Raw genomic sequence first — 56,918 nt, 5'->3', positions numbered from 1 at the left:
TGCTGCGGTTATTGCGAAAATGATGAAGCGGATGGTGGTGACCAAAACAAATGAGCTCTATATTTGATTGTTCCTGAAATAACAGCTCCAAGTTTTCCAAAGTGGGCTTAACAATGCGAGAGAAGGGATCCTCACTTATGTGGGCATCCGCTTTATCAGGGTGAATATGGTAATGGGTGAACAGAACTGTACGCCCTTCGATGTGCTTCGTGATTTGGCGAGGGAGATTGCGTATTCTGTCTAGATAATCTGGGTCAGTTCGGTCAGCAATCCACTGATGGTGTGCTCTTTCGTTTTGATGGCTTTTAGGGTAAGTCTCCTGTCTGCTTAATGCGAGTACAGCCTCATCATGGTTTCCGGTAATCATCGATATGTCGTCTCTTCCAAATAAAAGCTCCAGTACTCGATCAGTTTCATAACCAATTGCGAGCATATCTCCAAGACAATAAATATGTTCAATATCTCCACGCTTGTCTATATCCTCCAACACAGCCTTTAGAGCAGGGAGATTTCCGTGAATATCAGTTAAGACAGCAATGCGCATACAATCAGCCCCTATTCATACATTTTATATCCTGCATATATTTCCAATTATGGTAACATGGTTTGTGAGTGGGGAATAGGGGCTGGTTGCATGAGTGTGAGAGGAATGATTATCGGAGCTGCATTCAGTATCATGGCTGCAGTAATTTGTACCTTTGCATTTGGAATTGTTGTCAGTTTCTCTTTTTTAATGGCTGCGTCCTCCATCATGTACATTGGTGTTTTTCTTCAGGTCGTTTTACCATTTCTAGTGGTTTTAAGTATTGCGGGAGCACAATTTAAAAGGATTGACCAAGTCAGGGAAGTGACTAAATGGGTCATCAGCATCATCATGGCTTTTGTTGTGGTCACTTATGCAGGGACAATCGGTTCCCTGACGACTCATGTGATTGTATGGGGAGATAAAATGGAGAATTTAGCAGTCGCAGATATTATTGCGTGGGGTCTCATCTATGGGTTTCTGCTGCTGCCGTTGGCTGCACCAATTGGCCGGTGGCTGATTTTTTTGCTAGTAGACTGCTGCAAGTATTTTGAAGATTCGAAAGAGAGGGATGATTAAGTATGAGCAAATTAAAGAATAAGCTGGAAAAGGTAGCCAAAGAAATAGATTTCTCTGGTGTGGTGTATGTAGAAGAAAATCAGGAGAGCTTTTTTTACCAAAATGGCTATGCCAATAAGCAAGACAAGCTAGCATTTGATAAACACACAAGGTTTGGGATAGCTTCTGGAGCAAAGATCTTCACAGCTGTGGCGATTGCGAAGCTAGTCGAGCAAGGAAGACTGGAATTCCAGACAAAGTTAACAGACTGCCTCTCAATAGCATTTCCGCAATTCCATCAAGGCGTTACAATTCACCACCTGCTGACGCACACATCCGGTATACCCGACTATTTTGATGAAGAAGAAATGGAAGACTTTGAGGAGCTATGGCAAACGCTTCCGATGTACCGGGTAAGGTCGGGTAAAGATTTTTTGCCATTATTCCAAGACAAGAAAATGATGTTCCCGCCTGGTGAACGATTCCATTATAACAACGCTGCTTTTATCGTTTTAGGACTGGTGGTAGAGGAACTGGCTGGAGAACCTTTTACAATCTTTGTCCAGAAACATATTTTTGATCCTGCTGGAATGACAGATGCAGGCTATTTTACATTCGATAAACTACCGGGTAATACAGCAATCGGCTATATAAAAGAGGGTGATGAATATCGTTCCAATATTTATGCGTTGCCGGTAAAAGGCGGTGCGGATGGTGGGGTGTATGTTAGCGCAACTGATATGGCGCGTTTCTGGGATGCACTGACTCAGCATAAGCTGCTGCATGCAGAACTTACTGAGGAACTTATGAAGCAGCATGTTCAAGTGGATGAGGAATCTTCTTACGGATACGGAGTCTGGATCAAAAAGAACGGGGAAAGAATCAAGAAGTATTACGTTGTCGGGTTTGATCCGGGTGTAAGCTTCCATGCAGCCTATTATCCAGTGAATGGTCGAAAGCTAGTAGTACCGTCAAATCACGGCGCTGGTCCATATTATATGGTTCAGGCAATGGAAGAAGAGGAGGCGGAAAGCAAATGAAGCATGATTTAACTATTGATTTAGGAGAACAAATGCTGAATTGCCGGACAGCCGGGGTTATTGTAAAAGATAATCATGTGCTGCTGCATAAAAACAAGAAAGATCCGTTTTGGACCCTGATTGGCGGGCGAATCCAGCTGGGTGAAGATTCGGCGCATGCTGTAGAACGGGAATTCGCGGAGGAGCTTGGCATTCCTGCCAAGGCGGAACGGCTGCTATGGACGGTGGAGAATTTCTTTACCTATAAAAGTCGGCCTTATCATGAATACAGCTTTATTTATCTAATGCAGGATATGGATAATAGACTTGGCAGAACGGAAGAATTCCTATCTTCTGAAGGCGGGGAATTCCATTATGAATGGATTCCTTTGGAAGTAATCGGTGAACTGCCTATAAGACCAGAATTCTTACGAGAGAAGCTGCAGCAGATACCTTCCGTACCAGAGCATATCATTCATAAAGAATTATAAAAAAACGCACCAAATCGGTGCGTTTTGAATTAGGCTTTTAACCAAGCATTGGCCAATAGCATAGCGCCTTTGGCGGCTTCTGTATGTGCAAGCTCATTCAGCATGACAAAATCATGGATAATACCTTGGAAACGAACAGACGTCACATCGACACCAGCTTCCTGGAGCTTACGAGCGTACGCCTCTCCTTCGTCGCGAAGAACGTCTGCTTCTCCTGTAATGACAAGTGCCTTTGGCAGGTCTTTTAGATCTTCTATTGTTGCTCGAAGCGGGGAGGCTGTAATCTCATTACGCTGCTGTTCATCGGTTGTATATTGATCCCAGAACCATTGCATACCATCGCGGCGGAGGAAATAACCTTCAGCAAACTGATGGTACGATTCCGTATCGAAATTGGCATCTGTAACAGGGTAGAAGAGTAGCTGTTTGCTGATCTTTGGCCCTTTTCTTTCTTTGGCCATAAGTGTGATGGCAGCTGTCATATTCCCGCCGACACTGTCTCCTGCTGCTGTGATTTTATCTGTATCAATGCCGTATTCTTCGCCATTTTCGGCAATCCATTCTAAAGTAGCGTAAATTTCTTCAATCGCTACAGGATATCTGACTTCTGGTGATAGACTGTAATTTGGGAAGACGACAACAGATTCAGAATCGACTGCGAGAGAGCGGATTAGATGGTCATGTGTATGTGCATTCCCGAAAACCCAGCCAGCTCCGTGGGAGTATAAAATGACGGGCAGATTTCGGTCGATTTGCTTTGGTTTAATGATACGAATAGAAACTTCTCCAGTTGGACCGCCAGGAATTGTGATATCCTCTATGTCCACTTCTGGTTTGTCAATCTCACCAGACTGAACGTCGTCAACTGTTTTTCGGCCTTCGTTTGGTCCAAGATCGAACAAGTACGGTGGATTTGCGGTAGCTTCGATAAATTGTTGAGCTTCTGTTTCTAATACAGGTTTGAATTTTGTCATAGTAAATTCTCCGTTCTTATATTTTGTAAAATAATATTTCGCAAAACCTTTTTAAGGGAAAGAAAGTTGGATAATAGCATATCCAACATAACCTATCTTTGCTGCAAATTTGTAGTTAGTTTTTTTACTAATCTATTCAACTGATCAATCTCTTCAGATGACATACCACTAGAAGAAACGAGTGCAAGTGGTATACATGCTGCTTCTTGTTTCAATGCCTCACCTTGATCTGTCAGCGTTACATGGACAACTCGTTCGTCCTCTTTGGAGCGCTGCCGCGAAATAAGTTGCTTCGCTTCCATTCGTTTTAATAGGGGAGTCAACGTGCCGGTATCCAGATCAAGTGTCTCTCCAAGCTGTTTGATTGTCTGTTTCTCTGCTTCCCACAATGCCTGTAAGACAAGATACTGCGGATATGTAATATCTAGTTTTTTAAGCAGAGGCTGGTACATCCTGAGAATGGCTCGTGAGCTAGCATATAAGGAAAAGCAAAGATGATCCTCTAAGGTGAAATCCTTTTCCAAGATTAATTGTCACCTCCATTTATTGTTCCAAATTATATTTTGCACAATCTAAATATATAGAAGCAGAATAAAATTGTCAAATTAAAATGTGAAAAAATAGAAGACTTATTTCTTGCGATTTCGATTTTAGAGGTGTAAGCTCTTACATATAGAGTAGGTAAATTAACCTATTTATACATATTAAAGGGGGGGCTTTGCTTATGAGTGGGCAGAAAGTAGCAGTCATCACAGGTGGCGGCAGCGGACTTGGTCAAGCTGCGGCATTACGATTGGCAGAAAAAGGCATCGCAATCAGCGTCGTTGACGTATCTGAGGCGGCTGGTCTGGAGACCGTCCGCTTAATAGAGGAAAAAGGATCAAGAGCTATCTTTGTCAAAGCTGATGTAAGCAAGGCAGAAGAAGTGAAGCACTATGTGGATAAAACGGTCGAGGCATTTGGTACTATCGACTTGTTCTACAATAATGCGGGTATTTCCGGCCCTGGGGTAAAATTTGTGGATAATACCATCGAGCAGATCGATATGGTATTAGGAATTAATTTGAATGGGGCCCTTTACGGTTTGAAATATGTATTGGAAGTAATGCTTGCTAATGGCGGCGGACGAATTGTCAACACATCATCTACAGCAGGTGTTGTTGGCCAGGCGACAGTTGGTACATATTCCGCTACAAAGCATGCGATGGTCGGTATTACGAAGACATTGGCTGCTGAGTATGCTGAGCAAGGCATTATCGTAAATGCAATTGCTCCGGGCACAACAGAAACGCCGATGGTCCGGGAATACAAGGAGAAGAATCCAGATGCATTCAAGAATGCGACAGAACCGATTCCTCAGAAGCGTCTTGGTCAGCCGGAGGAAGTGGCAGAGCTTGTCACGTTCCTATTGACTGGTAAAGCACTTTATATAAATGGTGTAGTAGTGCCGATTGATGGCGGTTTTACTGCGATTTAACAGAATTAGAAAAGGAGAGATTCCGATGAAACGTTTTGACGATAAAGTAGTATTGATTACAGGTGGCGGTTCCGGTTTAGGCCGTGCAGCGGCATTGCAAGTAGCAAAAGAAGGTGCAAAACTATCCCTGGTTGACTTGAGTGAAAAAGGACTGGAAGAGACAAAGCAGGAAGTTCTTGCTGCAGCACCTGAAGCAGAGGTACTTACAATTGTGGCAAACTGTGCAAATGAACCGGAAGTAGAAGCGTATGTGAAACAAACTATCGACCAGTTCGGCAAGATTGATAGTTTCTTCAATAACGCTGGAATAGAAGGAACTCAAAATCTAACGGAAGAGTATCCGGTAGAAGAATTCGACCGTGTTGTGAACATCAACTTGAATGGTGTTTTCTACGGCATGCGCCACGTATTGAAAGTAATGAAGGAGCAAGGCTACGGCTCCGTAGTAAATACAGCTAGCGTAGGCGGTATCCGCGGAATCGGCAACCAGTCCGGCTATGCAGCAAGTAAGCATGGTGTAGTTGGTTTGACGAAGAACTCGGGCATTGAATACGGACAATTCGGCGTCAGCATCAAAGCCATTGCACCAGGTGCCATAATGACACCTATGGTCGAAGGTTCCCTTCGCCAAATCGGCGGAGATAACTGGGAAGAGACAGGCAAGGAATTCGTCAGCGTTAACCCGATGAAACGTTTCGGCAAGCCGGAAGAAGTCGGTTATCTTGTTGCTTTCCTCCTTTCTGACCAAGCTAACTTCATCAATGCGACTGTCGTGCCGATCGATGGCGGACAGTCTTATAAATACTGAGTCCATGAGCTTCGAAGACCATCTGGTAAAACCAGATGGTTTTTTTGTCATTATAAGTTCTTGCATATAATGCTAATTATGTTACGATGTGGGTAAGTTCATAATTTTCACACTAGGGGATCCCTTCAAAAGGGCTGAGATTAAGAGTAGTGACTCTTTAAACCCTCATAACCTGAACAGGTTCGGACCTGCGTAGGAAAGTGTAGACACTCGAGTTTACATGCTCTTTTGTATGTATTTATTCGCAGATACCACACCACTTTCCTTTGGGGAGTGGTGTTTTTTGTATGTCCGGCCTGTTTGTATACGAGAGGTGATGGCAATCAAGTTGATGGCAGTGACAGATGATGTACATGAAACGGAGGATTTACTGCGTATTTTGTTGGAGATCCATCCTTATGTCGATTATGTGCAGGTAAGAGAAAAACGAAAGTCTGCTGATGCAGTGTATCAGATGTGCAGGGAGCTTTTGGCGGAGGGGCTGCCGGCACATAAGCTCTGGATCAATGATCGTTTGGATATTGCATTGCTGCTTGGCTTAAAGCAAGTGCATATACCGGGTCATGGTCTCCCGCTCGAAGAACTGAAAGAGCTGTATCCTGATGTACGGATTGGTGCTCCTATCCATTCGCTTGAAGAAGCAGTAAAAGCAGAAGCTGCCGGAGTGACATATGCACTCTACGGTCATTGCTTTTCAACAGCCAGTAAAAAAGGAAAACAACCGCAGCCGCTAGCCAATCTAAGGTCTATTCGACAGAACATCCGAGTTCCATTGTATGGGATAGGCGGAATTGATGTAGGAAGACTAGTTTCTTTGAAAGCGCTTGAAATAGATGGTGCTGCGGTCATGAGTGCTATCTTTTCAGCAAAAGACCCGCTTGATGCTGTGAAAAAATTAAGGGAGGAGTGTCTGCGTCTTGAAGAATTCCAGTGAAGTAGCAGTGGTCGGAGGAGGCATCATAGGCAGTGCCATCGCTTATTATTTAGCGAAGGCAGGTCATCAGGTGGATGTGCTCGAAGCAGGACAAGTCGGATCAGGCTCAACGCAGGCAGCAGCAGGTATGCTTGGAGCACATTCGGAGTTTAAGGAGTTCGGTGCATCCTTATATCCCTTTGCTCGTACTAGTCAAAAGCTGTATGAAGAAGCGGAATCAGATATTCGTTCTTTGACAGGGATTGATATGGAACGTCGTTCGGGTGGGTTGATACAGCTTATTTTTACAGAAGAAGAAAAAAAGAGCATGCGGTCATTGTTTTCGTCCTTGAAAGAAGTCGCATGGTTCGATAATCCCACTGTGACGAAGAAAGTGCCGGGACTGTCAAAGGCTGTTTCAGGTGCATTTCATATGGTTGAGGATGTGCATGTCAAACCTGAAATTGCTTGCAGGGGATTCCATACTGCCGCACGAATGCTTGGCGCCGGAATTAATGCTTTTACTCGTGTCGATGAGATTGTAAAAGAATCCGGTCATTATTTATTACGTACTTCCAAGGGAGAATGGCGTGCTGATCGTGTCGTGATTGCCAGCGGTGTTTGGAGTAATTCCCTGCTCAGTCGTACAGGGTTGGGAACGCCGATCTTTCCAGTAAAGGGGGAGTGCATTGCTGTTACTAATACACAAGCACCACTTACATGCAGTTTGTTCCATGACCAGTATTATATTGTTCCGCGGAATAACAATGAACTGATCATAGGGGCGACAAGAGTCAAGCATGATTGGAGCACCCAGCCTACGCTTGGCGGGCTGCAAACTGTCATGGAAAAAGCCAAAAAGATGCTGCCGGAGGTGGATAAGATGCCGTTTGTTAGAAGCTGGGCAGGTCTCAGACCTCAGACAACCGACGGCAAGCCGCTGATTGGCGAGCATCCGGAAATGGAAGGCTTGTATATTGCTGCTGGTCATCAGCGCAATGGCATCCTGCTCGCTCCAGCTACAGGTAAGATGATTTGTGATTTGATAAGCAAGAATACTGTTCCGGAAGAATGGAAGGAAGCGTTTCGCGTCGATAGATTGCAAACTTGCGAGGAGATATGGATATGACTATTCAACTGAATGGCAGGCAGCAGGAATTATCCGCTGATATAAAGACTGTGGCGCAGCTTTTAGCATCACTTTCCTTGGAAAAAAGAGTAGTGATTGTCGAACTGAACAAAGAAATCATCAACAAATCTGCGTATACAGAACAGCCGATTAGAAGTGGCGATAAAGTCGAACTGATTCATTTTGTAGGAGGAGGATGAAGGATGTTACAAATTGCAGATAAAACATTTGCTTCCCGCTTATTATTAGGAACAGGCAAATACCCGTCACTTAAGGTTCAGCAGGAGGCTGTAGATATTTCGAAGGCAGAGATACTGACATTTGCTGTGCGGCGGATGGATATTTTTGAGCCATCCCAACCTAATTTTCTTGAACAGCTTGATTTGGAGAAATACTCCTTATTGCCGAATACCGCTGGAGCAAAGACGGCAGAGGAAGCTGTGCGTATTGCCAGGCTAGCCAAAGCTTCCGGATTATGCGATATGGTGAAGGTAGAAGTCATCGGCTGTGATAAGACGTTGCTCCCGGACCCAGTCGAGACGCTGCGGGCTTCTGAAATGCTGCTGGATGAGGGCTTTATTGTTCTCCCTTACACATCGGATGATGTTGTATTAGCCAAGCGGCTCTTGAATCTTGGCGTGCATGCTATCATGCCGGGAGCATCGCCAATTGGTTCAGGGAAAGGAATCATAAATCCTTTCAACCTGCGCATGATCATTGAACAGAGCAGCGTCCCCGTCATTGTCGATGCAGGTATTGGTTCACCGAAAGATGCTGCGTATGCGATGGAGCTTGGGGCTGATGGTGTTTTGCTGAATACTGCTGTGTCCGGTGCAGCTGACCCTGTTCGGATGGCTTATGCGATGAAACTTGCCATTGAAGCAGGACGTTTAGGGTTTGAAGCAGGAAGGATCCCCGAAAAAGATTATGCAGTAGCAAGCAGCCCGAACGAAGGGATGTTTACTTGATGAAGGATCGTTATCGTAAGCAGGAGCTCTTCATTGGCAAGGATGGGCAGGCCAAGGTCGAAAACAGTAGAATTGTCTTGATAGGAATGGGTGCATTAGGCTCCGCTTCTGCAGAGATGCTTGTACGAGCAGGTATCGGGGAACTGGTGCTTATCGATCGGGATTATGTTGAATATCATAATCTTCAGCGACAGCAGCTGTATACGGAGCAAGATGCTGCAGCCTATTTGCCGAAAGCTTCTGCAGCGAAGGAACGATTACAGGCGATTAATCACCAAGTGACGCTGCATACAGTAATTGAAAATGTGGATCACCATAATATTGAGCATCTGATTGAGGATGCTGATGTTATTGTGGATGCTACAGATAATTTTGAGACGCGATTGATTGTCAATGATGCAGCAGTGAAGCATGGTATTCCGTATCTATATGGAGCTTGTGTCGGCAGCTACGGGATTAATTATCCAGTGCTTGCAAATAAAGCGGCTCCTTGTCTGCACTGTCTCCTGGAACAGCTTCCGCAGCAAAGCGAAACATGTGATACGGCGGGAATTATCAGTCCGATTGTCCAATGGGTAGCAGCGATGCAAGTCACAGAAGCGTTGAAAATCATTTGCGGTCAGGAAGTAAAGGCAGAACTATGTGCGTTTGATATTTGGACAGGGGAGCATACAAGAATGGATGTGAAATGCCTTCAAAATTCAGACTGTCCCAGCTGCGGGACAAATGCAGTACTGCCTTTTCTGAATGGTTTTTCCCGAACGAGACTGGATGCCCTTTGCGGAAGGGAGGCTGTCCATATAAGGCCAGCAGCGAAGAAATCACTGGAACTTCCGGCTTTAGCAGAGGAATGGGCATCTATAGTCGATGAGATTACTGCCAATGAATTCTTACTGGTCTTTCAATACATGGGGCATCGAATTGTGTTATTTACTGATGGACGGGCGATTATTCATGGTGTAAATGATATTAGCCGAGCGCGGACCGTGTACGACAGTCTGGTTGGATAATATTGTTGGAATTTTCTGTTGACGCGTTTTCTTATTCATGCTAAACTCCTTCATAACAAACGAATACAAAACTCTTATCAAGAGCGGCGGAGGGACTGGCCCGATGATGCCCGGCAACCTGCAAGTTTATTTAGACTTGTATAGGTGCTAATTCCTGTAGATGAGAGAAGACACAGTACGGTACATTCGTCTCCCTGTCCTCTCAGGGGGACTTTTTTTATGCGGAAAATTACTCAAGGAGGCAAAACAGATGACAGTGAAGATTGGATTGATTGGATATGGCACAGTAGGAAGTGCTGTGGGGAGGACGATCCGCTCCCATCAAGCAAACCTGCAGACGATTTTTGGTAAAGAAGTCCAGGTAGCAGGGGTCTTGGTACGGGAGAAGCAGAAGTATGAGCAGCAAGTAACGGACGCATTGCTGACTGACGATGCAGCGGAGCTTTTCTCCATATCCGACCTTGATGTCATCATCGAAGCGAGTGTCGGCATTGAGCCTGCCTTTAGCTATTTATCTGAGGCAATCCATCATGGCTGTCATATTATCACGGCAAATAAAGAACTGATTGCTTCCCGAGGTGCAGAGCTGAAACGCTTGGCGAAGGAAAATGGCGTGCGATTGGAATATGAAGCAGCAGTCGCGGGCGGTGTGCCGGTAATTGGAACGCTGAAGCAGCTTCTGCATATCAACCACGTTGTTAAGGTGGAAGCAATTTTGAATGGCACATCCAATTTTATTCTGACGGAAATGTCCGAAAAGAGCCTGCCATTCGAAGAAGCACTTCGGCTCGCGCAGGAAGCGGGGTTTGCAGAGGCTGATCCTGCCAATGATGTGGATGGCTGGGATGCATTTTATAAGCTGATGGTACTCAGTGATTTGTTATTTGAGGCTCAGCCGGATTGGGAAAAGGTTACGCGGAAGGGAATCCGTGGCGTTTCCTCACAGGATATCCAAGACGCAGCAAATCAAGGGTGGAAAATCAAGCATGTTGCTACGCTCGAAAATGCTGGCGGAGAAGTGACGGCATCTGTCGAACCGGTCATTTTATCTGCTGCCCATCCGCTGTATAGTGTGGATGGAGTAGACAACGCTGTATGTGTGGAAGGTGATCTTGTTGGCAAGCTGAAGCTGCAAGGTCCGGGCGCTGGGGCACTGCCGACGGCAAGCGCCATCGTAGAGGATTTGGCAAATCTCGTTAACCAGCGGAAGGATATCGAAGTAAGACCGCAAATCCAGTTCAAAGAGAAACGGGAGGCGGCCCCTTTCGTTCATCTGCCGTCGGGTGAAACTGTTTTTCTATATGGAGAAAATGTGGCGCCTGATGGACACTATTACCGTGTTGCAGCTGGAGCAACGGCTAAAGCAGAAGCTTAAGATAGTCAATCATGTGCCTGGAGCTGGAATCTCGTCATTCCCCTAATGAAGGAGTCGCTGCTAATTTTAATCATGTTCAGCGCTCTGCCGTTCATGCGGACAGAGTTTAAAGAAGTTTTTTGATTGGGTCGACCAGGATGCTGCTGTTGGTTTCCTATTAGGTGCCTAGATCTTAATGCTTCTGCTCGAAGAACTTGTAACAAACTTTCTTGCCCATACTGGAAGTGTATGAGTCATACATTGCGAGATAATTTAGGTTTAATAGAGCGCACTGCCATGTGAGATAAAAAGGCATGCACAATAGAGTGCATGCCTTTTTGTCTAATTACTCTAATTAGCACTGCCTCTTTTGACCTATATTTTGTATAATGAGGAAGTACATAGAGAAATGTGCAATTTTTTAGGTGAGGGAGTAGATTTTATGGTAGCTTGTCCGTCATGTGGACACAACAATACGGAAGGGAGTAAGTTTTGCGAGAATTGCGGTGCGGCTTTGCAAGAGCAAACGGCAGCGGGTAACACACAGCAAGCGGCAGCTTCATCGGGTGAAAATACCAAGGCCAATGAGTATCTTGAGGTCACAAAACAGGCATCATTATCATTTTTCCATTATTTTGCTGATGTGATTAAACACCCATTTAGCTCAGGTAAGCGCTATGGTGTCAGCAATCTGACGAATAGCATCATTACGATGGTCCTTTTTGCTGTATTCTTAGGTTTGACAGTTTACTTCGGAATGAAGAATTTATTAAAGGAAATAAGCTCTGTACCTCTTTTTGGGGACATGCTAAGTACGGATGAACTGGACATTGAGATATCTTTTGTCGAGTTTGCCATCAAGCCGTTCATTTTCTTTGCATTGTTTGTTTTCATAGTTGCAGTGTTAGTATTTGCTGCAAGTAAACTGTCGAAAATAGAAACAAACTTTAAATCTATATTGGTTAGATACGGTAGTTATCTGATTCCTTTCCTGGGATTAGTGGCATTAGGTTTTCTTTTTGCACTATTAAATATTAATCTTTTTACATGGTTCACTACAATTGGTTTCGTTGGCACGTTTTTCATAGTTCCAGTACTAGTGCTGGTAAGCTTGTATCGTGATAGCCGAAGTGGATTGGATATTGTATACAGCTCTTTATTCGTGACTATCTGTACAATGATCGTACTGTACATTGCACAGAGAATGTACTTGGCTGAACTCATAGAACAAATGGAAGAGCTTATGAATCAATTTTCGATCTTTTAAAAACAAAAAGAGACAGGTAAACCTGTCTCTTTTTGTTTTACTCAATATTCGTCAGCTTCCAATCGTCCCCGGATTTCTCTGCTGTATATGTCCAGTTATAATCTTGTTGTTCGGAGGTACCATCGCTGTAAGAGATTGTAATTGTCTCTTTCGTTGTGATAGTCGCTGAATCTCCATCTTCTTCATAGCTGGTAATCTCATAATCGTCCAGAGATTCAGTGATACTTTTAGATGTCAGATTGTCTACAAGCGTCTGTTGGGAATCGTATAGCGCTGATCCTTCTGCCATGTAAGGAGAAACGCTGCTAAAACTGTCATAATTTATCGCGTCGATCAAACCATTAAGGTAGTTGTCCATCAGTGTAACTGCTGAGTCGGGAATATCTCCTTCAGCACTGCTGTCATCCGTTTTTGTTTCATCGGATTTGGCAGACCCGTCAGCTTTATATACTGTTGGCTTCTTGTTCTCCACCACTTCTGTATTATCACCGATAGAACTGAAATAACTATAGTCTGCATCATATGCTTGCCATTTCTTTGCTTTTTCGTCATAAACCATGACGTAACTCAGTTCGTGGGACTGCTTCTCTAAATCAGCTGTCGATTCATCATAAATTTCTGCTTCATTGAATGTTTGGCTGACGTCCACTGATACCGCCCAGCTTGTGTCCAATTTGGTTACATTAAATGTATCCAAGTCAAATTCTGATGATAGATAAGAACCCTCGTAGGAATAATCCCAAGAATCCAGATTGTCGATATCATCCTGGACCATTTGCTTGAACGGTTTTCCGGCATCCTTAAGGAGACTAGTGTCTTTCGCCGCTTTAGCATGTGCCAGTTGATCTCCCACTGTATTAATTTGATCCATGATTTGTTTTTTTGTATCTTCTGTTATGGATCCTTCCACTTGGAGGTCACTGTATGGATTCGTATCTTCGCTGTAGAGTTCCATACTTTCTGTTGCAGCCATCTCTATTTTATTCTGTGTCAATGTAGCAGACAGTTCATGCGTACCTGGTACAAATGGTCCGTACGTCTTTTCAAAATCATCTGTGTCTGCAGTTCCAACTTCTTCACCATCTACTTTCAGTACCGTATCTTTATATGCGGTGGCTAAGGTTATGTAATATGGCTGAACGTTAATCTCATAATTGTCATACAGAAGCAGTTTTTTTCCATCCTTGGAAAGATAGATGGGGCCGGTAGCATAAGCAACAGATTCATCAGTTTGGCTGCTCATATCCGCTACTAAAATATCCAATTCTTCTGGATTTTCATTGTAGTAAGCAATCAGTCCTTTTACTGAATCCTCATCGATTTTAAGCTCTTTATCATCTGTAGTGATGATTTTAGCTAGTTTCTTAGCATCCTTCTCTGCTAAAGCTGTTTCGAATTTGTCAATCACCTTATCTTTGCTGGTCATTGCTTCTCCGGTCTTGTAGCCGGCGAACAGGATAATCAGAACTGCGATGACACTTGCCAGGATGATTTTGTTCTTCTTGCTCATTTTTTTCTTTGGTGCGGTTTGCTGCTGGCGCTGAGGAGTGGTTGTGCCACTTGCGCTTGTGCCGCAGTTATTACAGAACTGGGCGCCGGGCTTCAGTTCATTCCCGCATTCTTTACAAAATTTCATGATTTCTCCTTCCCCTGTCTTATCGGAATAATAGTATAAGGACAAATAAAGACAGCATTCTTATTATAATGCTATCCTACTAAATATCTAGATAAATAAGAGAATTAAATTGAAAAAATGGAATTATATTATAAAATATTCCAATAAAAAAAACGACCTCGCTTAGCAGGTCGCAATTTTTATGGCATTTATAGATTGTAACGGAAACGAACCATATCTCTGCACTGTATACCATTTTCAAAAATAGGTTCTTCATAGTGGCGGAGAAAGAAATCATGATCAATTGCTGTCATCCGGAAGCCGCACTTTTGATAGAAGGCGATTTGATTGATGCTGGAATTGGCTGTTCCTACTTCCAGATAAGCGTATCCTTGTAACCGGGCTTGCTCAATGGCATGATGGATGAGCTTTTTGCCAATACCTTTTCCTTGATCAGCTTCTTTTACGGAGATGTTCATTACCTCCGCGGTATCAGGGCTGGTCGGAATCATTACGTAAATGCCGGAGATATGATTGTTTGTTTCTGCAATAAAGCAGCTTCCATGACGAAGGTAAGATTCTATTTTTGTTTTAGATGGATCAGCTTCAAGTAAGAGATCTATGGGCGGAGTTTCAGTTGGATTAAGCTTGCGTATATTCACCAATTCACACCTCCAATGCAGGTTAGGAAAAAGGCTGCCGAAATCTTTCGACAGCCTTTTGTTACGGCAAGTATTTTACAATCATGACAGAACACTTCGCCCGTTTCGCAACACGGCTGCTGACACTTCCAAGGACGATTTCCTGCAGAGGATTCAGACCGCGGCTGCCGATGATGATGAGATCAGCTCGGGTATCACGTGCATGCTCCAGGATCATGGGTGCAGGCTCACCGTGCTTCATGATCAGTTTGTAATTAATGGATGCTGCTTCAAATGCATCGCGGAAACGCTGGAGTTTCTCATCGCGCTTGCTTTGCAATTGGATTGGATCGGTACTGTGCAGGACATCTGCTTTTGTTTTTTCGTAATCAAGAACTTGGATTCCTTCCACCAGAGTCCCAGGCTGCAGCTTTGCCAGCTGGATAGCGTGCTCTGCTGCCAGGAAGGAGTGGTCGGATCCGTCAATTGCCACTACGATTTTCTTATACATGGATGCACCGCCTTTTAATGGTTTGATACGTTCACATGTGCGGAATCGCTAGTTGTCAATCTGTGCATTAGTGCTTGGCTATCCTTATTCAACCCTTCCAAAGTAACAGAAGAGCCCTTCTCCCTGAATTTTAGCACGATTTTGTCAATCGCTGCCACTGCGGAGTCATCCCAAACGTGCGTGTTGGTGAAATCAAGTGTTATGTGTTTGGCTGTATTCTCATAGGAAAAGCTATCCGTGAAATCGGTCACGGAAGCAAAGAACAGCTGCCCGCTAATAGTATATCGAATATGGTCTGCTGATGCGTCAGTTCTTTTTTCGACTTTCACTTTCGATATTTTTGCGACAAAGAAAATAGCACTTAGTAGGATACCAATGAATACACCGATGGATAAGTTATGCGTTGCCACTACAGCGATAACAGTCACGACCATGACAACTGAATCTGATATTGGAACACGTGTAAGGCTGCGGATGGAAGACCAATCAAATGTACCAATGGAGACCATAATCATGACTCCAACAAGCGCGGGCATTGGAATTCTTACTACCCAGTCTCCTAATACGAGAATGAGGAACATCAGGAATATACCTGCAACAAGCGTAGAAAGGCGACCGCGACCGCCGGATTTGACATTGATGACGGACTGTCCGATCATTGCGCAGCCTGCCATCCCACCGAAAAAGCCAGTTACAATATTGGCAATACCTTGTCCGCGGGCTTCTTTGTTCTTATTACTGCCAGTATCCGTCATGTCATCAACAATGGACGCCGTCAGCAAAGACTCCAGCAAACCGACAATCGACAAAGCAAGTGCAGTCGGAAAGATAATTTGCAAGGTCTCCAAGTTGAGCGGAATGTCTGGAATCAGGAAAGAAGGCAGTGCTTGTTTAATTTCCCCCAAGTCCCCGACAGTCCGAACTTCAATATGCAGGAACAACGACAATATCGTCACTGCCAAAATGGCTACAAGCGGAGCAGGAACGGCTTTGGTGATGAGCGGGAACAAATAGATGATGGCGAGCGTGATCCCCACTACAACATAGGTAGTTGTATTGATTCCTATAAAATGCGGTACCTGTGCCATGAAAATCAGGATAGCGAGTGCGTTCACGAATCCGATCATGACAGAACGCGGGATGAATTTCATAAAACGGGCAATACCTAATACGCCGAATAAAAGCTGTAATACCCCAGTCAGGATCGTAGTGGCGAATAAGTATTGCAACCCGTGATCCTTCACTAATGTCACCATCAATAACGCCATTGCTCCTGTTGCTGCAGAAATCATTGCCGGTCTGCCGCCGACAATAGCAATGACAACTGCCATAGAGAAGGATGCATATAATCCGACCATCGGATCCACACCAGCGATGATGGAGAATGCGATTGCCTCAGGAATCAAGGCCAAAGCAACAACGATACCGGAGAGGATGTCCCCGCGGATGTTGCCAAACCATTGCTTATTTAATTGTACTGCTGCCAATTTACAAACACCTCATTTTATATAATTTTTGTTGACTTCTAAGTCTCATAGAAGTCGTGTCCGAATTTTGATAAGCTTACTGTAACACGAATCAGTTAGTTTTGGAACCAAAACTACCGTTTTTGGTACTTTATTTGGAGTGAGATAACATGATGATTGGATATATACGGGAATTTGTCCGGGAAAAATGGGACCATCAGCCAGCAGAAATAATAAACTGCGAGAAAGTGATAGAGGAAAAGGAGGACGTGCAGGGGCAGCCTTTATTAGAGGAGCTCTTGGAGAACCTGCAGCCGGGTGATGTACTTGTTGTACGTAAGCTTTACAGCCTGGCAAATTCGACAAAGCATCTAATCGAAATTTGCCGTAATCTGCAGGAGAAGCAGACATCCCTCGTATCGATTGAAGATAATATTGATACAAGAGAGGATTCGTTCTTTCAGCATTTGGAGCAGATCGCTGTATTCCGGAAAGAAGTAGTAGGAGAAAGAACCAAAGCAGGACTTTCTGAAGCAAAAGCAAAGAACCGAGCAGGCGGGAGACCGCGCAAGCCAGATAGAAATGTTCAAAAAGCTATTGATATGTATCGCAGCAAGAAGTACTCGATAGCGGATATAACAATTGAAACAGGTATCAGTAAGACAACGTTGTATCGGTATCTTCAAGAATAGAAATTTGTTGGTATTTGTTTTATGATCAATCGTTTGTTTAGCTAATAAAGCACCTTTCATCGCATTTCGATGAAGGTGCTTATTTTAGTATCCATTACTCTTGTTAATCTACATCCGCACAGACCGCATCCATACACCAAGACTTAAAAATATAACCCCCGTCAAAAGAAGAATACCGATTATGACGGGAAATTGAGCAGCAGCATCAAATAAGGTGATCTGCAGACCGAATGTTTCTTTAAACTCATCTAAAATGAAGACGGGAGCATCGGCGAAAGTAGTTTCCATTGCAGGCTGCATCAGAACGTCACGCAGTGCTGCGACACCATAGGCTGGGGGAAAGAACTTGGTTATTTCCTGTACAAATGATGGGAGCTGCCCGATAGGGATGTATATCCCTAGCAGAAATCCGGATAAAGTACCGACAAGCGTACCCATGGACGAAAAAGATTTACGGGATCGGATTAAAACAGTAATAGCAAAAAGGAAGGCGGCAGAAGAGAAAGTAATCAGCATGATTAACCCGATTGCCGATAGTAAGCCATTCCAAGTAACGGTAGGTTTATCATTCAACCAGAAGTATCCTTCGGCAATGAGCAAAGCGCCGACAGAAAATAATACAGCAATCAGCCAAGCGGATAACAAGTATCCAATGACCAATTGGGTTCTGGTCATAGGTGTGATCAATAAAGCGTGCAGCTGGTTGCTGGCAGCATCTTCAATCATTGTACCCAAAACAGACAATGTGACTGTGAGAGAAATAACCACAATGATCCCAGCGAGCAGCCAGCTTTGCATCAGTTCTTTCATGCCGGCTGCTCCCTGTGCTGCTTCCTGTGCGGAATTGGTTGTCACATCAGCTAAGAAAAGCAAGTAGAGAACAATAATGATACCGGTTGTGAGCAAGGACATGAAGACCGCAGTCTTGTCCCGAAAATACAATCGATTAGAGCGCTTTGTCAGCTGCCAGATTGTGTGCATGTGTATTCTCCTTTACTAAGTTGATGAACACATCGTCCAGGCTCCCTTTGATTAATTCAAAATCTGTGACATGCTCCTCTAAATGCCGGAGGATATGGTAAGCTTCCAAACTATTTGGGACCGAAATTTGGAATATTCCGCTCTTAAGGCGATAGCTGAAGCGATGGTCAACTAAATACGTTGCTGCAAATTCGTTATCGTTTACTTGCAAGCGCAATGTATCTGAAGCGTATAGCCGTTTTAACTCAGCAGGTGTGCCTTGTGCCTTGATTTTACCTTTATCGATGACAACAATTTGATTCGCATCAGCTGCTTCCTCCATGTAATGCGTCGTCAAAAACACAGTCATGTGGAGCTGCTGCTGCAGACTTGCAATAGTTTTCCACACATCGACTCTTGTTTGAGGATCCAAACCAGTCGTTGGTTCATCCAAAAACAAAATGGCTGGCCGGTGCAGCAGTGCCCGCGCTATCTCTGCTCGGCGTTTCTGTCCGCCTGACAGATGCCTGAATTGTTTTTTCAGGATTGGTTCCAGCAGCAGGGTATCGGTTATCCAGGACATGCTCTTCTGCGTTTCGATTTTTGACATACCATAGAACCTCCCCCACATATCGAGGTTCTCCTTTACAGTCAGCACATCATCGAGTACATTATCTTGAAAAACCAACCCGATCCGCTGGCGAATTTCTGCATCGTCCTTGCCGGCTTGAAATCCATCGACGAAGATAGATCCATGTGACTGCTGCAAGCGGGTGGCAATCATATGGATGGTCGTCGATTTGCCTGCGCCATTTACACCTAAGAATGCGAATAGATGTCCTTTCTCCACATCGAAGGATATACCATCCACTGCAACGGACTTGCCATAGCTTTTCGTTAGATTTTTGATTTCAATGATTTTCATTCGCTCCAGCCTTCTTCCTTTTATAATTAGCCAGTTCTTCATTCAATTGCTTCGCTTCAACACTATGAATAAGGCGGTAGATGACCCACAGGACAATATAAATGAAGATAACAAGAGCTAATAATAGCGCAAGCAGCTTCCAGTTACCTGTGTCAAACCAGCCAAAGAGGGCAGCAGAGCCTGTGAAAGTGCCCAAGACAATAAGGAGAAACAGAAGTGAGCGGGTAAAGATGTTCGATTCATTTGCTCGACCCAGAATCAAAATCTGTATCCATGTAAGCACAAAGGTAATAAGCAGATTTTGAGGTACAAGGGCAATATCCATTGTGCTATTTCCTATAAAGAGATAAATGTATATGCTTGTTGCCAAAATAGAGAACATAAACATGATGCCCCATGATTGGATGAAACTTACGAAAGTCTTCATCATTCATTCCTCCCTGCCGATTCCGAGTTTATGTTTGAGCTGGGGTACGTATTGTCTGGAAATCATTACTTTTTCTCCGTTGGTGAGGGTGGCTGTAAGTTTTCGGCCTAGTGCGGGCTTTAGTTTTTCCACCTTGGAGAGATTGACGATAACAGATTTAGATATACGTATAAGATCGGGACTGAAATGGGACTCCTCAATTTGATACAGCTTTAATGAGGATTGGTATACAGCATTCTTATCATAAAGAAATACCGTATTATCCACTGACTCGATATAGTAGATAGATTCTGGATGCAGAAGATGCACTTCTCCATTCCTCTCACCAGACAATCTTTCCTTGCTGGAGGAAGATAGGATTTTGACGAGCTCCAAAATGCTGGAGTCTGTTTGACGGCAAGTGATTTGCACTTCGGTTTCCAGGCAAGTATCGTCTTCCTGAATTGTGATCTTCATAGAGCGCCTCCTGTCTTTTACTTGTTGGTATTTCCAGTGTAACGGTCAGCAGAGGAAAAACAATACCAGATGGTGTATCCTGCCAATAAGAGCAGCTAAGCTGCCACTTATGTATTGATCAAACGTTTGATAAAGATCACTGACCGGGAAAAAGTAAGTAATGAGGAGGAGATACAATGAAAACTATCACCTTGCCGGATGGAACGGAACTAGCGGCAATCGGACAAGGAACGTGGAATATGGGGGATGACGATTCAAGGCGCCATGATGAAATCCAAGCCTTGCGCACAGGACTTGATCAGGAACTGCAGGTAATAGATACAGCAGAAATGTATGGAGACGGCCGATCAGAACGCTTGGTACGTGAAGCGATAGTTAATAGAAGGGAAAAAGTATTTCTCATTTCGAAGGTGCTGCCGTCCAATGCAGCGTTCGATGATGTGCTGGCAGCCTGCGACCGTTCCTTGGAACGGCTGGGAACTGACTATCTGGATTTGTATCTGCTTCATTGGCGGGGAAGAGTGCCACTGGCAGAAACAGTGGCGGCTTTTGAACAGCTGAATGAAGAAGGAAAGATTCGTCGCTGGGGTGTCTCGAATTTCGATACGGATGATATGGAAGAGTTATGGAATGTAGAAAACGGACAGAATTGTGCCGTTAATCAAGTGCTCTATAATCTTACTGCGCGAGGAATTGAATATGATCTCATTCCATGGCAGAAGGAGAAGGACATTCCGATTATGGCGTATTGCCCATTAGCACAAGGTGACCGGAAGGAGATTCTGCACAATGCAGTCGTCTGTGAACTGGCAAAAGCATACGAAGTGTCTGTTTCCCAGATTGCATTGGCTTGGACGATCCAATCAGGACATGTGCTTAGTATTCCAAAAGCGGGACAGGCTCCTCATGCGGTGGAAAATGCCGAGGCTGGCAACCTTGTACTAAATAAAGAGGATCTTGCAAAACTAGACAAGGAATTCCCGCCTCCGACGTCGAAAGTACCGTTGGAGGTCGTATGAATGCATAGGCATTTTACATGACAGTCTTTGCAGGCAACGCTATACTAAACGAGAAAAAACCGCTAAAGGAGTGCTTTAAATGAACTATGTAACACTGAACAATGGCGTAAAAATGCCACAGCTTGGCTTTGGAGTCTGGCAGGTTGGAGATGAAGAAGCAACTGCAGCAGTAGCGAAAGCACTTGAAGTTGGTTATACAAGCATCGACACAGCAATGATCTACAAAAATGAAGCAGGCGTCGGCAAAGCGATCAAGGAAGCCAACGTGAACAGAGAAGATCTGTTTATCACAACAAAAGTTTGGAATTCTGATCAAGGGTTCGACAATACAATTGCAGCTTTTGAAGCAAGCCTTGAGCGTCTTGGTCTTGAGTATGTGGACCTTTATCTTATCCACTGGCCAACTCCGCAGTATGACGAGTACGTGGACACTTTCAAAGCATTAGAGAAGCTTTACAAAGACGGCCGTGTGAAAGCGATCGGCGTATGTAACTTCGAAATCGAGCATTTGGAACGCCTATTGAAAGAAACGGAAATCGTTCCAGTCTTGAACCAAGTGGAGTGCCACCCGTACTTGGCGCAAAACGAACTAAAAGACTTCTGCAAAAAGCATGATATCTTTGTAGAAGCATGGAGCCCGCTTGATCAGGGCGGCGATGTTCTAAAGGATGAAGTCGTGACAGCAATTGCTGAAAAACTTGGTAAAACAGCTGCACAAGTTGTGCTTCGCTGGCATCTTCAGAATGACACAATCGTCATTCCGAAATCTGTGACACCATCCCGTATCGAAGAGAACTTCCAAGTATTCGACTTCGAACTATCTGCAGAAGATATGGATGCGATCAATAAATTGGATTCAGGCCGCCGTAAAGGTGCACATCCAAACGATATGAACAAACGATAAGTGAGAAAGAGCGCCAATATGGTGCTCTTTTTTGCGTTGACAGTTATAGGGGGAAGTGATTGTATATATGTAGAAAATGTGAGTGCAGGAAGGGCTGAATTCTGTGTTGTCAGACATCATTGGTTTTATCGTAATCATGTTGATTTTCGCGGTGCTGGTTAAATTCAGGGTGATTAGGATAGTCAGTAAGAATGGATATAAGTATAAGCAATCGAAGCATGAGCTAAATCTCACTTATAAGAAATTCAACGGTTTCGATTACTATTATTTTAAATTCAATCAGGGCAAGATGATAACACTCACTTATGACGTGGAAGTCCAAGAAGGAGAACTGATATTAGAGTGGCGTGACCGGAAACAGTTGATTTGGCAAGGAGTATTTACTGGGAATAAGCAAGGATCTATTTCTGCTCAGACACATTACCGTAGATACTCAGTTAAGGTTGAAGGTAAGCATACAAAAGGCAGTTGTCGTATACAGTTTATGGAAAAGGACGAGGAGATTTAAAGATATGCACTTGGATGCCTCGATTTCATACGTTGGATAAAATAACACTCATCGCTAGTTGTTTCTGAACATTTACAGGCATTGTATGGAATATAAAGGAGATGTATATGGAGAAAAAAGGACATATTTATAACCTTATTTCTATCCTCATGATGGCTATTGGCCCTCTGCTGGCTAAGTTCGGTGTGCTGGAGATAAGTCCTGTACAAGCTGCAATCATCAATGTGCTCGTTATTTTACTAGCAAGCTATCTATTCGGGTACTTCCAAGGTAAAAAAGTAACCTTCTATGCAGACAAAGAGATGATTTTGCTAGGGGTGCTGAATTCATTCGGTGTCATTCTCCTCTACATAAGCACCAGTTTGTTATCTCCCGTTGAGATAGGTTTTATTGGCCGCTTCTACACGGTATTCGCCATCTTATTGTCTCTTCTCATTTTGAAAGAGAGACTGAACAAAAAAGAGACATTCTTTATCCTGGCGGCCCTTTTAGGGATTTTTCTATTCATTGATACAACGAACATATATGGTGCAAGTTTGATAGGCAGCTTATGTGCGCTCTTTCAGACATTCTTCTTTGCTCTCTCCAATATTTATATTAAAAGAACGATGGCCGTGAATAAGGATTCCAATTCGATCTTATTTACAAATAACTGCATTGCGCTCATTTTTGTAACGCTCTACGCAATCGGTACTGGACAGCTTTGGGAAGGGAATTTGTCGTTCACAGGAATAGGTTTGATTGCATTATCTTCTTTACTGACTGGTTTCATTGGCACATTGTTCTTGTATGAAGCATTGAAATATTTGAGATTCTCGATTGCCAATACGATACGTGCTTTTAGTCCGATCCTTCTCGCTGTTATCTCTTTCCCGTTCTTCCCGGTTGAAGTGACGTGGCAAAAAATAGTGGGAGCAAGTGTTATGCTGCTTTCGATTTTTCTTCTTACTGCAGGTAAAAAGAAAAACCAAAATCCCTCCCAAAAGAGTACGGCTTGATGACAAGATTTGCGCATGTCATATGCTATAGTAAAAGGGAAAATGACAGGAGGGATCAGGATGCAGACAGAACGGTTACAGAAGCAGGATTTGGAAGCGGCAATGATGATGTCGGAGTATGCTTTCCGGTACCGCATACCGGAGGATAAGCGAGACGCAAGACTGGAGCAGATGGATCAGCACCAGCAGCTTTTTGGTATCAAGGAAAAAGGGAAGCTTGCTGCTAAGCTGCAGCTGCTGCCGCTTTCGATCAAACTTGGTGAGCAGACAATGCTGATGGGCGGGATTGCCGGGGTAGCTACTTATCCGGAATATCGCCGGAATGGATATATAAAGCGACTATTAACTGATACGCTTTATCACATGCGCGAGCAAGGGATGCCCGTTTCGATGCTGCATCCATTCTACGTCGATTTCTATCGCAGGTTTGGGTACGAGTTATTCGCGGACCGAACGATTTATACATTGAAGAAAAAGGATCTCATACGTCTGGCACCGGTTGACGGCACAATTGAGCGTATAAAGAAAGAGGAACATGCACAGGAAATTGAAGATATCTACAATGCTTACTCCTCTACATACAGCGGTATGCTTGCGCGTGAGGACTTTTGGTGGAAGTATCGGGTATACCGTGACCATGATTTTATTGCCCTGTATCGGGACTCTGACGGCAAGGCGCAAGGGTATATCATTTATGAGATTTCTTCGCGAGACATGCTGGATGTGTCACAGTTTATTGCGCTCAATGCTGAAGCACGCATTGGCCTGTGGAACTTCCTTGCGCAGCATGATTCCATGTTTGAGGAAGTAAAGTTGGACCTGCCACCACATGATCCGCTTATCTTTATGCTGCCGGATCCGCAGCTTGAGGTGAAGCATTATCCGTACTTTATGGCGCGTATTTTAGATGTGCCTGCCTTCTTTGAGAAATACGATTGGCAAGGAAGTCCTGCGGGTGTTGTGCTGCACGTAGAGGATACAATCATTCGGGAAAATAACGATACGTTTACTTTTAAAGACGAAAACACAGAAATCTCATCAGAGACGAAAGGCATTAAGCTATCCATCAACATGCTTTCCGCCATTGCGTTTGGTTACAAGCGTCCGCTTGTCCTTTGGCAGGCGGGGTTGATAGACGGACCAGAGGAAATGATTAGGAAATTCGAGCAAAGTATCCCAAGGCGTGAACCGTACATCTATGATTTCTTCTAAGGAGATTACCATATGAAAAAGAAAGAGTTCCACCGGCTTGCCCGTGCTGTGATCCGAAAAGGAGACAGTATCCTGCTGGCTAAGGCGGAAGGATGGCAAAACAGCTTCCTGCCAGGCGGTCATGTGGAAATTGGAGAAGGTGCTGAAACCGCCTTGCTGCGTGAGCTGCAGGAGGAGCTTGGTGTTAAGGGGAAGATAATCAGCTTTCTCGGTGACTTCGAACACAGCTGGCAGCATGACGATACGATGCACTTTGAACTGACGCATGTGTTTGAGACGGTGATTGATGAGGAGCAAATCGAGAGTCAAGAGCCGCATCTGCGATTCTTCTGGGCAACCAATGAAGAATTCGAAGAGCTGGATTTGCAGCCTTATCCACTTATCAATACCTTGCGAGAAGGCCAGCTTCCTCCGTCTGTGTGGCGGAGCACATTGAAGACAAACTGATTCTATCGGTTTGTCTTTTTTCTTTAAAAAAAGACTTGCGGTTTACGCTGCGTCACCGTTTATCGTGTAAAGCAGAAGGAGGTTAGCATGATGACATACACCGTTCATAAGCTGGCAGAGCTTGCTGGTGTGAGCAAAAGAACATTGCGTTATTATGATCAAATCGGTTTGCTGCATCCAGCTGAAATCAATGCGAGCGGTTATCGGATTTATACGGAAAAAGAGGTGGATCTGCTGCAGCAAATTCTTTTTTTTAGGGAGTTGGATGTGGAACTGGATACAATCAAGACCATTATTTATTCTCCGGATTTCGATAGGAAGAAAGCTTTGGAAGAGCACCGTGACCGTTTATTGAAAAAGCAGGAGCATATCCGTATGCTTCTTGGAAACGTCGAGAAAAGCATTCAAGCAATGGAAAGGAAGGTAACGATGTCCGATAGTGAGAAATTTAAAGGTTTCAAGGAACAGAAAATTGCTGAAAATGAAGCCAATTATGGAGAAGAAATCAGAGAAGCATATGGCAAAGAAGCAGTGGAAGCTTCCAATCAAAAGTTCCGCGGTTTGACGGAGGAACAGTACAAGAAAATGAACGAAGTCGAGCAGCGTTTATTCGAAAGGCTGAAGACTGCAATGCAGGCAGGGGATCCAACAGGACCAGAAGCATTGCACGCAGCTGAACTGCATCGGGAATGGCTGTCATTCACTTGGTCTGCCTACTCCAAAGAAGCACATGCAGGTTTAGCGGAGATGTATGTCGAGGATGAACGATTCGCAGCTTATTATGAAAATAAAATTCGAGAAGGAGCAGCTCATTTTCTCCGGGATAGCATCCGTTATTACACAAAGCTTTAATGTCATGCGCAGCTTTTGTATTCCAAAGCAAAGAGGTGATACACTAATTGGAAAAGGAGAGATGATATGAATAAAAAAGTTGTAGTGAATGGCATGGAATTGGCGGCTTATGACTATGAACATAAATATGTTACGAAAAATGGGAAGGAAATGAACGAAATCAGCTTTAAGTTCCCAGTGACAAGTGAGGCTTATCATGATGTTGCTGTGCTGTTGTATAAAGACGATTTCCAAGTGGAAGTTCCGGAAGAAAACATTGCTTTTGAGGCAGCGATCAAACAGTACAGCACAAGTATCACGAATCTGTATGAAAAAGATCAGGTAGGCGAATATTCTCTTGTGCTGGAGGAGAAGGCAGGAGCTGCGCTATGAAGATTGTCGTAGCTCCTGACTCCTTTAAGGAGAGTATGACAGCCCTGGAAGCGGCAGCTGCATGTGAACGAGGGATTCTCCGGGCGATGCCGGACGCAGAAATCGTGAAGGTCCCGATGGCGGATGGCGGTGAAGGGACTGTGCAATCACTGGTTGACGCAACACATGGCAAGCTGCATACACAGGAAGTGACAGGACCCCTTGGCAATAAAGTAACGGCGGTATTTGGTATGCTTGGTGATGGAAAAACAGCTGTTATTGAAATGGCCGAGGCATCAGGCCTGCATCTTGTACCGCGTGACAAACGGGATCCGTTTCGGGCTACGACACGCGGAACAGGCGAATTGATGCTGGCAGCATTACAAGCAGGAGCAGAGCATATCATCATTGGTCTTGGAGGCAGTGCAACAAATGATGGCGGTGCAGGTATGGCAGCTGCTTTTGGAGTGGAATTCCTGGATGCAGAAGGAAAGCAGCTGCAAGACGGTCCATTGGCATTAAAAGAGCTTTCTGGAGTAAAGGTGGACGGAGTAGATCCGCGCTGGCAGCATATCCAAGTGGAGGTGGCTTGCGATGTGGAGAACCCGCTGACGGGTGAAAACGGCGCATCCTTTGTGTTCGGACCACAAAAAGGTGCAAACGGCAAAATGGTCCGCCAATTGGATGACATACTCGCACATTACGCTGCAAAAGTGGAACAGACTGTCGGCAAAAAGATTGACCAGCTGCCAGGTGCAGGAGCTGCAGGTGGACTAGGAGCAGGATTAGTGGCGTTTTTGCCAGCAGAACTAAAGAGCGGCATCACCATTGTTAAAGAAGCGACAGGATTGGCAGATCATATGAAGGACGCAGATCTGGTTATAACGGGTGAAGGGAAAATAGATGGTCAGACGATCTTCGGGAAAACACCGATCGGAGTAGCTAAAACGGCAAAACAATACGGGGTACCGGTCATTGCTATTGCCGGGAATGTAGGGGAAGGCAGCGAAGCGGTGTTTGACCATGGAATAGATGCTGTGTTCAGTATCATGCCGGGCGTGATGGAATTGTCAGAGGCACTGGCCAATGGAGAAACAAATATCGAACAAACCGTTTACAATATATGTAAAACATTACGGATATCTCAATCATTCTAAAAGAAATCTTTCCTTGGAAAATAAGATTTGAAAGATACCTTTCTTTATGTATAAAACTTCACAAATTGGTCACACTGTTATGTGTAAGCGGTTACTTTATGGCGTATACTAACAGTATAAAGTGGGAGGTATACAGAAAGGAGAGGCTGAGAATGATCTTGAAAGCGCTTAAGGAAACGGGTGATATGACGATCTCCTATTATGAGAACGGCATGCTGCATACCTTTACCGGAAGATATCATAATCTGAATCTCTTGGACCAAACGCTTTGCCTGGAAAATGACGAAAAGAAACGAATGATAATCCATATAGCGGGTATTCAGCATATACATTAACATCGCTGCCGAAAGCATCTCTTGATGTTTTTCGGCTTTTTTTTTATGTTTTTTACCATTTTTGCGGTACAATAGATGGAACAAATAAGATACTCGTTTCCTAATGTAAACGGATACGGGAAAACAGCTGTCAGAAGCACGGGCTGATTAGTGGAGGTTTCAAGCATGAGTTCGCAATATCCAGATGATGGACTGACTTTACATACAGATCTTTATCAAATCAATATGGCGGAGACATATTGGAGTGATGGGATCCATGAAAGAAAGGCAGTGTTCGAGGTTTCGTTCCGCAAGCTGCCGTTCGGTAATGGCTTTGCCATATTTGCAGGATTGGAACGCGTTATAGAATATTTGCAGCAGTTCCGTTTCACAGAGAGTGATTTGGCCTACTTGAGAGATAAGCTTGGATACGGGGATGACTTCCTGGCTTATCTGAAGAATTTGCGCTTTACAGGAACTGTCTATTCTGTTGTAGAAGGAGAGCTTGTCTTCAGCAACGAACCGCTTATGCGGATCGAGGCACCGCTGGCTGAGGCACAGTTGGTGGAGACGGCAATTTTGAATATCGTCAATTACCAGACGCTGATCGCGACGAAGGCATCCAGAATCAAGCTTTTGGTTGGCGATGAGATTGCACTGGAGATGGGCAGCCGTCGTGCACATGAGCTGGATGCAGCCGTCTGGGGTACAAGAGCAGCCTATATTGGCGGGTTTGAAGCAACTTCAAATGTCCGTGCAGGCAAGAAATTCGGTATTCCGGTAGCTGGGACATTAGCACATTCGATGATTCAGGCTTACCGTGATGAATACACAGCATTCACGAAGTATGCAGAGCGTCATACGAATTGTACATTCCTTGTCGACACATATGATACGCTTCGTTCTGGTGTACCAAATGCCATCCGGGTTGCGAAAGAACAAGGGGATAAAATCAAGTTTACTGCAATCAGACTTGATAGCGGAGACTTGGCGTACTTATCCAAGAAAGCCCGGAAAGCATTGGATGATGCCGGCTTTACTGATACGAAGATTTCAGCGTCAAATGATTTGGACGAAGAAACGATTCAGAGCTTGAAATCCCAAGGAGCCAAAATAGACATCTGGGGAATAGGCACGAAGCTGATCACGGCTTATGATCAGCCGGCTTTAGGCGCGGTCTATAAAATGGTGAGCATCGAGGATGATGGTGCTATGCAGGATACAATCAAGATCAGTGCCAATCCTGAGAAAGTATCGACTCCAGGTTTGAAAAAGGTTTACCGGATCGTCAATCGGATCAATAAAAAATCCGAAGGCGACTATATCGCGATGGAGGATGAAAATCCGCAGGAAGAGGATCACCTGAAGATGTTCCACCCAGTCCATACGTATGTTAGCAAGTTCGTGACGAATTATGATGCAGTGGATCTGCATCAGACGATATTCCAAGATGGCAAGCTTGTATACGAGCTTCCGGCTATCGAAGATATCAAGGCTTATGCAAAAGATAATCTATCTCTTCTATGGGATGAGTATAAACGTCCAAAAGCACCGGAGGAATATCCTGTCGACCTCAGTCAGAAGTGCTGGGACAATAAGATGGCAAATATCCAAAAAGTGAAAGAACATGTGAAATCTTTGCACACAACAACTTAATAGGGTTATGATTCTGTTTAATGGGAATAACTGTATCATCCAGTTCTTATCTCCTAAATGGAAAACCTGTGAAAATGCTGTTGCAGCAATGTTAAGAATGCAGATTAATAGCCATGAACACAGGGATGCATGCTATAATAAGGAAATACGGGGACAGTATGTTCCTGCATATTAAACTCAAACATACAGCTTTTACATCAGGTGAAGGTTATGTATAAATTTATCAAATGAGGTGTTTTTCATGAACAAAGCAGAATTAGTAGAAGCAGTAGCACAACAAGCAGAACTATCTAAAAAAGATGCAAGCAAAGCAGTTGATGCACTACTTGAAACAATCTCTGAAACACTTGCAAAAGAAGAGAAAGTACAGCTTGTAGGCTTCGGTACTTTTGAAGTGAGAGAGCGCGCAGCACGTACTGGCCGTAATCCGCAGACAGGCGAAGAAATCACAATCCCTGCATCTAAAGCGCCAGCTTTCAAAGCGGGTAAAGATTTTAAAGAAGCTGTAAAATAAGAAAGATTCCTTTTGTGGAATAGAAACTGCCGACGCACTAGTGCGTCGGCAGTTTTTTTATAGCTTGCTTATATGGATGATAGACAGTTGTCCGCTGTTTGCTTCCACTTTCCACAATGGCTCAAACATCGTACGTAAAACGGCGGCTGTTGCTTCATCTGCCTTCAACCCCTGTACGGACTTGTCATCTACTGCATAATCCTTGCCTTCCTCTAAACCAAAGCGAAGATGCAGAAGGTTCCGTACACCATTGAAGGTAGGGAAGGAAATGCTGTAGCCCTCTTGCAAGGCGGATGTTAATTTGCTTTTCTGTGTTTGCAGCATTTCTGGGTCGGCTTTTGGATAGCTGTCCTTAATTGTACTCCATTCACCTGCTTCAATTAGCTTGGCGGTTTTTTCCCTTCCTAGGCCGCTATGGGCAATACGTTCAATTTGGTATGCTTCTGCTTGGGATATGGTGATTGTCATATTCATCTCTCCTTTAGTGAATGGCTTTATTCGTTGGTGCTTGAATAGTGAAGGATTTCCTTCTTTTGTAAAGGAAGGCTATCAGCTCCAGGAAAGGGCCGGGTACCTTTTTCGGAAAAAGCTTCTTTTTGTAGAATTTCTCATAGGCTCGGTGAAGGTCTTCCCATTGCGTGCAATGCTTTTGCTGGCGGAATCGGGCAGGATCAATTAATCGGATATTTCCATCTGGGGTAATCAGGATGTTCCGCAGATGAATGTCGGATGGATTCAATCCTTTAGCTTCTGCCCCGGCCAGAGCATTGTCAATGTCGGCTATATGATGGTCTGTTATGGGGATCCCCGCACGGAGGCAATCGTACAGCGTATGGCCAGGAATATAATCCATTACCAAATAGCCGTTTCCAGCTGCGTGAAGAGCCGGAAAGAAGTGGTTGCTCTCAAGTGTTTTATAGATTTCCGCTTCTTCCGCTGCAATATGACGGAAGGCAGGGAAAAATACCTTCATTACTTTGGAAGATTCTGTAAGGCGGAATGCAAATGCGCTCCTGCCGGTCCCGATCAGCACGAGAGAGGAAGGATACGCTGTCAATTGGGGCATCGTATCAGAACCAGACATGTGAATCTGTTCAGCAATCTGCTCAAAATCAGCCATTTCCAGCACTCCTTTTCTTAGGAACAAGGGCTTGTACAGTTATCATACGCACGAACCCGGGAGTAGGTGCATAAAATTAGTAAAAAAGCTAGTCCATCCTCCGTAAATGCACTCTCGGATTTTCCTGCTTTCTGGCTATTTTTAACGTAACAGGGACTGTTTTCTTTACCTTTCGGGAAAATAGCTATATCGTCAACTATAAAGCTCTTCATTTTTTTCCAGCCTTGTCGAAATCATATAAAGAGAAAAGGTGATTACATGCAAGAGAGACCTAGTACAACGGAATATCCTGCTTATTTCCAAGATTACATGAAACTTGTGCCAGAGGGAAATATAGTAGCTTTATTCAAGGAACAGGAAAGGCAGACCTCCAATATTCTGCAAGGATTGACTGACGAGCAAGCCGGCTTCGCGTACGATGCAGGGAAATGGACGATCAAGGAAGTGATTGGCCATCTGACAGACACAGAAAGGATCATGACTTATCGCCTGCTTACCATTGCCCGCGGAGATGTAACACCGCTGCCAGGGTTTCATGAAGATTCCTATGTGCTGCAGGCGAGATTCACAGAAATGACAGTAGCGAGTCTTTTGGCACAATACAAGGCAGTGCGGGCATCTACGATTGCTCTTCTTGAGTCATTGTATGATCAGGATTGGATCAGACAAGGGATGGCTAACGGTCATGTCACATCTGTTCGGGCGCTGGCGTATGTGATGCTTGGTCATGAACGTCATCACCATCATATCCTTCATGAGCGTTACTTCGCCTCTGCCACATATCCCGTAAACCGCATGTGATTTGGGGTATATTGACAGAAAACCAACAATCATGTACACTATATTGCAGATTAATAGAATAGGATTGTGATTGCTCCAAAGGGGAGTAGCTTCCAGTTAAGTCGACAATACGTGATAGCTTGCTATCGCCGGTTTAACTGACAACGTCAAGTTGTTTGCCAGACCTTTGCCAATTTGGTGAAGGCTGATTACAGACGGGACCTTCACTCTGTGGGGGTCTTTTTCGTTTACTACACTCAAATGGAGGAATTATTTCCGTGTTGAAGAAATGCTTAGAACTGATGCAGCTGCGGGCACCATCCATCAAGCTCGAACTCAATCAGGCAAGCTATCATGCAGGAGAAAAAATCGAGGGTCATTTTCAGCTTCTAGGAGGCTGGAAGGATCAGAATTTGAACAGATTAGATTGTGATTTAGTTATAAAAAACAGCGCAAACGATAAAATAGTGAATATAAAGAATGTATTAAGCATTTTTATGTCCAAGCAATTGAAATCGAATGAGCAAATGAAGAAGCCTTTCACATTCCGTTTGCCGGAGGACCTGGAACCCACCTCTGGCACAATGGTCTATGAGCTGCAGACAAAGCTCGTGTTCGCCAATGAGAAATGCGCGAAAGATGATAGGCAAGTACAGATTTTAGCGTAGACGCTAAGAGAAGGAGGAGATTGCATTGGGAAGGCTTTGCTGAGAATAACAACCTTGTATAACAGAAGTTTTGCTGGCGCTGCTCCTCGTCGAGGTGTCGCAGCTATTTTATTAATCTGCTTGTAAACTATCAAACAAATAAGCGAGGTGAGTCCCTTCACTTAAAGAAGGGAATTAATTGGACCCATCAATAGTCATTAATTTAAGTTTAGTAGTGTTATTCATCATTTTTACGGCCTTTTTCGTAGGTGCGGAATTCTCAGTCGTGAAGGTACGTATGTCCCGGATCGACCAGCTTGTGGCAGAGGGCAACAAACGAGCAATCATTGTCAGTAAGCTAGTGAATAATCTTGATTATTACTTGTCAGCCTGCCAGCTGGGTATCACGGTAACAGCACTTGTACTAGGTGCATTAGGTGAACCTACAGTTGAGAAGATGCTGCATCCGCTGTTCCACGAGTTTGGGCTTTCTGATTCCTTATCGACAGTGCTTTCTTATGCAATCGCATTTGCTTCAGTCACTTTCCTGCACGTCGTGATTGGTGAATTGGCACCGAAGACATTGGCAATCCAGTACACAGAGCAATTGACATTAATTCTAGGTCCGCCGCTGTATTGGTTCGGTAAGCTGATGGCTCCATTCATTTACTTGCTGAATGGTTCTGCTCGAGTATTCCTGAAGCTGTTCGGTGTGAAGCCGGCTGCACACGAATCGGCACACTCGGAAGAGGAACTGCGTATTATCATGACGCAAAGCTATCAAAGTGGTGAAATCAACAAAACAGAGCTTAGTTATATGGAAAACATTTTCACATTCGATGAGCGTGTGGCGAAGGACATCATGGTTCCGCGTACGCAGGTGGTAACGTTGGAGAAATCCATGACCGCTGCAGAAGTGATTGAAATCATTGATGAACATCAGTTCACACGTTACCTTGTGACAGAGGATGGCGATAAGGATCATATCATTGGATTCGTCAATGTGAAGGAAATGCTGACGGATTTTGCGGCGGGCAGAAGACAAAGTCTGCCTAACTTCATCCATGTGCTGCCGCTTATCCATGAAGGGACATCCTTGCAGGATGCTCTTTTGAAAATGCAGACAGAACGCGTGCATATTGCACTCGTAGTGGATGAATACGGCGGAACCGCAGGTATCCTGACGATGGAGGACATCTTAGAAGAGATCGTCGGGGAGATCCATGACGAATTTGATGAAGATGAAGTACCGGATATCCAGGAAGTATCTGAACGCACGTATCATATCAATGGCCGTGTACTGCTGGATGATCTGGAGGATCAATTCGGCTCTGTATTCGACAATCGCGAGGATGTCGATACCATTGGCGGCTGGATTTTCGTTAAGAACGACGAAGTGGATTCACAAACGACTGTGGTGGATGTTGCAGGAAATGAGTGGGAAGTTATCGAAATGGATAACCATCAGATCCTTATGATTGAAATGCGCATCCTGGAACAGGAACAGCTTCCGATGCTGGAAGCTTGATAGATGGAATAAAGTAAGAAAAGGCCGGGATGCCTCCTATGCATCCCGGCTTTTTTTATTGGAGGTAAGCAGACAAGATGATCAGACTTTATGAAAATAAGCATCAGGAGAAGAATGAGGTAGCCAGGCATCAGCATGATACACATCAGTTGCTTTATGTCCTGGATGGAGAAGGAAGATGTGAATTGGATAGCAGTAGCCAGAAGCTGCAGCCTGATAGTATCGTTCTTATCTCTCCGCATACAGAGCATGCAATCCAAGCTCATTCGAAGATGACGGTACTCGTGCTGGAATTCGATATCAGACATTTAACAGACGATGTCGTTTCGTATCTCGTCGAGCCGGTTTTCGCTGTGTCGCGTGTGTTGAATCTATCTCTTTTCGAAAGCAGTGAGCTGCGTCAGCTGTTGCGTAAGATGCTGTTTGAGCAATCCCAGAATCATCCGATTCACGTAATTGGGCTGAAGCTCCTGCTTGCACAGGTACTTTATCAGATTGCTATTTTGCAGCAGGAAGATACGACACAGGATACCAATACAAGACGGGCGAAGTGGCTCAAGCATCACTTGGAAACACGATATTTTGAGATTGCCAGTATGGAAGAAGTGGCAGCCAAAGCTGGCGTAAGCAGCCGGTACATGAATCAGATTTTTAAAGAAATGTATGATACAACACCATACCAGTTCCTGACAGAGGTCCGGCTGCTGAAGGTGAAGAAAATGCTGCGTGAATCCGACAGAGAGATTGTATCCATCTGCTTTGAAGTAGGTTTTGAAGCGGTCTCGACATTTTATCGTGTCTTTAAAAAATATGTCGGTGTAACACCGAATGTCTACCGGCGGACAACAGATGATTTCCGAAATTGAGAATTTCAGAAAAGAATGATAAGAAAAATGTAAACGCTTTACTTATACTGTCTTTAATAAGGATAATAGGAGGGCGTAAGGATGGCGACGAAAAAAATTGGGATAATCATGAACGGTGTAACAGGAAGAATGGGAACGAATCAGCATCTTATCCGATCCATTGCGGCGATCCGTGCTGAAGGCGGTGTGCTGCTTTCGAACGGAGACCGTCTGCTGCCGGATCCTATTCTTGTCGGACGGAATGAAGAGAAGCTCGCAAAACTTGCCCGTGAGAATAGTGTAGAGCGCTACAGTACCGATTTAGGGGCAGCCTTGGCTGACAGCTATAACGTGATTTACTTTGATTCACAAACGACCAATAGACGGGAAGCTAGTATCAAGCAGGCGATTGAAGCGGGTAAGCATATCTATTGTGAGAAACCGACGGCCACCAGCTTGGAAGGATCTTTGGAACTTGCGAGATTGGCTCGCGAGCACGGTGTGAAAAACGGGGTCGTACAAGATAAGCTTTTCCTTCCTGGATTGCTGAAACTGAAGCACCTGATCGACAGTGATTACTTTGGGGAGATCTTGTCGGTAAAGCTGGACTTTGGCTATTGGGTATTCGAAGGCGACTGGCAGGAAGCGCAGCGCCCGAGCTGGAATTACCGAGCTGAGGATGGCGGTGGAATCATTGTTGATATGTTCGCACATTGGCGATATGTCATCGACCATCTTTTCGGGGAAATCGATAGTTTGACTTGTCTTGGTGCCACACATATTCCATACCGGGTGGATGAAGATGGCAACCGTTATAAAGCAACAGCAGATGATGCGGCATATGCAATTTTTGCACTTAAGAATGGGATAGTTGTGCAGGCTAACTCTTCTTGGACGACAAGAGTCGATCGTGATGATCTAGTTACCTTCCAAGTAGATGGAACCTTGGGAAGTGCGGTAGCCGGTCTGCGGGATTGCAAGGTCCAGCACCGTGTCACAACACCGAAGCCTGTTTGGAATCCGGATATACCTAATGCAATTGATTTCAGGTCCCAGTGGGAGACATTACCGGAAAATCGTACGTACGACAATGGATTCAAGATCCAATGGGAACTGTTTCTGAAGCATGTGGAAGAAGGTGCGGCATTCCCATGGGACTTGCTGGAGGGGGCAAAAGGTACCCAGCTGTCCGATTTGGGGCTGGAAGCATGGCGCGAGAAGAAATGGGTCACTGTTCCGAGTCTGGAAGTATAAAGGGGGAAGCAGCATGACAACGATTCTTTTACCGAAGCAAGGTCGTTCATTGGAGGCTTATACATTGGTTCATCCAGCTTCCACTTATCCGACAGAAGGAGCCTTCCGGACAAGGACAGCTTATTCTGCCGCTCATGTAGTTGCGGATGCGAAATCTGAAGCACACCCTATCTTAGGCGGGGCGATTGATTGGGATGCCACGTTGGCTTACCGAAAAGCGCTGTGGAAGCTTGGTTTCGGTGTGGCGGAGGCAATGGATACGGCGCAGCGAGGCATGGGGCTCACATATGAGATGGCGAAAGAACTGATCAGCATAAGTGCAGAGGAAGCGAAAAAAGAGAAAGCATTGCTTGCTTCTGGAGCCGGGACAGATCATTTGCCAGCTGACAGTACGAATACGATTGCAGAAATAAAGCAGGCATACGAAGAACAGTGTACATTTGTTGAAGGGACCGGAAGCCGGATCATCCTGATGGCAAGCCGTGCGCTTGCTGCCAGTGCCCGATCGGCATCGGATTATAAGGACGTATACGGGCATGTGCTTGACGGAGTGCAAAAACCAGTTATCCTCCACTGGCTCGGACCGATGTTTGATCCGAAATTAACTGGCTACTGGGGATCGGAGACAATCAGCCGGGCGATGGATGACTGTTTGGAACTGATTCACCAGAACGAAGGAAAGATCGACGGTATAAAGATTTCTTTGCTTGATAAAGACAAAGAAATTGAGATGCGAGCTAAGCTTCCTGCATCGGTTCGGATGTATACAGGAGACGATTTTAATTACCCAGAGCTGATTCAGGGGGATGGAGAGCAATACAGCCATGCGTTGCTCGGTATCTTTGATGCGATTGCACCAGCAGCTTCTGAGGCACTGCGCGCACTGGATGCAGATGATTCTGTCCAGTATCGGGAAATCTTCGATAAGACGGTGCCGCTTGCAAGGCATATCTTTGAGACACCAACATATGCCTACAAAACGGGTGTTGTCTTTCTGGCATATTTAAATGGGTACCAATCACATTTTCGGATGATCGGCGGAGCAGAAGGAGCACGGTCGGTGCTCCATTTGAGTGAGCTATTCAGGCTTGCTGATCAAGCGGGCGTCTTGGTGGATCCGACTCTTGCAGCAGAACGGATGCAGCTCGTACTGAAGATTGCTGGTATTGAACAGAAGGTGATGTCATGACAAAAGCGGATCTGCAGCTTCTCAGTCTGAATCAGATTACGACAGAAAACTGGTCACTGACCGAAGCGATACAAGGCTGTGCCCGTCATGATATCCACTGGATATCCATTTGGCGGCACAAGCTTGAGGCAATCGGCGTTAAAGAAGCAAAAAAGCTATTGACGGAATACGGATTGCGCGTGTCCAGCCTTTGTCGCGGAGGCATGTTTCCGGCAGCTACAGAGCATGAGAGACAGCAGCGTATAGATGATAACAAACGGGCAATAGAGGATGCAAAGACGTTGGGGACAGATGTGCTTGTACTCGTGTGCGGTCCGGCTGCTGACAAAAATATCGCTCAAGGCCGTCATTGGGTGGAGGCAGGAATAGAAGCGATTCTTCCTTATGCGGAAGAGATGGGGGTAAAGCTAGGAATCGAGCCGCTTCATCCGATGTATGCAGCAGATCGTTCTGTCATCAATACACTAGGTCAGGCGAACACCTTGGCAGAGAAGCTGCAATCCGATCATCTTGGAGTAGTGGTCGATGCCTTCCATGTATGGTGGGATCCAGAGCTGCGTCACCAGATTAATCGGGCTAAGGGTAAGATACTGGGATTCCACGTGTCAGATTGGAAGGTGCCGATGAAGGATATGTTCAAAGGGCGAGCCATGATGGGGGATGGAGTTATCAATTTGCGCGAGATGCGCAGCATGGTGGAGGATGCAGGCTATCAAGGACCCATAGAGGTAGAAATCATCAATCAGGAGATATGGGATCAGCCAGGCGATGAGGTGCTTCATCAAATGAAGCAATGCTATCAGGCACATGTATAAAAAGGGGAGCTGAATAATGGCACTGCTGAATCAATTGGAGGAGTTGGCTCAAGAAGCTGCAAAAGCAGCCGACATAGAGATAACAGCGCCTTTCACTTTTTCTGTGGCGGGGGTGGATCATCCGCATATCCACAGCATGGTGCAAGGACTCTTGGACGCAGGGGCACAGCTGATGCATATTTATGACAAGAATCACTATCGGGCAAATGCTCTTCATCAGAAATTCCAAACAGGAGAAGTTGTCTCAGAGTTATCCCAGATTCTGCATAGCGAGGTGGATTTGGTTGCGACAAGTATTGTGCCATCTGAACGCTGTATGTTAGGGGTTCAAGTGCTGGAGCATAATAAGCATTTCCTTTCTGCTAAGGCGCCTTTTACAAAACTATCCCAATTGCATGCAGCTGAGGAAGCGGTGCGCCGTACAGGAAAGAAATGGGCAGTGTTTTATAGTGAGCGACTGGCTGTAGAAGCGGCGCTGCTGGCAGATAGTATTATACAAGAAGGGCTGATTGGAGAACTCTTTCAGCTGACAGGTTCTGGGCCCCACCGGCTGCAGGCGGATACAAGGCCGGAATGGTTTTTCGATCCGCAGCAAAATGGCGGTATTCTTTGTGACATCGGCAGCCATCAGATTGAGCAGCTGCTTCACTATGCAAGAACTCAAGAAGCAGAGGTACTGCATAGCAAGGTAGCAAATTATGCGCATCCCCAGTATGGTGCATGGCAGGATTTCGGTGATGCAACACTTGTTGCGAACACAGGTGTCAGCCAATATTTTCGTGTTGACTGGTTCACGCCCGATGGACTTCGGGTCTGGGGAGACGGACGAACGGTGCTGCACGGCACAAACGGGTATGTGGAACTGCGAAAATACACGGATGTAGCGCGTTCGGCAGAAGGAAATCATCTCTATGTGGTCACGGATCGGGAGGAAGTGTATTTCTCGGCAGAAGGAAAGGTAGGAGTTCCTTATTTCAGACAATTGATCACCGATTGTCAGTATGGGACGGAAACAGCAATGACCCAGGAACATACTTTTCGGGCTGCGGCTCTGGCAATCCAAGCACAGGAACAGGCGATCAGCCTGACAAAGGTAGGGGAAAAATGATGAAGCAAGCGGTCGTATTAATCGGGATGAATGGATACGGTGAGCATTACTTGGAAGCATTGCTGAAGCGGGAGGACATCACATTCGCGGGTATCGTGGAAATCCATCCGGAAAAAAGCAGTCTTTTGGAACAAGTAAAACAGCGTGGTATTCCGATATTTTCTGCAATGGATGCTTTCTATCAGGAAAACAGAGCAGATTTAGCCATCATTGCCACTCCTATTCATTTGCATACCGAGCAGGCGGTGTTTGCGCTTCGCCATGGCTCAAATGTACTTTGTGAAAAACCGATTTTTGCCGATATGCAGGATCAAGTGAAGTGGGAGCAGGCTGTCTCGGAGTCAGGAAAGTGGGCTGCGATTGGTTTCAACTGGTCATTCACTGCCCCGATTCTAGAGCTTAAGAAAGATATCCAGAATGGGCTCTTTGGAAAGCCGAAGCAGCTGAAAACAATGGTGCTCTGGCCGAGGGATGAAGCATACTTTTCCCGTTCATCCTGGTCGGGGAAGCTGACGGCAGCGGATGGACGGCCAATCCGCGACAGTGTAGCCAATAATGCGGCTGCTCATTTCATCCATAATATGCTTTTCGTGCTCGGACATGAGCTGCAGGAGACGGTGAGCGTCAAACAGCTGGAAGCCGAGCTGTATCGGGCAAATGACATTGAAACCTTTGATACATGTGCCATCCGTTTGCAAACAGAATCAGGATGCGAGCTGCTTTTTTATGGATCGCATGCAACGGCAACAGAGCAAGGCCCCCAATTCTTGTATACCTTCGAAAAAGGCTATATTGTGTATGATTGCAATCTCGATCAAGGCATTATCACGGCGTACGGAGAAGATGGGCAGGAAAAGATCTATGGAAATCCACAGACCAATCATCTGGATAAACTGGATTATTGCATCGCTGCACTCACGGATGGCAGGGATATTCCATGCACATATGAGACAGCATTGGGCCATGCAGCTATCATCGAGACATTACACGAGAATATTCCAGCAGGGCAGCCTTTCCCCAGGGAAGCAATCGATCAGACAGCAGAAAGACTTCGAGCTGTCATCGATTTAGAACAGACGATGAACGCATGTTTTATGAGTGGGAAACTGCCATATGAATTGCAAATACCGTGGAGTAAACCGGCTAAACAAGGTGTGATCCAGACACTCGAAAAGGGGAGCGTCTGATCACTGCCTGTTGCGTGCAGTTAATTGTAAGCGCTTTACAATATATTGTGGAGGGTCAAACATGAATCGAGCAAAAACAACGTGGCTAATTCTTGCTGTTTTGCTGCTTGGCATAGTTGTGCTGATGGTTGTAGCTCCAGCTACAGATGCTGCAGGCCAGGAGACGAGGAAGCTGACGATGGGACATATTCATAACCCAAATAGTCCAGTGTATGCCAGTCTGGAAGAATTCAGCGGGGAGCTGAAACAGCGAACAAATGGAGTGCTGACGACGGATATCTATACCGAAGGCGGTCTTGGTGACGAAAGGGTAATGCTTGAGCTTGTACAAAATGGGGTAGTCGACATGGCTAAAGTAAATGGCGGAGTGCTGGAAAGCTTCTATGCCGATTTCTCTGTTTTCAGCTTGCCTTATGTATTCGAGGATGAAGAGCATTTTAAACGAGTCATGCAATCTGATATTGTGAAGAATCTTTACGAAGAGCTGGAGGCAATCGGTTTGCATGGAATCGCTTATTACGATGCCGGGGCGAGAAGCTTCTACACAGCAGACACGCCGATTGAAAAGCCAGAAGATTTGAATGGACTGAAAATACGAACAATGACGAATACAACATCAATCCGGACGATGGAACTGCTTGGAGCTTCTCCGACACCGCTCCCTGCACCGGAAGTGTATACAGGCCTGCAGCAAGGTGTCATTGACGGGGCAGAAAGCAGTCCGATTGCACTTACCGATGCGAACCATGGTGAAGTAGCCAAATACTTTTCTTACGACGAACATACACGCATCCCGGATTTTCTTATTATGAGTGAGAAGACATGGGATAGTCTTAGTCCAGAACAGCAGCAAGCTGTAGAAGAGTCTGCTGCAATATCGTCGGACAATCACAATGCACGCTGGGACAAGCTCATCGAAGAAAGCATCAAGAAAGCCGAGGATGAAATGGGCGTTACCTTTAATGAGCTTGATCAGGAGCCTTTCAAGGAGTTGGTGAAGCCGCTGATTGAAGAAAGGCGAAAAGATCCAGAAGTGGCGAAAGTACTGGATGACATCGCGGCGTTACAGTAAATGAAGAGGAGCTGAACAAGGTGGAAAAAGTACGGTATTGGGTTGATAGATGCATTTTGCTCGTGACTTGTACGCTGACCGTCTTCTTAGTCGCAGGTGCAATATGGCAGGTCTTCACTCGATTTGTCCTGCAGAATCCAAGCGTGTTCACGGAAGAGGTGTTGCGTTTTTCCTTCATTTGGGTCGGGTTGCTTGGAGCCAGTTATGCATTTGGTGTGAAAGAACATATTGCGCTGACGTTCTTGATGTCCAAATGGAAGCATGCTAAGGATAAAAAGGCTGCTGAGCTGATTATTGAAGTCACAGTACTGGTGTTCATGTTGATCGTCTTTATTATCGGCGGGACACAGCTGATGCTTGTATCCATGACGCAAACTTCACCGGTTCTCGGTCTGCCGATGGGCTATGTATATGCTGCTTTGCCATTATCTGGTTTGCTGAGCGTATATTATATAGTCACAAATCGACTGATGGCACGCAAAGAAGCAGCAAGAGGGAGGGACGCAGCATGACGAGTGTCGTTCTTGCGGGTATCGTCTTATTCGCTTTGTTCTTTCTCTTGATTTTCTTTGGTGTTCCTATCGCAATCAGCATTGGCCTGTCGTCGCTGGCAGCTGGTGCGATGCTGCTGCCATTTGATGAGATTTTAATGGTTGTTTCACAGCAATTTGTAGCAGGTATCGATAGTTTTGTTCTGTTATCCCTTGTCTTCTTCACATTGGCAGGAAGCATCATGAACACTGGTGGTATCGCTTTGCGTCTGATCAATTTGGCCAAGCTGCTGGCAGGGCGACTTCCTGGTTCCTTGGCGCATACGAATGTCATTGGGAATACGCTTTTCGGAGCCCTGTCTGGATCAGCCATTGCATCCGCTGCAACAATGGGTAAAATCATGGCGCCAATGCAGAAGAAAGAAGGCTATGATCCCTCTTATTCAGCAGCCGTCAACGTAGCTTCTGCACCAGCTGGTTTGATTATCCCGCCAAGTGGCACCCCGATTTTATACTCTGTTCTCAGCGGAGGTACATCGATTGGTGCATTGTTCATTGCTGGTTATTTGCCTGGTATCCTCATGTCTGTCTTGATCATGGTGACTGCTTACATAGTTGCAAAGAGGCAGGGCTATACAGTATCGGAACCAATTCGTTTCTCGCAGGCGGCAAAGGTAGTCCTGGATGCCATTCCGAGTCTGATGCTGATTGTAGTTGTTATTGGCGGAATTTCTTTTGGAGTCTTTACGGCAACAGAAGGAGCGGCCATAGCAATCCTCTATGCAGTGGTGCTTAGCTTGATTTACCGCAGCCTTAAGTGGAAGGATATCCCGGTGATTCTTCGTGATACAGTCATGTTCTCGGGTGTTATCCTGCTGTTGATCGGAGCGTCAGGAGCTATGTCCTGGATACTATCGTACTCCAAGCTGCCGCAGATGCTTTCATCCGGCATACTTGATTTCAGCGGTAATGCAGCAGTGCTGATGCTGATTATTGTCCTGATTCTGCTGTTTGTCGGAACCTTTATGGATATTGCACCAGCATTGCTGATTTTTACGCCGATCCTGCTGCCTGTTGCGTTGGAGTTCGGTGTCGATCCAGTCCATTTCGGTACAATCATGTCGATGGGACTTGCGATTGGTACGATCACACCGCCAGTCGGAACGGTGCTCTTTATTGGATCCAAAGTCGGCAATGTCACAGTAGAACAAATGACAAAGCCATTGCTATTGTTCTACATTCCTGTGTTCCTTGCTTTTCTTGCAGTAGCCTATATTCCGGCACTGAGTCTATGGCTGCCTGAACTTATGGGTGTACTGAATAAATAGAAAACAGGCCTTCAAGCAGAAGGCCTGTTTTCATCTTAAAAGCAGCTGAATGCAGCAACTCGTCTAAGGTCGATGCCAAAATACTGCCAGCGGAATTGCTGCGGGCGCCAGCGGAAGCCAGCGATGGAAGTGCGGCCGACAAATACAGGGTAGTACCAGAAGCGCTGGCCGTTCTCAAGCTGCATATACGTGTAACGGTAGAGACAGAAACGAATTCCGCCTGGATCTATAGCAAAGGCAGAAGGACCACCGCTTCCGCCTACTGGCTGCAGCTGCGGAATTTGAGATGGAGGAGGTCCAGGAGGTCCAAATTGCCCCTGCTGTCCCCCGCCTTGACCGCCAGTTCCCGGAGGAGGTCCGAATGGAAATCCGCCTTGTCCTCCGCCGAATCCAGGACCACCGAATCCAGGACCGCCTGAACCAGGCCCGCCGCCAAAACCAGGGCCGCCTGGAAATTGGATTTGTCTTTGCTGATTTTGTTTATCATCGTTTTCGTTGTACATCATCATTCTCCCTTCTTGCTTCTTCTTCATCGTATGTAGGCACCTGTGCAAGGGTAGCTTGCCTATCCGATTTTTACCTGTTTCTCTTCTGCATGGCTTGGGTATAGCTTTTAAAACAGGAGAGGAAGACGATTATGGCCGATAAACAAGAAGCCAAACGAAAAGCAAGGGAGACAAAGGAAGATACAAAACCGTGGATTCGGAGATTCGGAAGAATTGGGTATATGTCTCAGGGAATCGTCTACGCCCTTATCGGTGTTTTGGCACTCCTGGCAGCACTGCATGTGGGAGGAGATACAACTGATACAGGTGGTATGCTGCAGAGGCTGGCTGGGTTGCCTTTTGGGAATGTTTTGTTATGGCTGATCGGAATCGGATTGATTGGGTATGTATGCTGGGATGCGATACTTGCCATCAAGGATCCGAACAAGGAAGGAAACGATGCAAAAGGGATAATTGTTCGTATAGGCTATGGTGTCAGCACTGTCATATATGCCAGTATTGCTTATAATGCGCTGCGCTTTGCTGCCACGAATCAGGGAAGCGGCGGAGGGAGCGAGCAATCCTTGACGGCAAAGCTTCTTACATATCCCTTTGGACAGTGGCTGGTTGCAGCAGTCGGACTCATAATAATCGGATACGGTATTTATGAATTTTTCAGTGGTATATCGGGGAGTTTCATGAATCGATTCAAGACTGGGGAGATGAATAAGCATGAGAAACGGGCGGCTCGCCATGCGGGGCGTATCGGGTTGATAAGCAGAGGCATTGTTTTCGCTATTGTTGGATTCTTTTTCGTCCTGACTGCTGTCCAGTCTGATCCGGATGAAGCGAAGGGGCTGGATGGAGCGCTGGCGGAAGTTTCTCAGCAGCCATTCGGACGCTGGCTCCTTGCCATCGTCTCTGTTGGGTTCATTTTGTTCGGAGTGTACAGCATCATCCGCGGCCGCTACGAGAGCATGAGTTTTGGGAAGAATGCATAATAATATTAATACTTTTTCCAAACAGGGGAAAGCTACGTAAGCAGAAGAGTGAAAGGGCTTTTATTATGTCTTTTTTTCGAATATATAATAGGAAATGAAAAAAATCATTAACGTGTGTGAAATAACTTTTGACAAGTTCTCCAAGTAGGAGTAAAGTTGTAGGTGGATATTTTGAGCAATTTGTGAACGTACAGTTGTGAACAAATTCACAACAAAGTATAATGTTTACGTATAAATATAATGCATTACCATAGCAAAGGAGAATACGTTATGTCAGAAACAAACGAAAGTGTTAGCCAGAGCCAACAGGACCTAGCTGCGCAATTGCTAAAACCTGAAGTACAAGAATCATTGACTTCTTTGATTGAACAGCTTCCAAAAATCAATGAACTTGTGAACGCTTTGACTGCTTCTTACGACTTCGCACAAGCTGTAGCAACAGATGATGTGTTGAAATCCGATACAGTTAATGCAATTACAGAAGTACTTCATCCAGTGACAGACTCTGTGAAAACAGTTGCCCAAACTGCGATTGAAGCGAAAGACCGTGCAGAAGCAAGCAACGAAACAATCGGCCTATTTGGTCTGCTTCGTCTGATGAAAGATCCACAAGCACAAAAGATGTTCCGTTTTGTTCAGAGCTATCTTGAAGTAGCGAACGAAAAAGAAAGACAAAAACAAAAATAAGAGCTTATAAGGTAAGGACGGAGGATTAAGTATGGCAAAGAATATCGTTATTTTAGGCGCCGGTTACGGCGGAGTCTTAGCCGCTCAAACCGTACGTAAGTATTACAGCAAAGCGCAAGCAAATGTAACACTTATCAATAAAACACCTACACACCAAATCATCACTGAGCTTCACCGTCTTGCAGCGGGCAGCATTTCCGAGCAAGCAGTGGCAATGCCTGTAGAGAAGCTTTTGAAAGGTTTGGATGTAGACTTCAAAGTAGCAACAGTGGAAAGCTTCAACGTCGACAAGAAAGAAGTTGTCCTTGCTGGCGGAAATACACTTTCTTACGATGCTTTGGTAGTAGGCCTTGGAAGTAAGACTGCTTACTTTGGTATCCCAGGATTGGAAGAAAACAGCCTTGTGTTGAAATCAGCTGATGATGCAAACAAAGTGTACAACCAAATCCAAGATAAGATTAAAGCATATGCAGCTTCTAAAAATCCTGCAGACGCTACGATCCTTATCGGCGGCGGCGGTCTGACTGGTGTTGAGCTTGTCGGCGAAATCGCGGACAAGCTTGCTTCTTACTGCTTGCCTCACGGTGTGGATCCTAAAGAAATCAAGCTTCAGCTTGTTGAAGCTGGTCCGAAGATCCTTCCGATGCTTCCACAGCATCTAATTGACCGTGCGCAGTCCAGCTTGGAAAAACGCGGCGTAGAATTCTTGCTTGGCTTGCCTGTAACGAACGTAGTAGGCAATGTCGTAGAATTGAAAGATGGTCAGAAAATCGAAACAAATACATTCGTATGGACAGGCGGCGTACAAGCGCTTCCGATGGTAGCTGAATCAGGATTGGAAACAGATCGCGGCCGTGCGACTGTGAACAACTTCCTTCAGTCTAAGAGCCACCAAGATGTATTTGTTGTCGGTGACAGTGCTGTATACTTCGGTGAAGATGGTCGCCCTTGGCCTCCAACAGCACAAATCGCTTGGCAAATGGGCGAGCTTGTAGGTTACAACCTATTTGCTTACCTTGAAGGCAAAACAATGGAAAACTTCAGCCCGATCAACTCCGGTACACTTGCAAGCCTTGGCCGCAAGGATGCTGTAGCATTCATCGGTGCTAACCAAACACCATTGAAAGGTCTTCCTGCAACAATGATGAAAGAAGCAAGTAACATCCGTTACTTGACTCACGTAAAAGGCCTATTCAGCCTAGCTTACTAAGCTGGAACAAAAAAAGCACCTCCCCGTCGGAGGTGCTTTTTTATGTGTTATAGAATGGCTGGAATCGGTCTTTTTTCTTAATTTTCCAGTTATAATGGAATTCTAGGAGGAGTGACTATGCTGTTTTTCATTCGTTTATGGAAGAACATTACTGGGTTCAATTTTCTGGCAATAGCTTTAGCATCTGTCTTTGTGGTGCTGGTAGGAACCGTAGGTATTCATGTAATCGAAAAAGATAATTTCCCATCATTGTTCGATGGATTCTGGTGGACGATGACGACTGTCACTACAGTTGGATATGGAGATTTTTATCCAGAGACGGTACCCGGAAGGCTGCTGGGAATCTTTTTGTTCCTATTCGGAATTGGCGTAATCGGTGTATTGATCGGGAAGATCGTAGACGTTGCCTCAGCTTATAACCGTATGCAAAGGGAGGGGAAATTAATGATCAAAAAAAAGGATCACTATATTTATATCGGCTGGTCAAAAAAAGTGAAAAGGTCAATTGAGGAAGTGCTCGCAAGTGAAAAAAATGCCTATATTGTAGTTGTTGATGATAGAAAAGAGCATCCATTCGATCATGAACAAGTTGCATTTGTGCAAGGAGATCCTTCAGATGAAACGACTTTGATACAAGCAAATCTTTTGGGAGCAGCACGCGTTGCTGTGTTCTCTGACCCTCAACTAGAATCTACATTATTAGCAGATGCCAAAACACTTCTAATAGCATCAGCTGTCGAAGCACTTTCCAAGAAAGAAAATACAAACATACATACTGTTGTAGAAATCAATAATGAAACGCATATCCCCAAGTTTGAGCATATATCCATTGACGACTTTATATTATCCAATGACTCGGTTTCCCTCTTGATGGCGAAAGCTGTTATGGCACCGGGTACCTCCAATCTCTTCCGTCAGCTGTTAAGCAAGCAGTATGGAACGAATATTTATGAGATACACCCTGATTCTGTCTGGAAAACATATCAAGATGCGCAGGAAGCGCTGACGAAAGAGGGGATGGTCCTGCTTTGTATCAATCAGGATATGAACTACCTTAATAAAAGAGAAACCGCCCTTCATTCTGAAGACAAGCTGTATCTCATAGCAAACGATGAAACTTACGAAAAATTTTCAAAACGCATTGTACAGTAGCTCCTTACATGATATCATAGAAAAAATTTACAAGTGATGAGGCGGAATAGTACAGCATGATAGCTCCTTCTGCAGAGAATCCCTGTAATGCTGAAAAGGGTGAGGGAGCTCAGCTGGAACAAACCGCGGAGCTGTCTGCCGGATGAAGATGATGGCAGAACGGGAAGTGCCCGTTAGCGCACAAGGGTCTACGCAGCAATGCGTGTACTTATCTGAGCTCGGCTGGGTGACTTGCCGGGGAAACTAGGGTGGCACCGCGACGGTATCTCGCCCCTAAGATGACAATCTTGGGGGTGGGATTTTTTTATTTGCTTCACTTCAAATAGGAGAGAGAGGAATGAAGATGAAGAAATACCGTTTACGTGCTATTGGAATGCTGATTGCGATTGCATGTGCTTCTTGTGGGGATTGGCTGTATTTGATTGCATTGAATTTAAAGGTATACGAGCAGGCAGATCAGGCTGCAGCCGCAGTGGCAATCCTTTATATGATTAAGCCGGCAGCTGGACTGCTAATGAACAGTTGGGCAGGCAGTATCATTGATAGACTGGATAATCGGAAGCTGATGATTCTGTTGTATGCTATAAGGATCTTCGGTATTGCCGGGATGATCATGGCCACTTCCCTATGGCAAATTTATGTGCTTGTTTTCTTCGTAGCAGCCGCAGGTGCCATCTTTGAACCTGCGAGTTTGCCGTATATCACTGGATTAATCCATAAGCGGCACTGGCAGAAATTCAATTCCTATCGTGCTATCGCAGATGGCAGCGGCTTTGTGTTAGGCCCTGCGGCTGCAGGAATTCTAGTTGGTGCAGGGTCTGTCGAGATCGCATTGGTCGCTAATATCGCATTGTTGCTGGCTGCAGTTTTTATTTGTATTGCTTTGCCGTCTATAAAAGCTGTCATAGAAGAAAGTCAGGAGAAGGGATGGCTTACAATCTGGAGGGAAGATTGGCAGCTTGTTACAGCTTTCAGTAAAAAGTTTGTCTTATTGACTCTTTTGCTGCTGCTGTTCAGCTTCTTCACTGTCATGACTGCAGCTGTCGACTCTATGGAAGTCGCATTTTCTGCAGAAGCAATTGGATTATCAGAGTCTGCTTACGGACTGCTAGTAAGTATTGCTGGAATAGGTTTTATTTCGGGTTCTGTACTGTTAGGCATCGTAAATCGCCATTTTCGTTCCATACAGCTGCTCACTTATGGAGCGGCAGGAGGAGCCTTAGGATATGTGCTGTTTGCTTTTTCCCAAAGCTTCCTCCCAGCTAGTGTGGGTGTATTCCTTCTATCTGGTGCGCTGGCTTTTGCAAATGCTGGATATGTCACCTATATGCAAGAGCATATTCCAGTCGAGCAAATGGGCCGTATGATGAGTATGTATCAATCGGTAGAAGCCATTCTGATTATCGGGATGACAGCAGTTTTGGCTGGTATCAACCAGCTGACAGATGTAGCTGCCGCGGTACAAATAGGCTGCCTGATCATGTTGTCAATGACAGTACTGCTGTTCATAATCAGTAAAAGAGCATTAGTACGTGAAAAAGCCTGATATCCATCCGGATAACAGGCATTTTCTGTAGTCAGACGATAGAATTGCTAGTCCGCCCTGACAACCAACAATAAAAATTGATTGTCTTTGGAAAATCTGATAATACTATAAAATCAACCCGCACGCAGCGCCTAACAGGACGATAACCCAAGCCGGAACTTTCCAGAAAGTCAGGAGGCTGTAGAAGATGGCGGCAAGGGCGATATCAGCAGCGGTGTGTATAGTCGTTGACCATATCGGGATGAAAAACGCGCTGATTAATATCCCTACAACTGCAGCGTTTACTCCAGCGAAGGCCTTGCGGAAGCTGCTGTTTTTCTGGAGACTTGTCCAGAATGGCAGAGCTCCGATTAATAGCAGGAATGCTGGCAGGAAAATAGCTGCGGTGGCTAGCAGTCCGCCTTGCCACCCATAAAGCACAGTCCCAAGATAAGCTGCAAATGTAAAGAGAGGTCCGGGGACTGCTTGAGCAGCTCCATACCCTGCCAAAAAGTCTTGCTGGCTGATCCAGCCGGTTGGAACGAATTCCCGCTCCAAAAGCGGCAGGACTACATGACCGCCTCCGAATACGAGGGAACCTGCACGATAGAAGCTGTCAGCCATAGCAAGAAGTGGAGCATCTGTTAAAGCGCGCAGCACTGGCAGACCAGCTAATAAAAGGAAAAACAAACCAAGGCAGATTGCTCCAGTTTTCTTGCTGATAGAAAAGTTTATCTGACTGGATGCCTTATCATTTTGATTCGGATGAAGCAAGAAGTACCCAGCACCAGCTGCAAGCAATAATGCCAGCAGCTGCGAAAATTGATGAGGCCATAAAAGGGTTAGAACAAGTGCCCCTAAGGCAATTCCCTTTGTCATTCGATTTGCTGTGAGTTTTTGACTCATTCCAAGTATGGCATGCGCGACGACAGCAACAGCGACGAGTTTCAAGCCCTGAATCCAGCCTGCGTCTGAAAGATTCGTTTGTCCAATAAATAGGGCGAATAAGATAAGTATCAGAACGGAAGGCAGGGTAAAACCGATAAATGAGATGATTCCGCCAATCATGCCGCCTCTTATTATTCCGATACCAATGCCGACTTGACTGCTGGCTGGGCCCGGGAGGAATTGGCTGAGAGCAACTAGATTCGCATAAGCCTGTTCATCCAGCCATTTTTTATTCCGTACATAAGCCTCCTGAAAGTATCCGAGGTGTGCGATAGGTCCCCCGAATGAAGTGCAGCCTAAACGAAAAGAAGTAATAAAGATTTCAATAAGAGCTGTTATCTTTTTTTGATCATTTGTCATATCTACTGCTCCTTTCCATATATTAATTGTTGGAATAGGTTGAATCATGCTATTAAAATGCATTTGTAATATAACATTTCTTAACCTTATCGACGAAGAAATTTACAGTAACTTTACAAACAAAATTGCAGATCACATTCTTGACAGGTTAAACGAAAAAAATTATTATTATCTAGACCAATTGTTATAATTTAAGGAGTGCAAGGTTGTATGGAGCAGTGAAAAAGAAAGAAAGCACTAAAGAACTCATCTTACGTACCGCTTCGGAGCTGTTCCAGCGACAAGGCTATCACGGCACAGGCTTGAATCAGATCATCGAGGAAAGCGGTGCTCCTAAAGGGTCGCTGTATTATCACTTTCCAAATGGGAAAGAGGAGATTGCGGTCGAAGCAATCAAGCTCATGACGGAGCATGTTCTCGAAGGAGCCGCGAAGGACCTGGAAGAAAAGGATACAGCTGCAGAGGCTTTTCAGTATCATATCCACAAGATTGCTTCTGAATTTGAAAAAAAACATCAAATGGAAGGTGTGCAGATTGGACTGATTGCGTCCGAAACTGCAGCAACGCATGAAGCATTGCGCAAATGCTGCCAGCACGCCTATACGGACTGGCAGGCATTATATACCAATCGATTGATCGCCTTTGGCTATGAAGAAGAAATGGCAAAAGAATTGGCTGTTACGATAAATGCCTTGATCGAAGGGGCCGTGACCTTGGCTTTGACAAGTGCATCAGGAAGCCCGCTGTATAGTGTGGCAAAACAGCTTCCGTCATTACTTAAACAATAATTCCGCATTGGAGGAGAAAGCTTTGCAAATGGATAGTAATAATACTGCTTCAACAGCAGTGAATAGCAGCGATATCAAAACTATGCCAATCATCATTTCATTCTTGATTGCTGGTTTTGTCGGCCTGTTCAGTGAGACAGCCCTAAATATCGCGCTGCAAAATATCATTAATGGATTTGGGATCTCAGCATCCTCTGCTCAATGGCTGACTACAGGTTACCTGTTGACTCTTGGGGTACTCGTACCAGTTTCCGGTTTAATCATGCAGTGGTTCACGACACGTCAGTTATTTTTAACATCTTTGGTGTTCTCCATCATTGGTACTATTATTGCTGCCCTGGCACCATCATTTTCTGTTTTGTTAATCGCGCGTATTGTGCAGGCAATAGGAACAGCGCTATTACTGCCTTTGATGTTCAACACAATCTTGAACATCATTCCGCCGCATCGACGCGGTAAAGCGATGGGATTGATCGGGCTTGTTATTATGTTCGCACCTGCAGTAGGTCCGACGATCTCTGGACTGATCATTGATGAATTGACTTGGCATTGGATCTTCTGGTTCTCCTTGCCATTGCTTTTAGTTGCACTCGTTTTCGGTGCATTCTTCATGCAAAACGTAACACAATTGACGAAGCCAAAAATTGATATCCTGTCGATCATCTTATCGACTATCGGTTTTGGCGGCGTAGTATATGGCTTCAGTCATGCAGGTGAAGGCGGCGGTTGGGGCGATCCAATCGTAATCGTAGCTATTGCAGCTGGTGTTTTGAGTCTTATCTTATTCTCTGTTCGTCAGGTTAAGATGGATCAGCCGATGATGAATTTGAATGCATTTAAGTATCCAATGTTCGTATTAGGTCTAGTATTGATCTTAGTAAGTATGATGGTTATGCTTTCTTCCATGATCTTGCTGCCTTTGTACCTGCAAACATCCCTGGCGCTTACTCCGCTAGTTGCCGGTCTGACAATGCTTCCAGGCGGTGTTATCAATGGTTTGCTTTCACCTGTCATGGGGGGGCTATTCGATAAATTCGGACCGAGATTCCTTGTGACTCCGGGTCTTATCATTGTCACTTTGGTTATGTTCGGTTTCTCTACCATTTCTCTGGACACGTCTACTGGTTTCATCATTGGATTGCATATCGCATTGATGATTGGTATCTCCATGATCATGATGCCGGCACAGACAAATGGTTTGAACCAGCTGCCTCCTAGTCTGTATCCAGACGGAACAGCTATCATGAACACATTGCAGCAGGTTGCTGGTGCGATTGGTACAGCTGTGGCAATCTCTATCATGACTGCTGGACAAGAAAGCTTCTTGGAAGGCGCTGCTAATCCGCAAGATCCAGCTACAATGATTCAAGCATTCACAGAGGGTGTCCAAAGTTCATTTATCTTTGGTATCATTGCAGCTATTGTTGGTGTGGTAATCAGCTTCTTTATCCGACGAGTGAAAGTAGATCATCAAGCAAATTAATAAAAATCCTGCCGGTTATCCGGCAGGATTTTTTTGTGTGGAAAATTAAGGTATGATAAATGGGTAAACAGAGATTGGGGGTAATGTGTTTGCTTACAGTCAAGCAATTAAAAGAAATAAAAGCACTTCAGCAAGCGGTAGAGCATCATGACGGTATAGAGCTGAAGCTGAATTGGGATATGCTCGAAAACAGAGGGCAAGAGCAAACTGATTTTTTGTCATATGATTCGGAGCGGCTTGTTGGTTTTCTTGGATTGTATTGTTTTGGCACCAAGATTGAGGTGTGTGGTATGGTGCATCCAGATTACCGCCGGAAAGGAATCTTCAATAAGCTATTCCAAAGCAGTCATCCTGCCTTGGAAAAAGCTCGGCACATATTGTTGAATGTCCCGGCTAATAGTGAATCAGGTAAGCTGTGGCTGGATTCCATAGCTTGTGCATATGAGGAATCGGAGTACATGATGAAATGGGATGGAAAAGCCCTGCCTGACTCTGATGCATCCATTTATTTGCGTCCTTCTCGTAAAGAAGATATCGCGCTGAAGATGAAATTGGATGTGGTCTGCTTCAATTTCAAAACGGAGGAAGCCAAAATATATAATGACCGTTTGGAGAAAGATGGATTTCAAAAGGAGTTTTACATGATTGAGGCGGAAGATAAAACAGTCGGGAAGATCCGTATCCATCATGAGAGAGAACGAAGTGAGATATATGGTTTTGCAATACTGCCAGAATATCAAGGGAAAGGCTATGGAAGGAAGGCTTTGCAGGAAGCTGTTCGGATGGAAGCGGAGCAGGGGCAAACGGTCCATCTGGATGTCCAGACTGAAAATGAAAAGGCATTATCTTTATATACGTCGACCGGATTTATAAAAGAAAGCCAGCAGGATTATTATGTGTACTCCATATAAAAAGGCCGCCTTAAGGCGGCCTTTATTATTTCTGTAAAAGACGATTGATGCTCACCATTTCTACGCACAAACATAGCACATCGATAGCTTTCTTCAGTTCTTCTGTTGGTGGCAGGGTTGGCGCAATACGAATGTTCTGGTCGTATGGATCCTTGCCGTAAGGGTAGGTTGCACCTGCACCCGTCAATGTTACGCCAGCTTTCTTGGCAAGCTCGACGACATCTTTGGCGCAGCCTTCCATTGTGTTCAAGCTGATAAAGTATCCTCCGTTCGGATTCGTCCAATCGGCAATTCCTTTACCGCCCAGCTTCTCCTCCAGAATCGTAAGGACAGTCTTGAATTTTGGCGCAATGATTGCGGCATGCTTTTTCATATGGGCTGAAAGAGTGTCTTTATCTTTCAAAAACGCTACGTGGCGCATCTGATTCAGTTTGTCCGATCCAATTGATTGTACTGATAGATGTTTTTTATAGAAATTAATATTCTTTTCGCTGGAAGCAAGCGCAGCAACACCTGAGCCTGGGAAAGTCACCTTGGAGGTAGAAGTGAATTCCATTACACGATCCGGATTCCCCGCACCTGCCACGGCATCCATGACATTTTTCAGTTCATCCGGTTCGTCTGTAAGATGATGCACGATATAAGCATTGTCCCAGAAAATCCGGAAATCATCTGCTGCTGTTTGCATCGCAGCCAGACGATCAACAACAGCATCTGAATAGGTGAAACCATCCGGATTGCTGTATTTGGGCACGCACCAAATTCCTTTGATTTGCGGATCCGCTCCAACGAGCTTCTCCACTTCATCCATGTCAGGGCCTTCAGGTGTCATCGCCACAGGAATCATTTCGATTCCCAAAGCTTCGCATATAGTGAAATGACGGTCATAGCCAGGGCTTGGGCAGAGGAATTTCACGTTTTCTTGCTTGATCCATGGCGTTGCTTCCTCGGATACACCATGTAGCAGGAATTGGACGATAGAATCATGCATCAATGTCAGGCTGCTGTTACCGCCAACGATTACTTGCTGTGGTTCAACGTCCAGTATAGAAGCGAAGAATTTTTTTGCCTCTGGAATACCATCCAATACACCGTAGTTTCGGGCATCCGTTCCATTTTCTGTCTTAACTGTGCTGCTTGATGTAATCATATCGAGCATCGGCTGGGAAAGATCAAGCTGCTCGGTGCATGGTTTGCCGCGTGACATATCCAGCTGCAGCTGCTGACTGGCGATTTCCTCATATGCATCCTGCAGCGTATTGTATTTCTGTTGTAACGCTTCATTCGAAAGATCTTGATAATTAGCCATGGTTGCCGCCTCCGTTGATATTTTTCAAAGATTATCTTAACACGAAAAGAGTGGAATTCCTAACGTGTTCGAATTATTCTATTAATATTACATTGAAAGGAATGGGGGTCAAGAAATGGGAAATGTTTTTACAAGAATCGGAGAAAAAATAAGTGATTATCCGTTATTTGCAGCGGAATGGGAAGAGAGGGCTCGAGAAATTCTGCCAGCTGGTCCTTTTGGGTTCTTGCAGAGTGGAGCCGGAGATGAAATAACACTCAAACAGAATCGGGAAGCATTCGGCGATTACGACATCTTGCCGCGGGTACTGCGGGATGTTTCGAATGTGGACACTTGTATCCAGCTGTTCGGTCAGGTGCAAAGTATGCCAGTGATGCTGGCACCGGTAGGGTTCCAAGGAATTTTTCATTCGGAGAAAGAGCTTGGCAGTGTTAGAGCTGCAGCAGCTGCGGGTATTCCGTTTGTTGCAAGCACGGTTACATCCGCTTCAATGGAAGAGATTGCTGCGGCAGCACCGGAAGCAGTGAAATGGTTTCAATTATACTGGTCCAAAAATCGCGATTTAACCGCCAGTATGGCGAAACGCGCAGAAACAGCGGGCTATAAGGCAATTGTAGTCACAGTCGATACAGGGCTTTTGGGTTGGCGCAAACGAGATTACCGTAATGGATATTCGCCGCTGAAGCTGTTGAAAGGAGCAGCCAATTACATAACTGATCCTGTTTTTCAGGAAATGGTACCACAGCTTACAGAAGAGTATATAAGAGAAGCGATACTGGAGAACATTCATCATCCAAATCTTTCATGGGATGATTTACTTTTCCTGCGGGAACAGACAAGTTTACCAATTGTTGTGAAAGGTATCTTGCACCCAGCAGATGCTAAGCAGGCAGTTGAATTAGGAATGGACGCAATCGTTGTGTCAAACCATGGCGGAAGGCAGCTTGATAGTGCCATAGCTTCCTTGCGTGCACTGCCTGCCATCGCAACAACAGTAAATGGAGCAGTGCCAGTATTGATGGATGGCGGTGTGCGAAGCGGGTCAGATGTATTTAAAGCAATTGCTTTGGGAGCGGACTGTGTTTTGATAGGCCGGCCTTATGTGTATGGGCTCGCAGCTGGCGGACAAGCTGGGGTGAACCGCGTGATCGAGGATCTGCGTACAGAGCTTCAATTGACATATGCTCTTTCAGGAGTGGCTTGTTCAAAAGACATAGATACAGCTTATATAGTAAAAAGGTAGGGAATAGTACAATTTAGAGGTGAAGCTATGCGGACCCAAACACACACAAAGAAAAAACGGACAAAGGCGACCATTGCGACAGTCCTGCAGTACGTATTGAATATAGCCTTGATTCTGTTGGCTATCGCAATTTCCATTTTGCTAGTGAAGGAATTGGTTGATATTATTTCCAACTCTTTGTTCAATGAAGGCAATACGTCCCGATTGGAGTTTTTAAATAATATCCTTGTATTCTTCTTGTATTTTGAGTTTATCGCCATGATCGTAAAGTATTTCCAGGAGGATTATCATTTTCCGATCCGGTATTTTCTTTATATCGGTATTACTGCGCTGATT

At 45.0% G+C, this 56,918-nt stretch carries 62 protein-coding genes, 2 riboswitches and 1 other annotated feature (2 of these 65 cut by a window edge); of the genes, 46 read left to right on the top strand and 16 right to left on the bottom strand.

The annotated features are described in order from the left end of the window. Positions 1–544 carry the 5' portion of a metallophosphoesterase family protein gene (locus tag SFC25_RS10730; RefSeq protein ID WP_411215261.1) on the bottom strand. It extends 203 nt beyond the left edge of the window, so the window shows 544 of its 747 coding nt (coding positions 1–544); its start codon is at positions 542–544; the stop codon falls past the left edge of the window. A 90-nt stretch (positions 545–634) separates the two neighbouring features. On the opposite strand from SFC25_RS10730, the gene SFC25_RS10725 reads away from it, so the two are divergent. The 3 genes from SFC25_RS10725 to SFC25_RS10715 are packed head-to-tail and all read left to right on the top strand — an operon-like array spanning position 635 to position 2,591. Further along, a complete protein-coding gene (locus tag SFC25_RS10725) occupies positions 635–1,102 on the top strand; it encodes a hypothetical protein (protein ID WP_411215260.1) in 468 nt (155 codons plus the stop codon). 2 nt (positions 1,103–1,104) lie between these two features. After that, the gene (locus tag SFC25_RS10720) at positions 1,105–2,121 is read left to right on the top strand and encodes a serine hydrolase domain-containing protein (RefSeq protein WP_411215259.1); all 1,017 of its coding nucleotides are present in this window, start codon (positions 1,105–1,107) and stop codon (positions 2,119–2,121) included. Continuing rightward, entirely contained in the window at positions 2,118–2,591 is a 474-nt protein-coding gene (locus SFC25_RS10715; protein WP_411215258.1) for an NUDIX hydrolase, read from the top strand. Before SFC25_RS10720 ends, SFC25_RS10715 begins: the two co-directional genes overlap by 4 nt. 29 nt (positions 2,592–2,620) lie before the next feature. Here SFC25_RS10715 and SFC25_RS10710 read toward each other — a convergent pair whose 3' ends face one another. Beyond that, complete coding sequence (locus SFC25_RS10710) at positions 2,621–3,565, bottom strand: alpha/beta hydrolase (protein WP_411215257.1); 945 nt, start codon at positions 3,563–3,565, stop codon at positions 2,621–2,623. Between the two features lie 92 nt (positions 3,566–3,657). Continuing rightward, positions 3,658–4,089: a MarR family winged helix-turn-helix transcriptional regulator gene (locus SFC25_RS10705; protein ID WP_411215256.1), complete on the bottom strand. Its 432-nt coding sequence runs from the start codon at positions 4,087–4,089 to the stop codon at positions 3,658–3,660. A 200-nt stretch (positions 4,090–4,289) separates the two neighbouring features. Here SFC25_RS10705 and SFC25_RS10700 point away from each other — a divergent pair, with 200 nt between their 5' ends. The 9 genes from SFC25_RS10700 (at position 4,290) to SFC25_RS10660 (ending at position 12,491) form a co-directional block, all read left to right on the top strand. Further along, positions 4,290–5,042 (top strand): SDR family NAD(P)-dependent oxidoreductase, encoded by a 753-nt coding sequence (locus SFC25_RS10700; protein ID WP_411215255.1) that lies wholly within the window; start codon positions 4,290–4,292, stop codon positions 5,040–5,042. 25 nt (positions 5,043–5,067) lie between these two features. Continuing rightward, on the top strand, positions 5,068–5,850 hold the full coding sequence (locus tag SFC25_RS10695; protein ID WP_411215254.1) for an SDR family oxidoreductase: 783 nt from the start codon (positions 5,068–5,070) through the stop codon (positions 5,848–5,850). A gap of 104 nt (positions 5,851–5,954) precedes the next feature. Beyond that, positions 5,955–6,066, top strand: a riboswitch (TPP riboswitch). Positions 6,067–6,133: 67 nt separating this feature from the next. Continuing rightward, positions 6,134–6,784: a thiamine phosphate synthase gene (locus tag SFC25_RS10690; protein ID WP_411215253.1), complete on the top strand. Its 651-nt coding sequence runs from the start codon at positions 6,134–6,136 to the stop codon at positions 6,782–6,784. After that, complete coding sequence (gene thiO / locus SFC25_RS10685) at positions 6,768–7,892, top strand: glycine oxidase ThiO (RefSeq protein WP_411215252.1); 1,125 nt, start codon at positions 6,768–6,770, stop codon at positions 7,890–7,892. The genes SFC25_RS10690 and thiO overlap by 17 nt, the downstream gene beginning before the upstream one ends. Next, the gene (thiS, locus tag SFC25_RS10680; protein WP_411215251.1) at positions 7,889–8,092 is read left to right on the top strand and encodes a sulfur carrier protein ThiS; all 204 of its coding nucleotides are present in this window, start codon (positions 7,889–7,891) and stop codon (positions 8,090–8,092) included. The genes thiO and thiS overlap by 4 nt, the downstream gene beginning before the upstream one ends. A gap of 3 nt (positions 8,093–8,095) precedes the next feature. Continuing rightward, positions 8,096–8,860 carry a thiazole synthase gene (locus tag SFC25_RS10675; RefSeq protein WP_411215250.1) on the top strand — a complete coding sequence of 255 codons (765 nt, stop codon included), beginning with the start codon at positions 8,096–8,098 and terminating at the stop codon, positions 8,858–8,860. Then, complete coding sequence (locus SFC25_RS10670; protein WP_411215249.1) at positions 8,860–9,870, top strand: ThiF family adenylyltransferase; 1,011 nt, start codon at positions 8,860–8,862, stop codon at positions 9,868–9,870. Before SFC25_RS10675 ends, SFC25_RS10670 begins: the two co-directional genes overlap by 1 nt. 71 nt (positions 9,871–9,941) lie before the next feature. Continuing rightward, a riboswitch (SAM riboswitch) is annotated at positions 9,942–10,037 on the top strand. A gap of 83 nt (positions 10,038–10,120) precedes the next feature. Then, complete coding sequence (locus SFC25_RS10665) at positions 10,121–11,245, top strand: homoserine dehydrogenase (RefSeq protein ID WP_411215248.1); 1,125 nt, start codon at positions 10,121–10,123, stop codon at positions 11,243–11,245. A 421-nt stretch (positions 11,246–11,666) separates the two neighbouring features. Further along, positions 11,667–12,491, top strand: a complete 825-nt coding sequence (locus SFC25_RS10660) for a zinc-ribbon domain-containing protein (protein ID WP_411215247.1) — start codon at positions 11,667–11,669, stop codon at positions 12,489–12,491. Positions 12,492–12,528: 37 nt separating this feature from the next. Here SFC25_RS10660 and SFC25_RS10655 read toward each other — a convergent pair whose 3' ends face one another. The 4 genes from SFC25_RS10655 to SFC25_RS10640 all read right to left on the bottom strand — a co-directional run bounded on the left by SFC25_RS10655 (position 12,529) and on the right by SFC25_RS10640 (position 16,745). Then, positions 12,529–14,127, bottom strand: coding sequence for a zinc ribbon domain-containing protein (locus SFC25_RS10655; protein WP_411215246.1), 1,599 nt, complete (start codon positions 14,125–14,127; stop codon positions 12,529–12,531). Between the two features lie 188 nt (positions 14,128–14,315). Beyond that, the gene (locus tag SFC25_RS10650) at positions 14,316–14,768 is read right to left on the bottom strand and encodes a GNAT family N-acetyltransferase (protein ID WP_411215328.1); all 453 of its coding nucleotides are present in this window, start codon (positions 14,766–14,768) and stop codon (positions 14,316–14,318) included. Positions 14,769–14,829: 61 nt separating this feature from the next. Next, positions 14,830–15,258, bottom strand: a complete 429-nt coding sequence (locus tag SFC25_RS10645) for a universal stress protein (protein ID WP_411215245.1) — start codon at positions 15,256–15,258, stop codon at positions 14,830–14,832. Positions 15,259–15,272: 14 nt separating this feature from the next. Then, the gene (locus tag SFC25_RS10640) at positions 15,273–16,745 is read right to left on the bottom strand and encodes a SulP family inorganic anion transporter (protein WP_411215244.1); all 1,473 of its coding nucleotides are present in this window, start codon (positions 16,743–16,745) and stop codon (positions 15,273–15,275) included. Between the two features lie 149 nt (positions 16,746–16,894). Here SFC25_RS10640 and SFC25_RS10635 point away from each other — a divergent pair, with 149 nt between their 5' ends. Next, entirely contained in the window at positions 16,895–17,416 is a 522-nt protein-coding gene (locus SFC25_RS10635) for a recombinase family protein (RefSeq protein ID WP_411215243.1), read from the top strand. A 108-nt stretch (positions 17,417–17,524) separates the two neighbouring features. Here SFC25_RS10635 and SFC25_RS10630 read toward each other — a convergent pair whose 3' ends face one another. From SFC25_RS10630 to SFC25_RS10615, 4 genes are read right to left on the bottom strand one after another with little or no spacing between them, the layout of a single operon-like run. Next, complete coding sequence (locus tag SFC25_RS10630) at positions 17,525–18,397, bottom strand: ABC transporter permease (protein WP_411215242.1); 873 nt, start codon at positions 18,395–18,397, stop codon at positions 17,525–17,527. Further along, positions 18,363–19,301, bottom strand: a complete 939-nt coding sequence (locus SFC25_RS10625) for an ABC transporter ATP-binding protein (protein WP_411215241.1) — start codon at positions 19,299–19,301, stop codon at positions 18,363–18,365. Before SFC25_RS10625 ends, SFC25_RS10630 begins: the two co-directional genes overlap by 35 nt. Beyond that, positions 19,288–19,731 carry a hypothetical protein gene (locus tag SFC25_RS10620; RefSeq protein ID WP_411215240.1) on the bottom strand — a complete coding sequence of 148 codons (444 nt, stop codon included), beginning with the start codon at positions 19,729–19,731 and terminating at the stop codon, positions 19,288–19,290. Before SFC25_RS10620 ends, SFC25_RS10625 begins: the two co-directional genes overlap by 14 nt. Continuing rightward, positions 19,732–20,184 carry a LytTR family DNA-binding domain-containing protein gene (locus SFC25_RS10615; RefSeq protein ID WP_411215239.1) on the bottom strand — a complete coding sequence of 151 codons (453 nt, stop codon included), beginning with the start codon at positions 20,182–20,184 and terminating at the stop codon, positions 19,732–19,734. It abuts the gene before it with no gap. A 176-nt stretch (positions 20,185–20,360) separates the two neighbouring features. Here SFC25_RS10615 and SFC25_RS10610 point away from each other — a divergent pair, with 176 nt between their 5' ends. The 11 genes from SFC25_RS10610 (at position 20,361) to SFC25_RS10560 (ending at position 30,116) form a co-directional block, all read left to right on the top strand. Continuing rightward, the gene (locus tag SFC25_RS10610) at positions 20,361–21,203 is read left to right on the top strand and encodes an aldo/keto reductase (protein WP_411215238.1); all 843 of its coding nucleotides are present in this window, start codon (positions 20,361–20,363) and stop codon (positions 21,201–21,203) included. Positions 21,204–21,282: 79 nt separating this feature from the next. Beyond that, on the top strand, positions 21,283–22,107 hold the full coding sequence (locus tag SFC25_RS10605; protein WP_411215237.1) for an aldo/keto reductase: 825 nt from the start codon (positions 21,283–21,285) through the stop codon (positions 22,105–22,107). Between the two features lie 615 nt (positions 22,108–22,722). Continuing rightward, positions 22,723–23,613: a DMT family transporter gene (locus SFC25_RS10600; RefSeq protein WP_411215236.1), complete on the top strand. Its 891-nt coding sequence runs from the start codon at positions 22,723–22,725 to the stop codon at positions 23,611–23,613. Between the two features lie 60 nt (positions 23,614–23,673). Next, positions 23,674–24,825 carry a GNAT family N-acetyltransferase gene (locus SFC25_RS10595; protein ID WP_411215235.1) on the top strand — a complete coding sequence of 384 codons (1,152 nt, stop codon included), beginning with the start codon at positions 23,674–23,676 and terminating at the stop codon, positions 24,823–24,825. A gap of 12 nt (positions 24,826–24,837) precedes the next feature. Then, positions 24,838–25,272 (top strand): NUDIX domain-containing protein, encoded by a 435-nt coding sequence (locus SFC25_RS10590; protein ID WP_411215234.1) that lies wholly within the window; start codon positions 24,838–24,840, stop codon positions 25,270–25,272. Positions 25,273–25,362: 90 nt separating this feature from the next. Then, positions 25,363–26,124, top strand: a complete 762-nt coding sequence (locus tag SFC25_RS10585) for a MerR family transcriptional regulator (RefSeq protein ID WP_411215327.1) — start codon at positions 25,363–25,365, stop codon at positions 26,122–26,124. A 66-nt stretch (positions 26,125–26,190) separates the two neighbouring features. Next, the gene (locus tag SFC25_RS10580) at positions 26,191–26,496 is read left to right on the top strand and encodes a DUF3219 family protein (RefSeq protein WP_411215233.1); all 306 of its coding nucleotides are present in this window, start codon (positions 26,191–26,193) and stop codon (positions 26,494–26,496) included. Continuing rightward, positions 26,493–27,632 carry a glycerate kinase gene (locus tag SFC25_RS10575; protein ID WP_411215232.1) on the top strand — a complete coding sequence of 380 codons (1,140 nt, stop codon included), beginning with the start codon at positions 26,493–26,495 and terminating at the stop codon, positions 27,630–27,632. Before SFC25_RS10580 ends, SFC25_RS10575 begins: the two co-directional genes overlap by 4 nt. Positions 27,633–27,784: 152 nt before the next feature. Then, positions 27,785–27,967 (top strand): YolD-like family protein, encoded by a 183-nt coding sequence (locus SFC25_RS10570; RefSeq protein ID WP_095224488.1) that lies wholly within the window; start codon positions 27,785–27,787, stop codon positions 27,965–27,967. A gap of 165 nt (positions 27,968–28,132) precedes the next feature. Continuing rightward, positions 28,133–29,602, top strand: a complete 1,470-nt coding sequence (locus SFC25_RS10565; protein ID WP_411215231.1) for a nicotinate phosphoribosyltransferase — start codon at positions 28,133–28,135, stop codon at positions 29,600–29,602. Positions 29,603–29,843: 241 nt separating this feature from the next. After that, positions 29,844–30,116 (top strand): HU family DNA-binding protein, encoded by a 273-nt coding sequence (locus tag SFC25_RS10560; RefSeq protein WP_038557662.1) that lies wholly within the window; start codon positions 29,844–29,846, stop codon positions 30,114–30,116. A 57-nt stretch (positions 30,117–30,173) separates the two neighbouring features. Here SFC25_RS10560 and SFC25_RS10555 read toward each other — a convergent pair whose 3' ends face one another. Then, positions 30,174–30,584, bottom strand: coding sequence for a hypothetical protein (locus SFC25_RS10555; RefSeq protein ID WP_411215230.1), 411 nt, complete (start codon positions 30,582–30,584; stop codon positions 30,174–30,176). A 13-nt stretch (positions 30,585–30,597) separates the two neighbouring features. After that, positions 30,598–31,236, bottom strand: a complete 639-nt coding sequence (locus SFC25_RS10550) for a protein kinase family protein (protein WP_411215229.1) — start codon at positions 31,234–31,236, stop codon at positions 30,598–30,600. A 258-nt stretch (positions 31,237–31,494) separates the two neighbouring features. On the opposite strand from SFC25_RS10550, the gene SFC25_RS10545 reads away from it, so the two are divergent. From SFC25_RS10545 to SFC25_RS10490, 12 genes are all read left to right on the top strand, one after another. Continuing rightward, positions 31,495–32,037, top strand: coding sequence for a DinB family protein (locus SFC25_RS10545; protein ID WP_411215228.1), 543 nt, complete (start codon positions 31,495–31,497; stop codon positions 32,035–32,037). 257 nt (positions 32,038–32,294) lie between these two features. Further along, complete coding sequence (locus tag SFC25_RS10540; protein WP_411215227.1) at positions 32,295–32,684, top strand: sporulation protein; 390 nt, start codon at positions 32,295–32,297, stop codon at positions 32,682–32,684. Between the two features lie 178 nt (positions 32,685–32,862). After that, positions 32,863–34,191, top strand: a complete 1,329-nt coding sequence (locus SFC25_RS10535) for a hemolysin family protein (protein ID WP_411215226.1) — start codon at positions 32,863–32,865, stop codon at positions 34,189–34,191. Positions 34,192–34,268: 77 nt separating this feature from the next. Continuing rightward, a complete protein-coding gene (locus SFC25_RS10530) occupies positions 34,269–35,057 on the top strand; it encodes a helix-turn-helix domain-containing protein (RefSeq protein WP_411215225.1) in 789 nt (262 codons plus the stop codon). 81 nt (positions 35,058–35,138) lie between these two features. Continuing rightward, positions 35,139–36,290 (top strand): Gfo/Idh/MocA family protein, encoded by a 1,152-nt coding sequence (locus SFC25_RS10525; RefSeq protein WP_411215224.1) that lies wholly within the window; start codon positions 35,139–35,141, stop codon positions 36,288–36,290. A 13-nt stretch (positions 36,291–36,303) separates the two neighbouring features. Continuing rightward, positions 36,304–37,479 (top strand): dihydrodipicolinate synthase family protein, encoded by a 1,176-nt coding sequence (locus tag SFC25_RS10520; RefSeq protein ID WP_411215223.1) that lies wholly within the window; start codon positions 36,304–36,306, stop codon positions 37,477–37,479. Further along, positions 37,476–38,294, top strand: coding sequence for a sugar phosphate isomerase/epimerase family protein (locus SFC25_RS10515; RefSeq protein ID WP_411215222.1), 819 nt, complete (start codon positions 37,476–37,478; stop codon positions 38,292–38,294). Before SFC25_RS10520 ends, SFC25_RS10515 begins: the two co-directional genes overlap by 4 nt. Positions 38,295–38,310: 16 nt before the next feature. Next, entirely contained in the window at positions 38,311–39,402 is a 1,092-nt protein-coding gene (locus SFC25_RS10510) for a Gfo/Idh/MocA family protein (RefSeq protein WP_411215221.1), read from the top strand. Beyond that, positions 39,399–40,589 (top strand): Gfo/Idh/MocA family protein, encoded by a 1,191-nt coding sequence (locus SFC25_RS10505; protein WP_411215220.1) that lies wholly within the window; start codon positions 39,399–39,401, stop codon positions 40,587–40,589. The genes SFC25_RS10510 and SFC25_RS10505 overlap by 4 nt, the downstream gene beginning before the upstream one ends. Before the next feature lie 61 nt (positions 40,590–40,650). Continuing rightward, entirely contained in the window at positions 40,651–41,661 is a 1,011-nt protein-coding gene (locus SFC25_RS10500) for a TRAP transporter substrate-binding protein (RefSeq protein ID WP_411215219.1), read from the top strand. Positions 41,662–41,681: 20 nt separating this feature from the next. Further along, positions 41,682–42,173, top strand: a complete 492-nt coding sequence (locus tag SFC25_RS10495; RefSeq protein ID WP_411215218.1) for a TRAP transporter small permease — start codon at positions 41,682–41,684, stop codon at positions 42,171–42,173. Further along, positions 42,170–43,480, top strand: a complete 1,311-nt coding sequence (locus SFC25_RS10490; protein ID WP_411215217.1) for a TRAP transporter large permease — start codon at positions 42,170–42,172, stop codon at positions 43,478–43,480. The genes SFC25_RS10495 and SFC25_RS10490 overlap by 4 nt, the downstream gene beginning before the upstream one ends. 35 nt (positions 43,481–43,515) lie before the next feature. Here the strand turns inward: SFC25_RS10490 and SFC25_RS10485 are convergent, their stop codons facing one another. Continuing rightward, the gene (locus SFC25_RS10485) at positions 43,516–43,986 is read right to left on the bottom strand and encodes a transporter (protein WP_411215326.1); all 471 of its coding nucleotides are present in this window, start codon (positions 43,984–43,986) and stop codon (positions 43,516–43,518) included. Positions 43,987–44,117: 131 nt separating this feature from the next. Between SFC25_RS10485 and SFC25_RS10480 the strand changes: the two genes are divergently transcribed. The 5 genes from SFC25_RS10480 to SFC25_RS10460 all read left to right on the top strand — a co-directional run bounded on the left by SFC25_RS10480 (position 44,118) and on the right by SFC25_RS10460 (position 49,561). Then, positions 44,118–44,966, top strand: coding sequence for a DUF1206 domain-containing protein (locus tag SFC25_RS10480; RefSeq protein WP_411215216.1), 849 nt, complete (start codon positions 44,118–44,120; stop codon positions 44,964–44,966). Between the two features lie 270 nt (positions 44,967–45,236). Beyond that, positions 45,237–45,653 carry a DUF1641 domain-containing protein gene (locus SFC25_RS10475; RefSeq protein WP_411215215.1) on the top strand — a complete coding sequence of 139 codons (417 nt, stop codon included), beginning with the start codon at positions 45,237–45,239 and terminating at the stop codon, positions 45,651–45,653. A gap of 31 nt (positions 45,654–45,684) precedes the next feature. Beyond that, positions 45,685–46,863, top strand: coding sequence for an NAD(P)/FAD-dependent oxidoreductase (locus tag SFC25_RS10470; protein WP_411215214.1), 1,179 nt, complete (start codon positions 45,685–45,687; stop codon positions 46,861–46,863). Positions 46,864–46,980: 117 nt separating this feature from the next. Then, positions 46,981–48,015, top strand: a complete 1,035-nt coding sequence (locus SFC25_RS10465; RefSeq protein WP_411215213.1) for an ion channel — start codon at positions 46,981–46,983, stop codon at positions 48,013–48,015. A gap of 27 nt (positions 48,016–48,042) precedes the next feature. After that, positions 48,043–48,293: a binding site (T-box leader), on the top strand. A 59-nt stretch (positions 48,294–48,352) separates the two neighbouring features. Next, a complete protein-coding gene (locus tag SFC25_RS10460; RefSeq protein ID WP_411215212.1) occupies positions 48,353–49,561 on the top strand; it encodes an MFS transporter in 1,209 nt (402 codons plus the stop codon). A gap of 105 nt (positions 49,562–49,666) precedes the next feature. Here the strand turns inward: SFC25_RS10460 and chrA are convergent, their stop codons facing one another. Beyond that, positions 49,667–50,848, bottom strand: a complete 1,182-nt coding sequence (gene chrA / locus SFC25_RS10455) for a chromate efflux transporter (protein WP_411215211.1) — start codon at positions 50,846–50,848, stop codon at positions 49,667–49,669. 206 nt (positions 50,849–51,054) lie between these two features. On the opposite strand from chrA, the gene SFC25_RS10450 reads away from it, so the two are divergent. The 3 genes from SFC25_RS10450 to SFC25_RS10440 all read left to right on the top strand — a co-directional run bounded on the left by SFC25_RS10450 (position 51,055) and on the right by SFC25_RS10440 (position 54,030). After that, positions 51,055–51,636, top strand: coding sequence for a TetR/AcrR family transcriptional regulator (locus SFC25_RS10450; RefSeq protein WP_411215210.1), 582 nt, complete (start codon positions 51,055–51,057; stop codon positions 51,634–51,636). A gap of 28 nt (positions 51,637–51,664) precedes the next feature. Continuing rightward, positions 51,665–53,119: a DHA2 family efflux MFS transporter permease subunit gene (locus SFC25_RS10445; RefSeq protein WP_411215209.1), complete on the top strand. Its 1,455-nt coding sequence runs from the start codon at positions 51,665–51,667 to the stop codon at positions 53,117–53,119. Positions 53,120–53,208: 89 nt separating this feature from the next. Then, complete coding sequence (locus SFC25_RS10440; RefSeq protein ID WP_411215208.1) at positions 53,209–54,030, top strand: GNAT family N-acetyltransferase; 822 nt, start codon at positions 53,209–53,211, stop codon at positions 54,028–54,030. Between the two features lie 25 nt (positions 54,031–54,055). On the opposite strand, the gene SFC25_RS10435 is transcribed toward SFC25_RS10440, so the two are convergent. Further along, entirely contained in the window at positions 54,056–55,339 is a 1,284-nt protein-coding gene (locus SFC25_RS10435; protein WP_411215207.1) for an aspartate aminotransferase type Ic, read from the bottom strand. 115 nt (positions 55,340–55,454) lie between these two features. On the opposite strand from SFC25_RS10435, the gene SFC25_RS10430 reads away from it, so the two are divergent. Then, on the top strand, positions 55,455–56,582 hold the full coding sequence (locus SFC25_RS10430) for an alpha-hydroxy acid oxidase (RefSeq protein ID WP_411215206.1): 1,128 nt from the start codon (positions 55,455–55,457) through the stop codon (positions 56,580–56,582). A 27-nt stretch (positions 56,583–56,609) separates the two neighbouring features. Then, on the top strand, positions 56,610–56,918 hold the 5' portion of the coding sequence (gene psiE / locus SFC25_RS10425; protein ID WP_411215205.1) for a phosphate-starvation-inducible protein PsiE. The gene runs 129 nt beyond the window's last position; only the first 309 of its 438 coding nucleotides appear in the window; it begins with the start codon at positions 56,610–56,612; its stop codon lies off the right edge, out of view.

It is taken from the genome of Terribacillus saccharophilus (genome assembly GCF_046592595.1).
Taxonomy (GTDB): domain Bacteria; phylum Bacillota; class Bacilli; order Bacillales; family Amphibacillaceae; genus Terribacillus; species Terribacillus saccharophilus_C.
The sequence above is the reverse complement of the archived record's forward strand: the minus strand, read 5'-3'. Positions and strand labels throughout refer to the sequence as shown.

Coding starts and splice junctions, on each gene's coding strand:
- SFC25_RS10725 (WP_411215260.1), top strand. CDS start 635: ATGAGTGTGAGAGGAATGATTATCGGAGCTGCATTCAGTATCATGGCT.
- SFC25_RS10720 (WP_411215259.1), top strand. CDS start 1,105: ATGAGCAAATTAAAGAATAAGCTGGAAAAGGTAGCCAAAGAAATAGAT.
- SFC25_RS10715 (WP_411215258.1), top strand. CDS start 2,118: ATGAAGCATGATTTAACTATTGATTTAGGAGAACAAATGCTGAATTGC.
- SFC25_RS10710 (WP_411215257.1), bottom strand. CDS start 3,565: ATGACAAAATTCAAACCTGTATTAGAAACAGAAGCTCAACAATTTATC.
- SFC25_RS10700 (WP_411215255.1), top strand. CDS start 4,290: ATGAGTGGGCAGAAAGTAGCAGTCATCACAGGTGGCGGCAGCGGACTT.
- SFC25_RS10695 (WP_411215254.1), top strand. CDS start 5,068: ATGAAACGTTTTGACGATAAAGTAGTATTGATTACAGGTGGCGGTTCC.
- thiS (WP_411215251.1), top strand. CDS start 7,889: ATGACTATTCAACTGAATGGCAGGCAGCAGGAATTATCCGCTGATATA.
- SFC25_RS10675 (WP_411215250.1), top strand. CDS start 8,096: ATGTTACAAATTGCAGATAAAACATTTGCTTCCCGCTTATTATTAGGA.
- SFC25_RS10670 (WP_411215249.1), top strand. CDS start 8,860: ATGAAGGATCGTTATCGTAAGCAGGAGCTCTTCATTGGCAAGGATGGG.
- SFC25_RS10665 (WP_411215248.1), top strand. CDS start 10,121: ATGACAGTGAAGATTGGATTGATTGGATATGGCACAGTAGGAAGTGCT.
- SFC25_RS10660 (WP_411215247.1), top strand. CDS start 11,667: ATGGTAGCTTGTCCGTCATGTGGACACAACAATACGGAAGGGAGTAAG.
- SFC25_RS10655 (WP_411215246.1), bottom strand. CDS start 14,127: ATGAAATTTTGTAAAGAATGCGGGAATGAACTGAAGCCCGGCGCCCAG.
- SFC25_RS10645 (WP_411215245.1), bottom strand. CDS start 15,258: ATGTATAAGAAAATCGTAGTGGCAATTGACGGATCCGACCACTCCTTC.
- SFC25_RS10635 (WP_411215243.1), top strand. CDS start 16,895: ATGATGATTGGATATATACGGGAATTTGTCCGGGAAAAATGGGACCAT.
- SFC25_RS10630 (WP_411215242.1), bottom strand. CDS start 18,397: ATGCACACAATCTGGCAGCTGACAAAGCGCTCTAATCGATTGTATTTT.
- SFC25_RS10625 (WP_411215241.1), bottom strand. CDS start 19,301: ATGAAAATCATTGAAATCAAAAATCTAACGAAAAGCTATGGCAAGTCC.
- SFC25_RS10620 (WP_411215240.1), bottom strand. CDS start 19,731: ATGATGAAGACTTTCGTAAGTTTCATCCAATCATGGGGCATCATGTTT.
- SFC25_RS10615 (WP_411215239.1), bottom strand. CDS start 20,184: ATGAAGATCACAATTCAGGAAGACGATACTTGCCTGGAAACCGAAGTG.
- SFC25_RS10610 (WP_411215238.1), top strand. CDS start 20,361: ATGAAAACTATCACCTTGCCGGATGGAACGGAACTAGCGGCAATCGGA.
- SFC25_RS10605 (WP_411215237.1), top strand. CDS start 21,283: ATGAACTATGTAACACTGAACAATGGCGTAAAAATGCCACAGCTTGGC.
- SFC25_RS10600 (WP_411215236.1), top strand. CDS start 22,723: ATGGAGAAAAAAGGACATATTTATAACCTTATTTCTATCCTCATGATG.
- SFC25_RS10595 (WP_411215235.1), top strand. CDS start 23,674: ATGCAGACAGAACGGTTACAGAAGCAGGATTTGGAAGCGGCAATGATG.
- SFC25_RS10590 (WP_411215234.1), top strand. CDS start 24,838: ATGAAAAAGAAAGAGTTCCACCGGCTTGCCCGTGCTGTGATCCGAAAA.
- SFC25_RS10585 (WP_411215327.1), top strand. CDS start 25,363: ATGACATACACCGTTCATAAGCTGGCAGAGCTTGCTGGTGTGAGCAAA.
- SFC25_RS10580 (WP_411215233.1), top strand. CDS start 26,191: ATGAATAAAAAAGTTGTAGTGAATGGCATGGAATTGGCGGCTTATGAC.
- SFC25_RS10575 (WP_411215232.1), top strand. CDS start 26,493: ATGAAGATTGTCGTAGCTCCTGACTCCTTTAAGGAGAGTATGACAGCC.
- SFC25_RS10570 (WP_095224488.1), top strand. CDS start 27,785: ATGATCTTGAAAGCGCTTAAGGAAACGGGTGATATGACGATCTCCTAT.
- SFC25_RS10565 (WP_411215231.1), top strand. CDS start 28,133: ATGAGTTCGCAATATCCAGATGATGGACTGACTTTACATACAGATCTT.
- SFC25_RS10560 (WP_038557662.1), top strand. CDS start 29,844: ATGAACAAAGCAGAATTAGTAGAAGCAGTAGCACAACAAGCAGAACTA.
- SFC25_RS10555 (WP_411215230.1), bottom strand. CDS start 30,584: ATGACAATCACCATATCCCAAGCAGAAGCATACCAAATTGAACGTATT.
- SFC25_RS10550 (WP_411215229.1), bottom strand. CDS start 31,236: ATGGCTGATTTTGAGCAGATTGCTGAACAGATTCACATGTCTGGTTCT.
- SFC25_RS10545 (WP_411215228.1), top strand. CDS start 31,495: ATGCAAGAGAGACCTAGTACAACGGAATATCCTGCTTATTTCCAAGAT.
- SFC25_RS10530 (WP_411215225.1), top strand. CDS start 34,269: ATGATCAGACTTTATGAAAATAAGCATCAGGAGAAGAATGAGGTAGCC.
- SFC25_RS10525 (WP_411215224.1), top strand. CDS start 35,139: ATGGCGACGAAAAAAATTGGGATAATCATGAACGGTGTAACAGGAAGA.
- SFC25_RS10520 (WP_411215223.1), top strand. CDS start 36,304: ATGACAACGATTCTTTTACCGAAGCAAGGTCGTTCATTGGAGGCTTAT.
- SFC25_RS10515 (WP_411215222.1), top strand. CDS start 37,476: ATGACAAAAGCGGATCTGCAGCTTCTCAGTCTGAATCAGATTACGACA.
- SFC25_RS10510 (WP_411215221.1), top strand. CDS start 38,311: ATGGCACTGCTGAATCAATTGGAGGAGTTGGCTCAAGAAGCTGCAAAA.
- SFC25_RS10505 (WP_411215220.1), top strand. CDS start 39,399: ATGATGAAGCAAGCGGTCGTATTAATCGGGATGAATGGATACGGTGAG.
- SFC25_RS10500 (WP_411215219.1), top strand. CDS start 40,651: ATGAATCGAGCAAAAACAACGTGGCTAATTCTTGCTGTTTTGCTGCTT.
- SFC25_RS10490 (WP_411215217.1), top strand. CDS start 42,170: ATGACGAGTGTCGTTCTTGCGGGTATCGTCTTATTCGCTTTGTTCTTT.
- SFC25_RS10485 (WP_411215326.1), bottom strand. CDS start 43,986: ATGATGTACAACGAAAACGATGATAAACAAAATCAGCAAAGACAAATC.
- SFC25_RS10480 (WP_411215216.1), top strand. CDS start 44,118: ATGGCCGATAAACAAGAAGCCAAACGAAAAGCAAGGGAGACAAAGGAA.
- SFC25_RS10475 (WP_411215215.1), top strand. CDS start 45,237: ATGTCAGAAACAAACGAAAGTGTTAGCCAGAGCCAACAGGACCTAGCT.
- SFC25_RS10470 (WP_411215214.1), top strand. CDS start 45,685: ATGGCAAAGAATATCGTTATTTTAGGCGCCGGTTACGGCGGAGTCTTA.
- SFC25_RS10465 (WP_411215213.1), top strand. CDS start 46,981: ATGCTGTTTTTCATTCGTTTATGGAAGAACATTACTGGGTTCAATTTT.
- SFC25_RS10460 (WP_411215212.1), top strand. CDS start 48,353: ATGAAGATGAAGAAATACCGTTTACGTGCTATTGGAATGCTGATTGCG.
- chrA (WP_411215211.1), bottom strand. CDS start 50,848: ATGACAAATGATCAAAAAAAGATAACAGCTCTTATTGAAATCTTTATT.
- SFC25_RS10445 (WP_411215209.1), top strand. CDS start 51,665: ATGGATAGTAATAATACTGCTTCAACAGCAGTGAATAGCAGCGATATC.
- SFC25_RS10435 (WP_411215207.1), bottom strand. CDS start 55,339: ATGGCTAATTATCAAGATCTTTCGAATGAAGCGTTACAACAGAAATAC.
- SFC25_RS10430 (WP_411215206.1), top strand. CDS start 55,455: ATGGGAAATGTTTTTACAAGAATCGGAGAAAAAATAAGTGATTATCCG.